54 protein-coding genes (2 of these 54 only partly in view) are annotated in these 56,695 nt (G+C 63.9%); 38 read left to right on the forward strand and 16 right to left on the reverse strand.

The annotated features are described in order from the left end of the window. The 13 genes from BN1233_RS04675 to BN1233_RS04735 all read left to right on the forward strand — a co-directional run. On the forward strand, nt 1-1,040 hold the 3' portion of the coding sequence (locus tag BN1233_RS04675; protein WP_046862194.1) for an SDR family NAD(P)-dependent oxidoreductase. The gene continues 73 nt to the left of window position 1, outside the view; the window shows 1,040 of its 1,113 coding nt (coding positions 74-1,113); its start codon lies off the left edge, out of view; its stop codon occupies nt 1,038-1,040. After that, nucleotides 1,037-2,149, forward strand: a complete 1,113-nt coding sequence (locus tag BN1233_RS04680) for an SDR family NAD(P)-dependent oxidoreductase (protein WP_046862195.1) — start codon at nt 1,037-1,039, stop codon at nt 2,147-2,149. The genes BN1233_RS04675 and BN1233_RS04680 overlap by 4 nt, the downstream gene beginning before the upstream one ends. A 130-nt stretch (nt 2,150-2,279) precedes the next feature. Then, complete coding sequence (locus tag BN1233_RS04685) at nt 2,280-3,488, forward strand: glycosyltransferase family 4 protein (RefSeq protein WP_082145146.1); 1,209 nt, start codon at nt 2,280-2,282, stop codon at nt 3,486-3,488. Then, nucleotides 3,485-4,597: a CgeB family protein gene (locus BN1233_RS04690; protein WP_046862196.1), complete on the forward strand. Its 1,113-nt coding sequence runs from the start codon at nt 3,485-3,487 to the stop codon at nt 4,595-4,597. The genes BN1233_RS04685 and BN1233_RS04690 overlap by 4 nt, the downstream gene beginning before the upstream one ends. Beyond that, entirely contained in the window at nt 4,594-5,688 is a 1,095-nt protein-coding gene (locus tag BN1233_RS04695) for a CgeB family protein (RefSeq protein WP_046862197.1), read from the forward strand. Before BN1233_RS04690 ends, BN1233_RS04695 begins: the two co-directional genes overlap by 4 nt. After that, nucleotides 5,685-6,794 (forward strand): CgeB family protein, encoded by a 1,110-nt coding sequence (locus BN1233_RS04700; RefSeq protein WP_046862198.1) that lies wholly within the window; start codon nt 5,685-5,687, stop codon nt 6,792-6,794. The genes BN1233_RS04695 and BN1233_RS04700 overlap by 4 nt, the downstream gene beginning before the upstream one ends. Nucleotides 6,795-6,899: 105 nt before the next feature. Next, nucleotides 6,900-7,925, forward strand: a complete 1,026-nt coding sequence (locus BN1233_RS04705) for a UDP-glucuronic acid decarboxylase family protein (RefSeq protein WP_046862199.1) — start codon at nt 6,900-6,902, stop codon at nt 7,923-7,925. Between the two features lie 23 nt (nt 7,926-7,948). After that, the gene (locus BN1233_RS04710) at nt 7,949-8,479 is read left to right on the forward strand and encodes a protein-tyrosine phosphatase family protein (protein ID WP_046862200.1); all 531 of its coding nucleotides are present in this window, start codon (nt 7,949-7,951) and stop codon (nt 8,477-8,479) included. Next, nucleotides 8,479-10,242 carry a hypothetical protein gene (locus tag BN1233_RS04715; protein ID WP_046862201.1) on the forward strand — a complete coding sequence of 588 codons (1,764 nt, stop codon included), beginning with the start codon at nt 8,479-8,481 and terminating at the stop codon, nt 10,240-10,242. The genes BN1233_RS04710 and BN1233_RS04715 overlap by 1 nt, the downstream gene beginning before the upstream one ends. A gap of 43 nt (nt 10,243-10,285) precedes the next feature. Next, the gene (locus BN1233_RS04720) at nt 10,286-11,371 is read left to right on the forward strand and encodes an extracellular solute-binding protein (protein WP_046862202.1); all 1,086 of its coding nucleotides are present in this window, start codon (nt 10,286-10,288) and stop codon (nt 11,369-11,371) included. Nucleotides 11,372-11,542: 171 nt separating this feature from the next. Continuing rightward, a complete protein-coding gene (locus tag BN1233_RS04725; protein WP_046862507.1) occupies nt 11,543-12,430 on the forward strand; it encodes a cation diffusion facilitator family transporter in 888 nt (295 codons plus the stop codon). A gap of 232 nt (nt 12,431-12,662) precedes the next feature. Then, a complete protein-coding gene (locus BN1233_RS04730) occupies nt 12,663-13,496 on the forward strand; it encodes a sulfite exporter TauE/SafE family protein (protein WP_046862203.1) in 834 nt (277 codons plus the stop codon). Between the two features lie 502 nt (nt 13,497-13,998). Then, on the forward strand, nt 13,999-14,328 hold the full coding sequence (locus BN1233_RS04735) for a hypothetical protein (protein WP_046862204.1): 330 nt from the start codon (nt 13,999-14,001) through the stop codon (nt 14,326-14,328). A 224-nt stretch (nt 14,329-14,552) separates the two neighbouring features. Here BN1233_RS04735 and BN1233_RS04740 read toward each other — a convergent pair whose 3' ends face one another. Next, nucleotides 14,553-14,807, reverse strand: a complete 255-nt coding sequence (locus BN1233_RS04740; RefSeq protein ID WP_046862205.1) for a hypothetical protein — start codon at nt 14,805-14,807, stop codon at nt 14,553-14,555. A gap of 618 nt (nt 14,808-15,425) precedes the next feature. Here BN1233_RS04740 and BN1233_RS04745 point away from each other — a divergent pair. After that, the gene (locus tag BN1233_RS04745) at nt 15,426-15,968 is read left to right on the forward strand and encodes a hypothetical protein (protein WP_046862508.1); all 543 of its coding nucleotides are present in this window, start codon (nt 15,426-15,428) and stop codon (nt 15,966-15,968) included. A 957-nt stretch (nt 15,969-16,925) separates the two neighbouring features. On the opposite strand, the gene BN1233_RS04755 is transcribed toward BN1233_RS04745, so the two are convergent. Further along, complete coding sequence (locus BN1233_RS04755; protein WP_046862207.1) at nt 16,926-17,990, reverse strand: dipeptidase; 1,065 nt, start codon at nt 17,988-17,990, stop codon at nt 16,926-16,928. A gap of 145 nt (nt 17,991-18,135) precedes the next feature. Between BN1233_RS04755 and argH the strand changes: the two genes are divergently transcribed. The 4 genes from argH (at nt 18,136) to BN1233_RS04775 (ending at nt 22,302) form a co-directional block, all read left to right on the forward strand. Beyond that, on the forward strand, nt 18,136-19,500 hold the full coding sequence (argH, locus tag BN1233_RS04760; protein WP_046862509.1) for an argininosuccinate lyase: 1,365 nt from the start codon (nt 18,136-18,138) through the stop codon (nt 19,498-19,500). Nucleotides 19,501-19,586: 86 nt separating this feature from the next. Further along, the gene (locus BN1233_RS42605) at nt 19,587-21,314 is read left to right on the forward strand and encodes a sensor histidine kinase (RefSeq protein ID WP_048708758.1); all 1,728 of its coding nucleotides are present in this window, start codon (nt 19,587-19,589) and stop codon (nt 21,312-21,314) included. Between the two features lie 202 nt (nt 21,315-21,516). Continuing rightward, complete coding sequence (locus BN1233_RS04770; protein WP_046862511.1) at nt 21,517-21,954, forward strand: Hsp20 family protein; 438 nt, start codon at nt 21,517-21,519, stop codon at nt 21,952-21,954. A 72-nt stretch (nt 21,955-22,026) separates the two neighbouring features. Further along, the gene (locus tag BN1233_RS04775; protein ID WP_046862208.1) at nt 22,027-22,302 is read left to right on the forward strand and encodes a BQ00720 family protein; all 276 of its coding nucleotides are present in this window, start codon (nt 22,027-22,029) and stop codon (nt 22,300-22,302) included. Between the two features lie 41 nt (nt 22,303-22,343). Here the strand turns inward: BN1233_RS04775 and BN1233_RS04780 are convergent, their stop codons facing one another. Continuing rightward, nucleotides 22,344-23,108 (reverse strand): alpha/beta hydrolase, encoded by a 765-nt coding sequence (locus BN1233_RS04780; RefSeq protein ID WP_425311674.1) that lies wholly within the window; start codon nt 23,106-23,108, stop codon nt 22,344-22,346. A 258-nt stretch (nt 23,109-23,366) separates the two neighbouring features. Between BN1233_RS04780 and BN1233_RS04785 the strand changes: the two genes are divergently transcribed. From BN1233_RS04785 to pheT, 7 genes are all read left to right on the forward strand, one after another. Beyond that, nucleotides 23,367-24,590: a glycosyltransferase family 4 protein gene (locus BN1233_RS04785; RefSeq protein ID WP_046862209.1), complete on the forward strand. Its 1,224-nt coding sequence runs from the start codon at nt 23,367-23,369 to the stop codon at nt 24,588-24,590. A gap of 282 nt (nt 24,591-24,872) precedes the next feature. Beyond that, complete coding sequence (gene infC, locus BN1233_RS04790) at nt 24,873-25,394, forward strand: translation initiation factor IF-3 (protein ID WP_244470820.1); 522 nt, start codon at nt 24,873-24,875, stop codon at nt 25,392-25,394. Between the two features lie 628 nt (nt 25,395-26,022). Next, nucleotides 26,023-27,126: a TDT family transporter gene (locus tag BN1233_RS04800; RefSeq protein WP_046862212.1), complete on the forward strand. Its 1,104-nt coding sequence runs from the start codon at nt 26,023-26,025 to the stop codon at nt 27,124-27,126. Between the two features lie 321 nt (nt 27,127-27,447). Then, nucleotides 27,448-27,648 carry a 50S ribosomal protein L35 gene (rpmI, locus tag BN1233_RS04805; RefSeq protein WP_046862513.1) on the forward strand — a complete coding sequence of 67 codons (201 nt, stop codon included), beginning with the start codon at nt 27,448-27,450 and terminating at the stop codon, nt 27,646-27,648. A 43-nt stretch (nt 27,649-27,691) separates the two neighbouring features. Next, the gene (rplT, locus tag BN1233_RS04810; RefSeq protein ID WP_046862213.1) at nt 27,692-28,063 is read left to right on the forward strand and encodes a 50S ribosomal protein L20; all 372 of its coding nucleotides are present in this window, start codon (nt 27,692-27,694) and stop codon (nt 28,061-28,063) included. Between the two features lie 163 nt (nt 28,064-28,226). Beyond that, nucleotides 28,227-29,309: a phenylalanine--tRNA ligase subunit alpha gene (pheS, locus tag BN1233_RS04815; protein ID WP_046862214.1), complete on the forward strand. Its 1,083-nt coding sequence runs from the start codon at nt 28,227-28,229 to the stop codon at nt 29,307-29,309. A 124-nt stretch (nt 29,310-29,433) separates the two neighbouring features. Beyond that, nucleotides 29,434-31,854, forward strand: coding sequence for a phenylalanine--tRNA ligase subunit beta (gene pheT, locus BN1233_RS04820; protein ID WP_046862215.1), 2,421 nt, complete (start codon nt 29,434-29,436; stop codon nt 31,852-31,854). Between the two features lie 30 nt (nt 31,855-31,884). On the opposite strand, the gene BN1233_RS04825 is transcribed toward pheT, so the two are convergent. Next, on the reverse strand, nt 31,885-32,682 hold the full coding sequence (locus tag BN1233_RS04825; protein ID WP_046862216.1) for a HesA/MoeB/ThiF family protein: 798 nt from the start codon (nt 32,680-32,682) through the stop codon (nt 31,885-31,887). Nucleotides 32,683-32,807: 125 nt separating this feature from the next. Between BN1233_RS04825 and BN1233_RS04830 the strand changes: the two genes are divergently transcribed. The 9 genes from BN1233_RS04830 to BN1233_RS04870 all read left to right on the forward strand — a co-directional run bounded on the left by BN1233_RS04830 (nt 32,808) and on the right by BN1233_RS04870 (nt 41,695). After that, a complete protein-coding gene (locus tag BN1233_RS04830; protein ID WP_046862217.1) occupies nt 32,808-33,812 on the forward strand; it encodes a BMP family lipoprotein in 1,005 nt (334 codons plus the stop codon). Between the two features lie 80 nt (nt 33,813-33,892). Then, on the forward strand, nt 33,893-35,443 hold the full coding sequence (locus BN1233_RS04835; RefSeq protein WP_046862218.1) for an ABC transporter ATP-binding protein: 1,551 nt from the start codon (nt 33,893-33,895) through the stop codon (nt 35,441-35,443). Beyond that, nucleotides 35,440-36,540, forward strand: a complete 1,101-nt coding sequence (locus BN1233_RS04840; RefSeq protein ID WP_046862219.1) for an ABC transporter permease — start codon at nt 35,440-35,442, stop codon at nt 36,538-36,540. Before BN1233_RS04835 ends, BN1233_RS04840 begins: the two co-directional genes overlap by 4 nt. A 4-nt stretch (nt 36,541-36,544) precedes the next feature. Then, on the forward strand, nt 36,545-37,453 hold the full coding sequence (locus tag BN1233_RS04845) for an ABC transporter permease (protein WP_046862220.1): 909 nt from the start codon (nt 36,545-36,547) through the stop codon (nt 37,451-37,453). Beyond that, nucleotides 37,450-37,854 (forward strand): cytidine deaminase, encoded by a 405-nt coding sequence (locus tag BN1233_RS04850; RefSeq protein WP_046862221.1) that lies wholly within the window; start codon nt 37,450-37,452, stop codon nt 37,852-37,854. Before BN1233_RS04845 ends, BN1233_RS04850 begins: the two co-directional genes overlap by 4 nt. Nucleotides 37,855-37,861: 7 nt before the next feature. Next, nucleotides 37,862-38,677 (forward strand): purine-nucleoside phosphorylase, encoded by an 816-nt coding sequence (locus BN1233_RS04855; protein WP_046862222.1) that lies wholly within the window; start codon nt 37,862-37,864, stop codon nt 38,675-38,677. Continuing rightward, on the forward strand, nt 38,670-39,446 hold the full coding sequence (deoC, locus tag BN1233_RS04860; protein WP_046862223.1) for a deoxyribose-phosphate aldolase: 777 nt from the start codon (nt 38,670-38,672) through the stop codon (nt 39,444-39,446). Before BN1233_RS04855 ends, deoC begins: the two co-directional genes overlap by 8 nt. Further along, nucleotides 39,447-40,757 (forward strand): thymidine phosphorylase, encoded by a 1,311-nt coding sequence (gene deoA, locus BN1233_RS04865; protein ID WP_046862224.1) that lies wholly within the window; start codon nt 39,447-39,449, stop codon nt 40,755-40,757. Continuing rightward, complete coding sequence (locus BN1233_RS04870) at nt 40,754-41,695, forward strand: 2-hydroxyacid dehydrogenase (RefSeq protein WP_046862225.1); 942 nt, start codon at nt 40,754-40,756, stop codon at nt 41,693-41,695. Before deoA ends, BN1233_RS04870 begins: the two co-directional genes overlap by 4 nt. Before the next feature lie 25 nt (nt 41,696-41,720). On the opposite strand, the gene BN1233_RS04875 is transcribed toward BN1233_RS04870, so the two are convergent. Together BN1233_RS04875 and BN1233_RS04880 are read right to left on the reverse strand one after the other, a co-directional pair. Next, nucleotides 41,721-42,593: a C40 family peptidase gene (locus BN1233_RS04875; protein WP_046862226.1), complete on the reverse strand. Its 873-nt coding sequence runs from the start codon at nt 42,591-42,593 to the stop codon at nt 41,721-41,723. A gap of 56 nt (nt 42,594-42,649) precedes the next feature. After that, nucleotides 42,650-44,035, reverse strand: coding sequence for a leucyl aminopeptidase family protein (locus BN1233_RS04880; protein ID WP_046862227.1), 1,386 nt, complete (start codon nt 44,033-44,035; stop codon nt 42,650-42,652). 99 nt (nt 44,036-44,134) lie between these two features. Between BN1233_RS04880 and BN1233_RS04885 the strand changes: the two genes are divergently transcribed. Continuing rightward, nucleotides 44,135-44,977: a tetratricopeptide repeat protein gene (locus BN1233_RS04885; protein ID WP_046862228.1), complete on the forward strand. Its 843-nt coding sequence runs from the start codon at nt 44,135-44,137 to the stop codon at nt 44,975-44,977. 435 nt (nt 44,978-45,412) lie between these two features. Here BN1233_RS04885 and BN1233_RS04890 read toward each other — a convergent pair whose 3' ends face one another. From BN1233_RS04890 to BN1233_RS04935, 10 genes are all read right to left on the reverse strand, one after another. After that, nucleotides 45,413-46,390 carry a type II secretion system F family protein gene (locus BN1233_RS04890; RefSeq protein WP_046862229.1) on the reverse strand — a complete coding sequence of 326 codons (978 nt, stop codon included), beginning with the start codon at nt 46,388-46,390 and terminating at the stop codon, nt 45,413-45,415. A 10-nt stretch (nt 46,391-46,400) separates the two neighbouring features. After that, nucleotides 46,401-47,372, reverse strand: a complete 972-nt coding sequence (locus BN1233_RS04895) for a type II secretion system F family protein (protein WP_046862230.1) — start codon at nt 47,370-47,372, stop codon at nt 46,401-46,403. Nucleotides 47,373-47,395: 23 nt separating this feature from the next. Then, entirely contained in the window at nt 47,396-48,865 is a 1,470-nt protein-coding gene (locus BN1233_RS04900; protein WP_046862231.1) for a TadA family conjugal transfer-associated ATPase, read from the reverse strand. Nucleotides 48,866-48,976: 111 nt separating this feature from the next. Then, on the reverse strand, nt 48,977-50,242 hold the full coding sequence (locus BN1233_RS04905; RefSeq protein WP_046862232.1) for a CpaE/TadZ family protein: 1,266 nt from the start codon (nt 50,240-50,242) through the stop codon (nt 48,977-48,979). Nucleotides 50,243-50,484: 242 nt separating this feature from the next. Further along, the gene (locus BN1233_RS04910) at nt 50,485-51,180 is read right to left on the reverse strand and encodes a CpaD family pilus assembly protein (RefSeq protein WP_046862233.1); all 696 of its coding nucleotides are present in this window, start codon (nt 51,178-51,180) and stop codon (nt 50,485-50,487) included. An 11-nt stretch (nt 51,181-51,191) separates the two neighbouring features. Then, entirely contained in the window at nt 51,192-52,667 is a 1,476-nt protein-coding gene (locus BN1233_RS04915; RefSeq protein WP_046862514.1) for a type II and III secretion system protein family protein, read from the reverse strand. Beyond that, the gene (cpaB, locus tag BN1233_RS04920) at nt 52,667-53,452 is read right to left on the reverse strand and encodes a Flp pilus assembly protein CpaB (RefSeq protein WP_046862234.1); all 786 of its coding nucleotides are present in this window, start codon (nt 53,450-53,452) and stop codon (nt 52,667-52,669) included. The genes BN1233_RS04915 and cpaB overlap by 1 nt, the downstream gene beginning before the upstream one ends. A gap of 99 nt (nt 53,453-53,551) precedes the next feature. Then, nucleotides 53,552-54,052, reverse strand: a complete 501-nt coding sequence (locus BN1233_RS04925) for an A24 family peptidase (RefSeq protein ID WP_046862235.1) — start codon at nt 54,050-54,052, stop codon at nt 53,552-53,554. Between the two features lie 111 nt (nt 54,053-54,163). After that, a complete protein-coding gene (locus BN1233_RS04930) occupies nt 54,164-54,367 on the reverse strand; it encodes a Flp family type IVb pilin (protein ID WP_046862236.1) in 204 nt (67 codons plus the stop codon). Nucleotides 54,368-54,376: 9 nt separating this feature from the next. After that, nucleotides 54,377-54,556, reverse strand: a complete 180-nt coding sequence (locus BN1233_RS04935; protein ID WP_046862237.1) for a Flp family type IVb pilin — start codon at nt 54,554-54,556, stop codon at nt 54,377-54,379. A gap of 449 nt (nt 54,557-55,005) precedes the next feature. On the opposite strand from BN1233_RS04935, the gene BN1233_RS04940 reads away from it, so the two are divergent. The 3 genes from BN1233_RS04940 to BN1233_RS04950 form a co-directional block, all read left to right on the forward strand. Then, on the forward strand, nt 55,006-55,455 hold the full coding sequence (locus BN1233_RS04940; RefSeq protein WP_046862238.1) for a pilus assembly protein N-terminal domain-containing protein: 450 nt from the start codon (nt 55,006-55,008) through the stop codon (nt 55,453-55,455). A gap of 115 nt (nt 55,456-55,570) precedes the next feature. Next, entirely contained in the window at nt 55,571-56,149 is a 579-nt protein-coding gene (locus tag BN1233_RS04945) for a TadE/TadG family type IV pilus assembly protein (RefSeq protein WP_082145150.1), read from the forward strand. Then, nucleotides 56,146-56,695, forward strand: the 5' portion of a protein-coding gene (locus tag BN1233_RS04950; RefSeq protein WP_046862240.1) for a TadE/TadG family type IV pilus assembly protein. Its footprint extends 86 nt past the window's final position; only the first 550 of its 636 coding nucleotides appear in the window; it begins with the start codon at nt 56,146-56,148; its stop codon lies off the right edge, out of view. Before BN1233_RS04945 ends, BN1233_RS04950 begins: the two co-directional genes overlap by 4 nt.

Consider the following 56,695-nt stretch of genomic DNA (forward strand, 5'->3'; position numbering starts at 1 on the left):
GTGGTCATCGCGTCCGCGTCATCGACAGCCTCATCGAGCAGGTCCACGGCAGCCGTGCCGCACCCGAGGGTCTCGATCGTGAGGTCGAGATGGTCGTGGGCGACATACGGGATACGGATGTCCTGTCCCGGGCTCTGAGGGGTGTAGACAGCGTCATCCACCTCGCCGCCGAGGTTGGCGTCGGGCAGAGCATGTACGCGGTCGACCGGTACGTCTCCGTCAACGACCACGGGACGGCCGTGCTCTTTCAGCAGCTCATCGACCAGCCCGTCCGGCGAGTGGTCGTCGCCTCGTCGATGAGCATTTATGGAGAGGGCCTCTATCGTGATGCCGATGGTCGGATCATCGAGGATGTTGTCCGCGTGCCGCGTGCCCGGCCAGGCGACCCCTGGGATCCGCTGGATCGCCAGGGCCGGCCTCTCGTGCCCATCCCAACGCCGGAATCGAAGCGCCCGACGCTCGCCTCCGTCTATGCGCTCACGAAATACGTTCAGGAGCGTCTGACGCTCACCCTGACTCAGGCCTATGGAATGGAGGGCGTCGCGCTCCGGCTCTGGAACGCCTATGGTCCCGGTCAGGCGCTCTCGAACCCCTATACCGGCGTCCTTGCGATCTTCGCATCGCGCCTGCACAACGGTCAGCCACCGATCATCTTCGAGGATGGCGAGCAGCGGCGGGATTTCGTCCATGTCGAGGATGTCGCCGAGGCATTCGTGCTCGGCCTCGAGCACGAGCGGGCGCCCGGCGGGGTCTTCAACGTCGGAAGCGGCGAGGATCGTTCCGTCAGCGAGGTCGCGAGACTCCTCGCGTCGGCGATGGACCGGCCCATCGCTCCCGAAATCGCCGGCAAGGCGCGCGTCGGCGACATCCGACACTGCATCGCAGATATTTCCTCCATCACCCGGGAACTCGGATTCCGGCCGCGGAAGGATTTCTCACGGGGACTTGCCGAACTTGCCGAGTGGGTTGCCCGGCAGGAAGCGCGGGACCGTGTTCAGGAGGCGCGGCGCGAACTCGAAGCGCGAGGCCTCGTCGCATGACCGACGCCACGTCACCCGTGAAACCGACTGTCCTGCGCCGAAGGCCGATCCTCATCACCGGCGGAGCCGGTTTCATCGGGTCGAATCTGGCGGATCGGCTCGCGTCTGAGGGCAGGGACGTCCTCGTCCTCGATGCCCTTTCGCGCGAAGGCGTCGAGCGCAATTTGGCCTGGCTCAAGAGCCGCCATCCCGAACGGATCTCGTCGGTGATCGCCGATATCCGGGACGAGGCTGCCGTCGCAAATGCCGCGGCCGAGGCGCAGGCGGTGTTTCACCTTGCGGCGCAGGTGGCGGTCACGACGAGTCTGGACAATCCCCGCGAGGATTTCGACATCAATCTTCGTGGCACGATCCACCTGCTCGAAGCCCTGCGGCGGCGAAATGAGCGCACGCCGCTCCTCTTCGCTTCCACCAACAAGGTCTATGGAGATCTGGCGGACGTCGTGCTTGAGAGGACCGGCGATGCCTACCTGCCGGCCGATGTTTCGCTCCGCGGCACGGGCATCGGCGAGGACAGGCCTCTCGATTTCCATACGCCGTATGGTTGCTCGAAGGGGGCAGCCGATCAGTATGTGCTCGATTATGCGCGATCCTTCGGCGTTCCGACCTGTGTGCTCCGGATGAGTTGCATCTACGGGCAGCGCCAGATGGGAACCGAAGATCAAGGCTGGGTCGCCCATTTCCTGATTCGTGCGCTCAAGGGTGAGCCGATCGTCATCTACGGCGATGGTTGTCAGGTTCGCGATGTCCTCGATGTGCAGGACGCCATCGAAGCCTATGTGAATGCCTGGATGCGGATTGATCGTGTCGCGGGCCATGCATTCAATCTCGGAGGAGGAACCGCGAACGCCATCAGCCTGCGCCAACTTCTTGCCTATATGGAAAGCCTTCTCGGTCAGCGCGTGGCCACGAACTTCTCCGATTGGAGGGCGGGCGACCAGCGCTACTACGTTTCCGATACGCGCCGAGCGCATCAGCAACTCGGATTGCGGACGCCCCGTCCGTGGAAAGACGGCATTGCAGCGCTCCTGGCTTGGCTTCGCGAAGAGAACGCGCCGGTGCGTCGGCAACGGGCCGCTCCACTGCATCGTGCCGAGGCACGGCCGTGACGCGGGCACTTACTCATCGCGAGCTACGTACCAGGGCTCGGGTGAGCGCACGTCGCGCGGGATCCTGTTGCAGTCGGCCTCATCACGCTGATGCGCTAAGACGCACCCACCTCAGCGCTGCCCAGAAGAGATGTCCGGGACCTCTGATCTGTCCGGTGATCCAGTGTCTGCGCGGATAGCGGCATCCGACTTTGTGCCGCGGCGAATTCTCATCACCGCCGACGCGGTTGGTGGTGTCTGGACACACGCGATCGATGTCGCCGCGGGATTACGACAGCATGGGATCGAGGTCATTCTCGCTGTGCTCGGCCCGGGCCCTTCGGGAGCGGAGATGGCTCGCGCCCGGCATATTGCGGATGTGGTCTCGTTGCCGCTCCCGCTCGACTGGACGGCACAACATCCTGCTGAAATCGAAGCGGCTGCTCGCGAAGTCTCCCGTCTCGCTGCGGATGTATCGGCGGATCTCGTGCACCTCAATTCGCCGGCTCTTGCAGCCTATGGGCATTTTCGGGCGCCGGTCGTCGCGCTCGCCCATTCCTGTGTTGCAACCTGGTGGGATGCCGTTCGCACGGGTCCGCTGCCGCAGGATTTCGAGTGGCGCACGGAGCTCATCGGCCGCGGCTATAGCAATGCCTCGATTGTCGTCGCCCCAAGTGAAGCCTTCGCCAAGGCGACGGCCAGTCGCTATGAACTGGCTGCCGTTCGCACCGTTCACAACGGCCGTGCGGCGCCGGCTTCCCTAGAGAGCGACATCGACTCGAAAGCAGGCTCGGGGGGGGACGATCACGCCGCGAGTGCGGAGTCCCTGTTCGTCCTGACTGCTGGTCGATTGTGGGACGAGGGGAAGAATGTCGCTACACTCGATGCCATAGCTGACCGCGTATCCGTTCCGGTCTTCGCGGCTGGTCCGCTTGCCGGGCCGCAGGGAGGCGGCTTCGGATCGCAGCGGCTGCAGACTCTCGGCCTCCTCTCCGAGCCTGCGCTCCGTAGGCTCTATGCAAAGCAGCCGATCTTCGCATCTCCTGCGCTCTACGAGCCGTTCGGCCTTGCCGTTCTCGAGGCAGCCCAGGCCGGATGCCCGCTCGTTCTTTCTGATATCCCGACCTTCCGCGAGTTGTGGGACGGCGCGGCGATCTTCGTGCCGGCCCGGGACGAGGCCGCGCTCGCCTCGGCCATCGACGAGCTTGCTACAGATTCTGACCGCCGTGCAAGGATGGGAGAGGCGGCACGCGAACGTGCGCTGCGCTTCACGCCGGAGCGAATGGTTGCCGGACTCCTCGATGTTTACCGAACCGTACTCTCCACGCCTGCCCGGAAGATGAAGGAAGTCGCGGCTTGAGGATCGTCTACTTCACCCACACCTTGGCATCGTGCTGGAATCATGGAAATGCCCATTTCCTGCGAGGCGTCCTACGCGATCTGGTGCACAGAGGCCACGAGGTCAATGCTTATGAGCCGCCCGATCCCTGGAGCCTGGCGAACATGCTGGCGGACCACGGCCCGGATAGTCTGGATCCTTTCCGCCATTTCTATCCCGAACTGAAGTCGCAGGCCCTCCCTCCGGATGCGGATCTGGAGCAACGGCTCGCGGATGCGGACGCTGTGCTCGTTCACGAGTGGAACGATCCCACGCTTGTGGCAGCAATTGGAGCTCTGCGGAAGCGCGGGGCGCGATTCACGCTCCTCTTCCACGATACTCACCATCGTGCAGTCAGCGATCCGCAAGCGATCCGCCAGTTCGATCTTTCAGGCTATGACGGAGTACTCGCCTTCGGCGAGGCTCTCGCCGAGGTTTACCGCAGCTGGGGCTGGGGTTCGCGCGTTTTCGTCTGGCACGAGGCGGCTGATACGCGGCTCTTCCGACCGCCGCTCCACGAGGGAGAGCGGCATGGCCTCGTGTGGATCGGAAACTGGGGTGACGACGAGCGAAGCGAGGAATTGGAACACTTCCTGCTTCATCCTGCTCGTGCGGCCGGCTTGCCTCTCGACATCTATGGGGTTCGCTATCCGAACCATGCCCTTGCCATGCTGGCGCGCTATGGTGCGCACTATCGTGGATGGCTGCCGAATCCGCGGGCGCCGGAGATCTTCGCACGACATCTCGCGACGGTTCATGTCCCGAGGCGATTCTATGTCGATCTCCTGCCGGGAATCCCGACCATCCGGGTCTTCGAAGCGCTCGCCTGCGGGATCCCGCTGATTTCGGCACCATGGGAGGATGCCGAGGGCCTCTTCCGTCCGGGCGAAGATTATCTCGTCGCGCGAGACGGGAACGACATGCTGTCCCACATGCGTGCAGTTGCGAGAGATGCCGCTCTTCGCGAGTCCCTCCAGGCGAACGGGCTCGAGGCGATCCGCGCTCGTCATTCGTGCGTGCACCGGGCCGAACAGCTTCTCGGCATCCTCGCCAAACTCGGCACTACCGCGTCCCTGGAGTTGTCTGCATGAAGATTGCGTTCTACGGATCGAGTCTCCTGTCCTCGTACTGGAACGGTGCGGCCACATATTACCGCGGTTTGCTCAGCGATCTCGCACGCCGTGGGTACAGGATCACATTCTACGAGCCGGATGCATTCGACCGGCAGCAGCATCGGGATATCGACCCCCCTAACTGGGCGGAAGTGAAAGTCTACCCGGCTAACATCGAGGCAATGCGCGCCGTGGTCGCGGAAGCGGCGCGCGCCGATATCGTCGTCAAGGCATCCGGTGTCGGCGTCTTCGACACGGAACTCCTCGAAGGAGTCGTCGCGGCTTCGCAACCGGACGCGATCCGGATTTTCTGGGATGTCGATGCTCCGGCGACCTTGGCCGAGCTGCGCGCCGATCCCGGGCACGCGCTGCATCGCGCGATGCCGAGCCTCGACCTGGTATTCACTTATGGCGGTGGCCCGCCGGTCGTCGCCGGCTATCGGAGCTTCGGCGCCCGAACCTGCATTCCGATCTACAATGCGCTCGATCCGAGCACGCATTACCCCGTGCCCGCAGAGGAGCGGTTCGTGGCCGATCTAGCCTTCCTGGGCAACAGGCTCCCTGATCGTGAGGCTCGCGTCGAGGAGTTCTTCCTCAGGCCGGCAGCGGATCTCCCGGAGCGCAGCTTCCTGATCGGCGGCAACGGCTGGGAAACCAAGGCCATGCCACCGAATGTGAGGTCGTTGGGGCACGTCTACACGCGTGAGCATAACGCCTTTAACACGAGTCCGCTTGCCGTCCTGAACATCGCGCGTGACTCGATGGCGACGACCGGATTCTCTCCAGCGACACGCGTTTTCGAGGCAGCGGGGGCGGGAGCCTGCCTGATCACCGATGCCTGGATCGGGCTCGAACTCTTTCTGAAAGATGGCGAGGAGGTGCTCGTTGCTCGAGACGGAAAGGATGTGGCGGAGCATGTGGCCGCTTTGACGCCCGCTCGCGCCGCTGCAATCGGGCAGGCCGCCCGGAGCAGAATTCTCGCCGAGCACACTTACACGAGGCGTGGCACGGAGGTCGATGCGATCCTGCGCAAAATGGTGCTGGAGAAGCAACAGAGGAGTGTCGCGTGAAAGCGGGTCTCCAGATCGTTGTGCTCGGCCTCTCGCTCTCTTCGTCTTGGGGCAATGGTCATGCCACGACCTTCCGTGCGCTCCTGAAGGCATGCTCGCAGCGAGGGCACGATATTCTCTTTCTCGAGCGCGATGTCCCTTGGTATGCGGCACATCGGGATCTCGAGAGGCCGCCCTATTGTGAACTCGCATTCTATTCGAGCCTCAAGGAGCTGCCTCGGTTCCGTGAGCGCATCGCGCAGGCCGATGCCGTGATCGTCGGCTCCTATGTCCCCGATGGAGTAGCCGTCGGACGCTACGTGCAGTCGGTGGCACAAGGCGTCACCGCTTTCTATGATATCGATACGCCCGTGACGCTCGCAAAGCTGGCACGCGACGATTATGAGTATCTTTCGCCGGAACTGATCCCGGGATACGACATCTACTTCTCCTTCACGGGCGGTCCGACTCTCGGCATGATCGAGGAGCATTACGGCTCACCCGCTGCGCGAGCTCTTTATTGCTCCGTGGATCCGGAACTCTATCCAAGACTCCCGCGCGTCGAGCGCTGGGATCTCGGTTATCTCGGCACGTATAGTCCCGATCGCCAGCCGACCCTGGAACGGCTACTCCTGACGCCCGCCAGTCTTGCGCCAGATCTGCGGTTCGTCGTGGCCGGGCCGCAATACCCGGCCGACATCGTATGGCCTGCGAATGTCGAGCGGATCGAGCATGTGCCGCCTGCCGAGCACCCTGCTTTCTACGCGGCTTGCCGCTTCACGCTCAACGTGACGCGAGCCGACATGATACGCGCAGGCTTCAGCCCCAGCGTTCGTCTTTTTGAGGCAGCGGCCTGCGGAACGCCTATCATCTCCGACGATTGGGAGGGATTGGACACGGTCCTCGCTCCCGGCCGCGAGATTCACGTGGCGAAATCCGCCTCCGATGTCATCGAGGCTCTCACGAACTGGTCCGAGGAGCGCCGCATCGCGCAATCGGAGGCGGCCCGCCACCGAGTCCTGGCCGCGCACACGGCAGGACACCGGGCGAGGGCTCTCGAGGGGACCATCCTTGAATCTGTTGGTTCAAAAGCAAGGAAGCGTATCGCGATCCGGGCCCGCGCCTAGAGCTGCTGGGATTTCCTGTGGACGATATTGAACGAATGCCATGCTGCGACGTTGAGCCACGCAAGTAGCTCGAGCTCTTCAGCCGCCGTTGCGAGAGGTGCGTTTATGAAGAATGGCAGGAGTAGACATGTCCTTGTCGCGGGCGGCGCCGGGTTCGTTGGGTCTCATCTCTGCGATGCGCTGCTCGGCGAAGGAGCGCACGTCATCGTGCTCGACAACTTTCAGACAGGGCGCAGACAGAACCTTCGCCATCTCGAACGCGATCCGCGCTTCGATCTGATCGACGCCGATGTCGTGCGTCCGTTGCCGTCGCGATTGCGATCCAGCCGATTGCGCCTGGACCAAATCTATAATCTCGCCTGTGCGGCGTCGCCGGTACATTACCAGGCCGACCCGGAGCACACGATGCTGACGAGCGTCGTCGGGACGCACAATCTCTTGTCCCTAGCCGAAAAGTCAGGTGCTCGCTTTTTCCAGGCATCGACGAGTGAGGTCTATGGTGATCCCGAGATGCATCCTCAGAGCGAAACCTATTGGGGGCATGTCAACCCGACGGGGCCGCGGGCCTGCTATGACGAGGGGAAGCGGGCCGCGGAGACACTGGTCTTCGATTTCGCGCGGACCGGGCGCTGCGACGTGCGCGTCGCGCGCATCTTCAACACCTATGGACCTCGCATGCGGGCCGACGATGGCCGCGTCATTTCCAACGTGATCTGCCAGGCGCTGTCAGGCGACGATATCACGATCTATGGCGACGGAAGCCAGACCCGGTCCTTCTGCTATATCTCGGATCTCGTCGAGGGTTTCCTGCGACTCATGGAACATGAGGACACGCTTCCCGGCCCGGTGAATCTCGGGAATCCGAATGAACTCACGGTTTCCGATCTCGTGCGGCGTGTCCTGGCATTGACCGGCTCGCAGTCTTCGGTTGTCCATCGACCCTTGCCCATCGATGATCCGCGTCGACGGCGGCCGGATATCACGCGCGCCACCAAGCTGCTCGGCTGGTCGCCGCGCACTCCGCTCGAACAAGGGCTCAAGAAGACCGTTGCCTGGTTCGCCGAGGAGCACGGGCGGCCATCGGACGCGATCCGTGAGCCTGCACGGTTGAGCGGCAGCATCCCGGCCTGATCGCAGGCCTCGGCCGCCGGATCATGTCGAGCCAGCTCAATCTGACCTTCATCGAGCCGCTCCTCGCCATCGGCGGACGATTCGAGCATCATCAGACCTCCGATCTGGCCAGCGCCTTGGCCGTGAGGGCAGTCGTCGATCTGCGACTGGAAGACAGCGACGACCCGGAGATCCTCGCGTGCCACGGCATCACGTTTCTCCGTCTCCCCACGGAGGACCATGGTGCCGTCGCTCAGGACGATCTCGATCGAGGCGTGTCCTTTGCGAACCAACATCTCGATCGCGGTGAGCGCGTGCTCGTCCACTGCGAGCACGGCATCGGGCGATCGGCGACACTGGCGCTCTGCATTCTGGCCAAGCGGGGAATAGAGCCCCTCGCTGCCCTGGAACTCGCAAAGTCGAAACGCTCCCTCGTCAGCCCGAGCCCCGCTCAATACGAGGCCTGGGTGCGCTGGCTCATCCGGCATGGGATCTGCGGCTCGACCGGAGCGGCGCTTCCATCCTTCGATGCTTTCAAGGCCATTGCCTATCGCCACCTGACCGGGGCCGTCTGATGCTCGTCTTCGGGGACAGGCAACGCCGGGTCGAAACCACGGTTCTCGAAGCGGATGTCCAGGAGGCCCTCCAGCGGAGCGCTGTCTCGGATTTTGGGCTGAGCCGCCATGCCGCGCTCGTGGACGCATTTATCGCAGCGGCAAAGCTCGTGCAGGGACTTGCCGATGACGCGTTTCACCGCTCCGGTTGCGACCTGCCGGACATGGTGCCCGTGCAGGCGATGGATGCCTTGATGTCGCTGGCGGCAGGCGTCGTCACGTCCTGGCGAAGCAGCTTTGCAGAGATTCCCGTGCCGGCTCTGGCGCGTGGCTGGACCGGCCCGCACCGGAAGGTATGCACGCGTGCCGCCGAGGGATATTCCTTCTATGCCCTCTACCCGGAAGGCTACGCGGAAGCCGCATTCCGGTCGGGTCTGCCGCCGCAGACTCGAATCATCGGGATCCGGAGCATCGGTACCGGCCTTGCCGCCATCGTGGCGGCGGCGCTCGGGGCACCGGCTCCCTGGACCGTTCGGCCGAAGGGACATCCCTTCCGGAGAGAAATCGCTGTGGATCGGGAACTCTCCAGGGCGGTGATGGCAGAGAGGGACCACCTGTTCGCCGTGGTCGACGAGGGGCCCGGTCTTTCGGGAAGCTCGTTCGGCGCCGTGATCGACTGGCTGGAGGCGTGCGGCGTGGAACGGCGCCGGATCCATGTCTTTCCAGGGCATGCCGGAGACCTCGGTCCACAGGCTCACGCCGCGCACCGGGAGCGCTGGGCTACCCTGCCTCGCCATGTCGTCTCGTTCGAAGAACTGGTGCTTCAGGGCGCGAACCAAGCTCATCGCCTGTCCCGCTGGCTCGAAGACCTGGTCGGGGAGCCTGCCGCGGGAGCCCTGGAGGACATATCGGGGGGAGCATGGCGGGCGCGCCGCTATCGACATGAGGCCTACTGGCCGGCCAGCAACATCCAGCAGGAACGCCGGAAATTTCTCTTCTCCACCGGAAGCGAGACCTTCCTGGGCCGCTTCGTGGGGCTCGGAGAATCCGGTGCAGCGGCGCTGCGGCGGGCCGTGTCCCTCTCGCAGGCGGGGTTCACCCCGCCCGTCCTCGGCCTCGTCCACGGCTTCCTTGTGGAACGATGGCTGGATGGGGAAGGGCTCGACGCATCCGACGCGCCCGCGTCCGACACGGACAGGCAGGACCTGATCATCCGGATCGCGGATTATCTGGCTTTCCGCGCCTGCCACCTCCCGGCTTCGGAGGACTCAGGCGCCTCTCTGCCGGAACTCTACGAGATGGCCATGCGCAATGCCGGCCTTGCCCTCGGCCCGGAGGCGTCCGGTGCTCTCGCGGCTCTGCTCCCCGAGCCCGAGTGCCTCCCAGGTCTGCGGAGAGTCGCGACGGATAACCGGCTCATGCTTCACGAGTGGATCCGGTTGACGGGCGGGGCTCTCCTCAAGACGGATGGCGTCGACCATTGCGCCGCGCACGACCTCATCGGTTGTCAGGATGTTGCCTGGGATATTGCCGGTGCCGCAGAGGAACTCGACCTGTCGCCCGCCGAGGCGGAAATGCTTCGAACCATGGTCGAGCACCGGACCGGTTGGCCTATCCATCGGGCTATCCTCAAGACAATGCGCCTGTGCTATCTGGCCTTCCAGCTGGGCGCCTCGACGCTGGCCGCCGAATTCCTGGGTGGGAAGGAGGCGGATCGGCTGGCAACGGCCGCCCACCGCTACGGCACACGCCTCAGCAATCTTCTTGCCCAGCGCCTGGAATGAGCCGGCGGGAAATGCGGAATGGGGGAGCCGGCAGGGAGGGGGAATGCGGGCGCACGGGGTCCGTCTACTTGTCTTGCTAGCGGCGCTCGCGCCTCTTCTGCTTCCGGTTCCCGCGGGCGCAGGAGGAAAACTTCGTCTCCTGACGTGGGCCGACTATGTGCCGCAGGAGGTCGCCGAGCTCTTCACCCGTGAGACCGGCATCGAGGTCGAAGTTACCCTTTCCGACAACGAGGACATGATTCGACGCCTTCGGGTGCTCGATACGGAGCCGTTCGACTTGGCGCAACCGAGCCAGGATCGGGTGGCGGGCCAGATCGGGGAGGACGCTCTCTACAAACCGCTGGACCTGTCCCGAATTCGGATGGATCTCGTGATCCCGTCGATGTTCGAGGCGACCCGCCGCAACACGAGCCGGGACGGGCAGATTTACGGTCTGCCGCATGTCTGGGGGACCGACGGTCTCATCCTGAATCTGCCGCATACGCCCGGCGTCTCGGATTACGCAGATCTCTGTAACCCGAACCTCGCCGGACGCGTCAGCGTCCGCGCCAAACGTGCGACCCTGATCGCCTTCGCGCTCTCTCGAGGACTCGATCCCTTCGAGGCCTACAAGGACCCGGTCGCCTACGAGAAGATGATGGAGCGGGTCGTGGCCGAGCTCGAGGCCTGCCGAGGGAACATCCGCTTCTTCTGGGACACGAAGGCCGAGCTTCTCGACGCGCTCCGCCGCGGCGAGATCCATGCCGCACTCGCATGGGATACAGGCGGATGGGAACTCAACGCCGAGAACCCGAACATTCGCTTCGTGGCCCCACGGTCGGGCGCTCTCGGCTGGATCGATACTTTCGCGATCCCCGCGAAAGGACGCAACGACGACGCGGCCTATCAATGGATCAACTTCAATCTGCGCCCTGACATTGCGGCCATGGTCGCCAGGTCGGCGAGAAACTTCACGGCATCCCGAGGCGCCGACCGCCTGATTGATGAGCGCTTGCGGTCGCAGTTCGCTGAGAGCTTTCCGAGAGCGGCGATAGAGAACATCCAGTGGTACCCCGCCGTGCCCGCCGGCCTTGAAGAGATCGAGGCTCGCGTGCTGGCGCACCTCCGGCGAGTCATTCCCTCGCGCTGAGCCACCATCCTGGACGCGACTCCCGGGCATTTCCGGAGCTGCTCTTGCGACGGATTTGCAAGTGAAATCAATGGCTCGCGCGGCTCGGCCAAATCCGCTATGACGCGCTATCCTTCGATTCCGGACAGGCCTCGCCTCGCGACCGGCGGTCCCGCACTTGTGAGCTCGTCCATGGACCGCGTCCAGAAATTGGCCGGCGGCAGCATTGCTATTGGCCTTGCCGTCCTCGGCCTCAAATTCGCGGCCTATTACCTGACCGGGTCCATCGCGCTGTACTCGGATGCCCTCGAGAGCATCGTGAACGTCGTCACTGCGGTGGTGGCTCTCCTGGCAGTGCGCACGAGCGCGAAGCCGGCGGACGCCAACCACCCTTACGGCCACCACAAGGTCGAGTACTTTTCTGCCGTGATCGTCGGCGTCTTCATCATCGTCGCCGCGCTCCTGATCTTCCGCGAGGCTTTCCTAGGCTTCATGAGCCCGAAGCCCTTCGACCCCTCCATGGAGGGCCTGCTCGTTAATGGTCTGGCGAGCCTGATCAACGGTGCATGGTGCTGGATCCTCATCCACCAGGGGCGGCGCTCACGGTCTCCGGCCCTGGTCGCCGATGGCAAACACCTCCTGACCGATGTCATGTCGTCGGTTGGCGTCCTGCTCGGCGTGATGCTGGCTGCGATCACGGGCTGGCTGGTCCTCGACGTCGTGTTGGCCGCGCTCGTGGCCGTGAACATCCTATGGTCGGGCTGGCAGCTCATGCGGGAATCCGTCGGCGGCCTCATGGACGAGGCGGTGCAGGATGACACCCTGAACCGGATTCGCGAGGTGATCTCGACCAATGCCGAGGGCGCTCTCGAGGCTCACGATCTCCGCACCCGCCATGCGGGCCGGATGACCTTCGTCGACTTCCACCTCGTCGTGCCCGGCGAGATGTCGGTGTCCTGCGCCCACGACATCTGCGACCGCATCGAGCGGGCGCTGCGGGCCGAGGTGGAGGATGCCCTGATCACGATCCACGTGGAGCCGGAGAACAAGGCGAAGCACACGGGCATTGTCGTGCTTTAAGGAGCATGGCTGCCGCGGCTCTCACCCCGGAGGCTGGCCGGCTTGGGCGGGGCTCATTTGCTCGGGCGGTTTCCATTCGCTTTCACAACGGGGCAGGCTTGAGGTGATGCGCTGCGAGCGGTGCAAGAGACTTCCGGGACGCCCGACACGGCCGATGATCACGGCCCCGCGTGGGACAGAATTCTGCAATCCGAGCCATTTCTATCGAACCATCAATCATTCGCGGTGAGCAATGCCAGGGGATATGGCCTTCGGTGAGCTTCTTGCTCTGAGCGTGTACTTCGCGGCAGGGGGCGCCATTACCGGAATTCTGGCAGGCGTCTTCGGGATCGGAGGGGGCACGGTCATCGTGCCTGTGCTCTACCAGCTCTTCGGGCTCATGGGTGTCCCGGAGTCGGTGCGTATGCATCTGTGCATCGGCACGTCCCTGGCCGCCATCATCCCGACCTCGCTCCGGTCCTATCGTGCTCACGAGGCTCGCGGAGCCGTGGATCCCAAAGTCATCCGCCAATGGGCAGTACCTGTCATGATCGGGGCGGTGTTGGGTGCTGTCATTGCGGCCTTCGTCTCGTCCGGGCAGTTGCGAGGCATCTTCGCGGGCATTTGCACCTTCAACGGCTTGCGCTTCGTGTTCGGAAAAGAGCACTGGCGCCTCGCCGATGATCTTCCCGGGCCAATCGCGATGGCGGCATATGGCATCGGGATCGGAGTTTTTTCGGCCCTCATGGGGATCAGCGGGGGGCAGCTCATCATCATGATCATGACGCTCTACAACCGACCGATTCATCAGGCAGTTGCGACGTCCGCCGGACTGGGGGTCCTGACATCAATTCCCGGCGCCATCGGATATGTTCTGACGGGCCTGCCGGAGCAGGGCCTCCTTCCGCCGCTGTCGATCGGCTATGTATCGCTGATCGGGGCGGCTCTTCTGGCTCCGATCAGCGTTTGGACGGCTCCGGTCGGCGTTCGTTTGGCGCACGGGATCTCCCGGCGGACATTGGAGCTCGTCTTCGGCATCTATCTTCTCGCGATCGCCGGGCGGTTTTTCTGGAGCATTCTGCACTGAGATTCTTTCCCGCTCAGAGATTCAAGAAACAAAGTCCTGCTGGAAGCAGATGAGGGCGGGAAAGATCTGATCGATGTCGGTGCGGCGTGCGCAGCGAATGATGGACCGCCGCCAGACGCGGTCGAGCCATGCGAGTGTGCGCTCCACGACCCTCCGATGTCATCCGTGAGCATCTGACGGCTGTCGATCCTGCGCGAGACGATGAGGATCTTGATGGGCCACCCGTGACAGGCGAGGCGGCTCACGGCGACTGCCCGAGTGCGGCACGAAGAGGATGACGATCCGCACGGCGTGGTCATACAGCCTAGTGGCGTCTGTCCTCACGAAACGGGTAGGAAGCACCACCAAGTGCTCGGCAAACAGCGCACCCGAAGTGGATTTTGGCTCCAATCGTAGCGTCGCGGGAGTAGTAGCCTATAGTTTGGCCAGCATTCCGCCATGGCTATGTGACAGGAGTTTGCATGTGGTGCTGAGTGGTCCCCACACCCGACGGGAGATCGTCATGAGGAGAGCCGTATTCCTGGTCATCGCCTGTGGGTTCGCAGGACCTGTATGGGCGCAGGACACCCCGGCCGGCATGACCCCGATCATCAGCGCAAAGTACGGCGAGCGGGTTTGCGGTTACAAAGTAAACCTCCAAAAGCTTACGGATCATATCCAGCGAGTGTCGGGCATACCAGCAGTGTCAGTTTTTCAAGACCCCGAACTGACCACGATAATGGATCACATGTGGAAGCGGTATGATGAGATGGGTAAGCACAAGGCTTGCCCTACCATCCTCCGGGAGTATGGGCCTCGGGGCACTCTGGCTCGGGGTGTTCTCAGCAGATGACATTGCGCACCCCTGCAGGCCCTCCGCTGAGACAGGCCCGTCGGTAAGCCGCAACCACTACCCCGGATCGCCTTCAGGATCCGTTGGTCGAGTGTGCCGGATATACTCCCGCGGAATGGATCAGATGGTTTTTGTTACCTGATGACGTACCGACAGGCTGTAATGGACATACGAACGCCCTCCTCGAGCAGGTCCTTCCATTGGATCGGGCCATGAGGCTTGGATCAGCACCCGTTGCAGATGCCACGTTCGACGAGGCGGTCGATTTCGCGGTCCATGCGCTCCATCTCGCCATCAGCTACCGTATCGATCGACGAGAAGTTATTTCGCGGCTCTGTGAAGACCTCCCGTTCGAGCTGACGCTGAGACGGGATCCGGATCTCTCCGGAAGCCGTGAATGGTCCGGTTCTGGGCTGCGGCCAAGCTGGCGAGGAGGCGAGTGCAAACCCAAGTGTTATCGCGATGAAAGCGGCCCTCATTGCAGGAACTCCTCAAGATCCGAACGGCATGTGTCCTTCGTTCCGGCACCAAAATTGGTCAATGACATCACATTGGGCCGAGACTTGCTTGACCGATCAGGACAAGGGCTGAACACTTTTCGATACCATCGCCGAAATCCACGCGACGAACTGCACTGTTCGACCGGGTTCGCTGACGGAAGCACTGATCAAGGGCATGAAGCGATGACGAATGGCCGGCTCGCAAGCCGGCGCACGGACTGAGAGAAGGGAGTGCCCTTGAATGAGAGTCGGTGAGCCTATCCCTCGTTCGAGGATGCCTCTCCGTTCGACCTACCCGGAAGAGGCAGCACGCTACTCCTAATTTGTTCAGCGACGCTCCTGTTTATGCGAACGCGCAGACGCAAAGAAGCCGACATCGATAGACAGAATAGACGCGCTGGTAAGCTAGTGCCGTGGACGGTCCAGCTCCCGAAGTCATGGGTCCCCGGGACTGCTCTCGCGACACCCGCTTTCATGGCCGAGCCTGGGTTCCCGCGCCGCATCCTCCTCGAGGCGGTTGAGACAGAGGACGCTCGCAGGACGGCGCGGATCTGCGTCCAAGTTGAAGCTGTTCTGGTTCACAACTGGAGAAGCGTCATGACCCGATTGCCTGTTCTGGCGATAGCGGCGCTCACCCTCGTCGCCTCACCCTCCCTCCTTCTCACAACGACTATCCCAGCGGCTGCCCAGGATGACGATTGGGGCGGTGGCGAATCCGGTGGTAGCTTGCGCGACCTTGTGCGGAGTTGGCTTCAGGAGCGCGGCGATCGCCGCGATGTCCTCATGGATCTAATCCAAGAGCGCCGGGACTGGCGCGACCAGTTCATGGATTTGATGCAGGAGCGCCGGGACTGGCGCGACGAGCTCAGGGATTTGATCCAGGAGCGCGGGGATCGTCGCGGTGAACTCAGAGAATTCCTAAGGGACCATCCATGGCTGGGCGAGCGCTTACGCGAGCGCCTGCGCGAACGCGTGGCCTCGCGATGGGACGACGAGGACGAGGGCGGCGGCTTGCGAGGTCGCTTGCGGGAGCGTCTTTCTGAGCGCCTGGGCGGGGACTGCTATATTCTCACACGCAGCCTCAGGAACCAGGACGGAAGTCTTCTGGTCTTGGTTCGCCGGCGCATCTGCCGTGACTAGTTCGCACCTGGATCCAACCGACAGGAGGAGTGAATGAAGAAAGCCCTTCTTGTGGCGGCCTGCCTGATGCTGGTCGCGCTGCCTGCCTTCAGCCAAATTTCGGACGAACCTGAGGACCGCGGCTCGTCCTACAGTCGACGAGATCGTGACCTAGAAGATCTCCTGCGCGGGCTTGACGAGAGGAGGTCGGGAGGCGGCCCAGCGCGCGGCGCCGGTTTTCTGCTGCGCGCCGGGGACGTAACCCTGGCCGTGCGGTGTGATCCGCGAGATTCCATGAGGGCATGCGTGGACGCGGCCACGACATTGATGGAGCGGGCGCGCACAGCGATGCCGTCCGCAGGCGGAGCTGGCGGTGCGGCTCCTGGAGCACCCCCGCCCAGATAACCTGCTTACCAAGCTGCGCCGTCCAACCGCGGCGCAGCCTTCCAGATGCGATCCTGATGATCGACGACACGGCTCTGCCCAAGAAAGGTATGGTCCTGGTTAGTGTTGGCGCGCAGTACGCGTCATGCCGACCGCAACAACTGTCCAGAGATACTTCCGGCTGTCGAGGATGCTTGCCTGGCACACACGGCTACGCTTCGGCAGCGACTTTCCTGGCTTCGCGGCTTCTGATCTCTCTGCCATGTGCGGGATCGTAGATCGCGATCACTTCAGTTTGTCGTCAACTCCATCCCGATCACCCCGGCAATCGACGTCAGAGACTACCAGAAGAGCTGGAGGAGATTCGGAGGCTCTTGTTGCCGAACGCCATGTACCTGGCTCTGGTCGCTCCGGGAGCAGAAGCGGCTTTGTAAGTAATCGCCTGAAATGCATCCATTGCACGGGGACATGGCCCCCTATGGGGGCTTGCGTCCTGTTTTGTGTCGGACGCTCTTGATCGAGCGGGCTAACCTGGTCGGGGCTGGCGTGCCCAGCCGGCCTCTGGTCGATCACCACGCCCTTGGGACCGCGATCTCATTCGCCCCAGGTCCGCCGCAGCACGTCGATCCAGTTCTCGAAGGCGATCTTGCGGATCGTGGCTTCGTCATAGCCGTGGCGCCGCATCGCTTCGAGGAGGCGCGGCAGTCCACGTGCATCGCCGATCACCGCCGGTACGGTCGCGCCGTCGAAATCCGAGCCGAAGCCGACACCCTCAACGCCCACATGCTCGATCAAATGATCGAGATGCCGGATCATGTCCTCGAGATGAGTATCCGCATTGCGCTGCCCGTCCGGGCGAATGAAGGCCGTCGCGAAGTTCAGGCCGACCATCCCACGGCTCTCGCGAATGGCCGCAAGCTGGCGGTCGGTCAGGTTGCGGGAATGAGGGCAGACCGCATGGGCGTTCGAATGCGTAGCCACGAGCGGCGCATCGGTGAGACCGGCGACATCCCAGAACCCGGCCTCGTTGAGGTGCGAGAGGTCGATCATGATCCTGCGGCGATTGCAGGCCCGCACGAGTGCGCGCCCGGCCTCGGTGAGACCGGGTCCGATGTCAGGAGACGATGGAAACCGGAACGGCACGCCATGCCCGAAGATGTTCGAGCGGCTCCAGACCGGACCGAGCGAGCGCAGGCCGGCAGCGTGCAGGACGTCCAGCATATGGAAGTCGGGATCGATGGCTTCCGCCCCCTCGATGTGGAGCAATGCTGCGAGGACGTGATTCGCGATGCAGTCGCGAAGGTCGGCCGCACTGCGGCAGATCCTCACGGTACCGCCCGAAAGGCGCTCGATGCGAAGGAGCAGGGCCGCCATCCGCAGGGTCACGGCTTGGGCGCTGGAAAGCGGGACCTGGGGAGGCAAGGGGACGTCATAGGTCGCCTGCGCCATCAACTCGTCGGCGCCCGAACTCTCACCCGATGGCACGAAGATCGCGAAGAGGCCGCCCGCCAATCCTCCGGCCCGCATGCGCGGCTGGTCGAGATGTCCCATTGCGTCTCCGTCGAGGAATGCGCGCTCCGGCTCGCCTCCCGGGCGCCGCATGAGCCGGAGGAGAACGTCGTTGTGGCCATCGAATACAGGGACGGTTTGTGATGTCATGAGCGAGGGTAACTCCGGTTGCTCGTCGGGGAGCGGCCGCCCGAAGCGGCCCTGGTCTCAGGGTTCAGGCTATGGCAAACGCAGGCTCCGTAAGGAAGAGGACGTGCCCGTGTCCCATGACAACTCCCGGAGCGCCGCCAACAAGATGTGGGGCGGCCGGTTCTCCGCGTCGCCCAGCGCCTTGATGGAGGCGATCAACGCCTCGATCGGCTTCGATCGCAGGATGGCCCGCCAGGATATCGAGGGCTCCCTTGCGCACAGCGACATGCTGGCCGTGCAGGGAATTATCACCGAAGCCGACCGCGATGCGATCCATGACGGCCTGCGCCGCATCCTCGAGGAGATCGAGGCGGGCACGTTCCCGTTCCGGACCGAGCTCGAGGACATCCACATGAACGTGGAGAATCGTCTGCGCGAGCTCATCGGGGAGGCAGCCGGGCGCCTGCACACGGCCCGCAGCCGAAACGATCAGGTGGCGCTCGATGTGCGCCTGTGGGTCCGCGACGCGCACGACCGGACGGAGGCCCAACTCGGAGCTCTTCTGCGCGCTCTCCTCCAGAAGGCGGAGACCCATGCCGCAACGGTGATGCCCGGCTTCACGCACCTCCAGAGCGCTCAGCCCGTCACGTTCGGCCACCACATGATGGCTTATGTCGAGATGTTCGGGCGCGATTGCGCCCGCATCCGCGACTCGCGCGCTCGCCTCAACGAATGCCCGCTGGGCGCGGCGGCGCTGGCGGGCACCTCCTTTCCGGTCGACCGGCACCGGGTGGCCAACGCCCTCGGCTTCGATGGACCGACACGCAACTCCCTCGATTCGGTCGCCGACCGGGATTCAATCCTCGAGTTCCTCTCCACGGCAGCGATCTGTGCCGTGCACCTGTCTCGCCTTGCCGAGGAGATCGTGATCTGGATGTCGGCCCCGTTCGGGTTCATCCGGCTTCCGGACCGCTGGACGACGGGCTCGAGCATCATGCCGCAGAAGCGCAATCCGGATGCCGCAGAGCTCGTGCGCGGCAAGACCGGCCGGGTGATCGGGGCTCTCGTTGCCACGGCAACCATGATGAAAGGGCTTGCGCTCACCTATTCGAAGGACATGCAGGAGGACAAGGAGCAGCTCTTCGACGCGGCCGATACGCTCGAGATCGCGCTCGCGGCCATGACGGGCATGGTCGAGGATCTCGAACCCGTGCCGGAGCGCATGGCGGCCCTTGCGGGCGCCGGCTATGCGACCGCCACCGACCTCGCTGATTGGCTCGTCCGGGAACTCGGCATGCCCTTCCGCGACGCTCACCACGTCACGGGGAGGATCGTCGCCGAGGCGGAGCGCCGCGGGCTCGGCCTCGAAGACCTGCCGCTCTCGATCATGCAGACCGTAGAGCCGCGCATCACGGCCGACGTGAAGGCGGTGCTCGGTGTCGAGAACTCGGTTCGCTCGCGCACCAGCTTCGGCGGAACCGCGCCGGAGCGGGTGCTGGAGCAGGTCGCGTGGTGGCGTGAGAGGCTTTGAGGAAACTGTCGCGTTTGCCTGACGCCGTGAACGCTCCATCTACCGGCCGATGGACATCCCGTCAGCTTTCTGAGGACGGATCTTTCGTGCGCGAAAGCGGAGGACCCGTTGCCCTTGCCGACGCCGACGCATCGTCGCTGCGGGCGGAGAAATCACGTCCACGAACCCTTTTCTACATCGCAATCGCCGTTCTTGCAGCCCTTGTGCCGCTCATCCTGATCGCCGGGATCTGGATTCGGGCTGTTCTCGAGGAGAACGAACGCGATCGGCGCGATTATCTGACCGGCCGCGCTGCAACTCTGTCCACGCGCCTCGACGTTTATATCGACCAGCAGATCTCCGTCCTGCGAGCGCTCAGCCTGCTGCCTTCACTCGACGCGCCCGATCCGGCTCGCGCGGAACTCGCAGCGACCCGCGTGATCTCGGCGATCCCGCAATGGGCCGCGATCACGTTGGTCGACGTCGCCAGGGGAGAGCAGATTCTCGATACGCTGCGACCGCTCGGCTCCCCATTGCCGCCGCCAATCGCGCCGGACCTCGTCAAGGAAGTCGTCGCGAAGCGGACCCCGATCGTTCAGCCACACTATCGCGGCGAGGCCGGCGCTTATCCGGACGACAGTATCCTGATTTACGTGCCGGTCATCAGGGCAGATCAGGTCCGCTACGTCCTGGGTGCGATCCTCCGCATCGAGGCGATCCAGGATCTCATGGCGGCCTGGGAAGGCGGACTCCTGAAGGTCGTGATCGACCAGAGAGGGCGCATTCTCGCGCGGTCGGGCGCCGTCGACGAGTATATCGGCCAGGAGGCCAACGAGCAGCTTCGCGCCAACACGGCGGATCGCGATACCGGCCTCTTCGTCGCCGAAACTCTCGACGGTCAGCAGATTTTCACCGCGTTCGAGCGTTCCCCATTGACCGGCTGGCTCGCCGTCGCGGCAACCGATTATGGGCAGTTCGACGCCATCTCGCAAAGGTCGAACTGGTCGCTCGTCGCAGCCGGTGCCCTCAGCCTTGCGATCGCAGTGGCCCTGGCGATCTTCCTGTTTCACAACTTCATGGAGCGGCGGATCAGCGAGGAGCGCTTGGCCGCCTCCCGCGCCCTCGGGGAGCTCGACGCGCGCCTCCTGGCGACGACGCAAGAAGCGCTTGCGGAACAGCATAAATCGGCGTCCGAGCGCGAGGTGCTGCTTCGCGAGATCTACCATCGGGTCAAAAACAACCTGCAGATCATCCAAAGTCTGCTGCGCCTCGGATCTCGCGACCTCGGTCCGGACCAGCAGGAGCCCTTCGAGAGTGCCATCCGGCGGGTCGGGGCGATGGCCCGCGTCCACTCGCTGCTCTACCAGTCGCCCGATCTGGCCTCGATCGATTTCAGGGATTATCTCCGGGACGTCGTTCAGGAGACGGCCGAGGCCTTCGGCGCGGAAGCGCGGGGAATTGCGACCGCCCTCGACACCGAGGCGATGCGAGTTCCTCTCGATACGGCCGTACCTCTTGCCTTCATCACCGTCGAGATCCTGACGAACGCCTTCAAGCACGCCTTTCCGGCCGGGCGCAGCGGCACGATCAGTATCTCGGCACGCCCGGAAGAAGGGCACGGCGTGCTCACGATCACCGACGACGGCGTCGGCCTTCCGGCCGGCAAGGGGCGAAGGCGGACTCTCGGCCTGACTCTCGTCATGAAGCTCGTCGAGCAGATCAACGGGTCTCTCGAAGCCCCCGACGTCGGTCGATCCACCTACCGCGTGACCTTCCCGCTCGCCCATCCGGCGCCGGAGCGGCTTCCCCAGGATTCGGATCCGGGCCAATCCTGACCGGGAAGCGGCTCTATCGCTCCAGGATGGCGCGATTTCACTACCCGTGAATCGTGGGACCTGTCGCGGAGGCTACCGTAGCGGTATCGCCGAACGCTCTTGATCGGACCCACAGCCGTCGCCATATCGGGTCAGCGGGCGATGCCCGCAGGAGCGCCGATAGCCGGGCTCGTTCCGAAGTGCCGCAACCATGGGCTTCGACATGTCGCGTCAATCGCCCTTCGGGCATCCATTCCTCCTGGGCTTCGATGAGATCGAGCAAGCGCTCGATCGCGTCGCGAAGGCGCCAAGCGACGGCTGGCCGCCATACAATATCGAGCGCCTCACTCGGACCGAACTGGAGCCGGAACGTCTGCGAATTACGCTCGCGGTTGCGGGGTTCACGCGGGATCAACTCGAGGTCAGCCTCGAAGAAAATCAGCTGGTCATTCGCGGAAAGCAGCAATCCGAGGACAAGGGCCGGCAGTTCCTTCACCGCGGAATCGCCGCCCGGCAGTTCCAGCGGGCGTTCCTCCTCGCAGACGGAATGGAGGTGCTCGGAGCCGATCTGTCCAACGGACTTCTGTCGATCGATCTCGTGCGGCCTGAGCCGGAGCGGATCATTCGCAAGATCGACATCATGGCCCGGGACCGGGCCTGAAGGAGCAGCCGGTGTGTCCTGCCGAACGGATATGGCGGCAATCCTGATCAAAAAGCGGGCTGGAGAAATCAGATGACAGACGTTTTCAAAGCCACAACAATCGATTCCACCGTGCCGATCGAGCCTGCAGAACTGGCGGCGCTGGGCGAGGGGCAGGTCGCCTACGTCAAGCCTCTGCTCTCGGACGAATTGCGGCGCCTGTTCCCCCAGGCACCCGAGATGGCACCGGGCCTTCAGCTCTTTGCGCTCCTGTCCGCAAGCGGAACACCGATCCTCGTGGCCGACACCCGCGATGCCGCGCTCGCAAATGCCTGGGCGCACGACCTTGCTACGGTGAGCCTCCACTGAGATCTGCGCAGCATCGCAGCAGGAGCGGGTGAGCGGCTCACTCAGCTGCGCTGCGCCATGGCCTCTACGGCGTCGGCCAGACGCTCGAGGTCCTGCGGGCGCGAGAGGCGGTGATCGCCATCGTTGATCAGCGTGAGGGCCACGCTGTCACCGGGCAGATGCTCGACCAAAGTCAGCGCATGCTGCCAAGGCACGTCGGGGTCTTCCATGCCCTGCAGGATGTGGACGGGGCAACCCGTGGCAAGACTGGCCCCGAGGAGGATGTGGCGCCGGCCATCCTCGATCAGATTCCTGGTGATGCGATACGGCTCCGGGGAATAGGCTGAGGGGCGCTCCCAATAGCCTGCTCCCCGGATCGCTTCGCGAGCATCCTCGGTGAGGCGGTTCCAGATCAGCTGTTCCGTGAAGTCGACGGCCGGTGCGATCAGGACCATGCCTCGGGGCTGCTGTTCCGGAGGCAGCTTGCGAGCCAGGAGGAGGGCAATGTATCCGCCCATCGAGGACCCCACCAGGACCGGGTTGCCCGGGGCGAAGGCATCGAGAACCGCCTGTGACTCCTCGAGCCACCGGGAGATCGTCCCCTCCTCGAACGTTCCATCGGATTCACCATGTCCGGAATAGTCGAAGCGCACGAAGGCGCGTCCGGTGCGCTCCGCCCAGGCGTCGAGCCATGAGGCTTTCGTGGCGGACATGTCGGACTTGAACCCGCCGAGCCAGACCACCGGCGGACCTTCACCCTGCCGGGTTCGGACAGCAATCCGCCGCAATTCAGGTCCCTGACCCACACTCAGGATGTGCCGCATCATCCGCCGAACCTCGAATCTCCAAAGAGTAGCCCGGTATAGGGGCCAGACTCGCGCCGCAATGCCGAGCCGTGACGCTGTGGCCGATATCCTGCGCCTTCGGCATGTTTAATGAGTCCTTGATCCACTGAGCGGTGGCCGTGCCTAGGGCCCTGGGCACCTGCCGGGCAGCGCTCAGTGAATGGTATGGTTAACTGATCCTCAACCCTGGCGGGCGACGCTTTGCGGTGACCCGAATCTTGTGAGAAGGCTCCTCCACCGGTGACGTTCCCTGCGCGATCCGGCAACAGCGCCTTTCCGACCTCGGCCCAGCATCCGCTCGCCGGGCGGACGATCCTGCAGGTCATCCCCGAACTGGAGGCCGGCGGCGCCGAGCGAACCGCCGTCGATGTCGCCGCAGGCCTTGCTCAAGTCGGCGCGCGCGCACTCGTCGCAAGTGAGGGCGGGCGCCTCGTCGGGGAACTCCAGGCGAAGGGCGGTGTCTGGGTCCCGTTTCCGGCCGCGACCAAGAATCCTGCAAGTATGCTCTACAATATCCGCAGGCTTGCCCGGCTGTGCCACGGTGAGCGCGTCGCGCTCGTCCATGCCCGGTCCCGCGCGCCGGCCTGGTCTGGCCTCGGGGCGGCGCGCGCTCTCGGGATTCCCTTCGTCACGACCTATCATGGGAGCTATTCCGGGCGGTCCGGCATCAAGGTGCAATACAATTCCGTGATGGCGCGGGGCGACGCAGTCATCGCGAACTCGCAATACACCGCCGACCTAATCCGGTCGGTCTATCCGGCTTCGGCGGATCGGATCCGGGTGATTCACCGTGGGACGGACTTTTCGATCTTTACCCCGAGCGCCGTGGCTCCCGAGCGCATCGAGGCGCTTCGGAAGAATTGGGGGATCGCGCCGCATGAGCGCATCGTGCTCCTGGCGGCCCGCCTCACGGGATGGAAGGGCCAGACGGTGCTCATCGAGGCTGCGAGCCGGCTGCGCGCAGCCGGGCTCCGGGACGTCGGTTTCGTGCTGGCAGGAGATCCGCAGGGACGGGATTCCTATGTTCGGGACCTCGACAATCTCATCAAGGCTCGAGGGCTCGAGGGCGTCGTTCGCCGGGTCGGTCATTGCATCGACATGCCGGCCGCCTTCCTCGCGGCCTCGGTCGTCGCGGTTCCCTCCACCGAGCCCGAGGCTTTCGGCCGGTCTGCCGTGGAAGCACAGGCCATGGGAACCCCGGTCGTGGTATCCGACCTCGGCGCCGTTCCGGAAACGGTTCTCTTTCCGCCGCGCGTTCCACCCCAGGAGCGGACCGGGTGGCGGGTGCCGCCGGGAGATGCGGACGCCCTGGCTGTCGCTGTCGGCGACGCCCTGTCTCTGGGGGCCATGGGCAGGGCTGCATTTGCCGCGCGAGCCCGCGCTCACGTCGAGCGTTGCTTCTCTCTCGAGCGTATGGTGGGCGACACGCTTGGAGTCTACGTCGCCTTGCTCAGGGGTGCCTGATTACCCATATTCATGAGTTGACTTCTCACGGCTTCCCTGGTTTGCCCGCCCCGGAGGACTCTCCGGCGGGGTGGGACTGCCGTAGAGTTTGCACCGTCAGGATAAGCGGCCATGCGCCGTTCTGTGCTTGCGCGTGATGCGGTTTTCCGCAAAATGTCGAGCCGTTCGTAGCAAGTTGAGGGTAGCCTGACGCGTATCCGTGGCCTTGGCCACGCATGCGCCACTCAGGAGTCGATGCCCAGTAAACAGGAGATGTGAGCCATTCGCAGACCGATGAGACCTATGCCCGTTCCCCAGAAGGACGGGCCGCGCGCCAACCGTGACATCCGCGGTGTTCGTGACGTCCAATTGATCGATGAAGCCGGACAAAACCGCGGCGTGGTGGGCTTTTTCGATGCTCTCAAAGTTGCCGAGGATGCTGGCCTCGACCTCGTCGAGATTGCTCCGAACTCGAATCCGCCCGTCTGCAAGATCCTCGATTACGGCAAATATCGCTTCCTCGAACAGAAGAAGGCCTCCGAGGCGCGCAAGAAGCAGAAGACGGTCGAGGTCAAGGAAATCAAGCTCCGCCCGGGCATCGACGATCACGACTACGACGTGAAGATGAAGGCCATGAAGGGCTTCTTCGAGGAAGGCAACAAGGTGAAGATCACCTTGCGCTTCCGCGGGCGTGAGATGGCGCATCAGGATATCGGTCTGAGGGTGCTCGAGCGGGTTCGAAGCGACACCGCCGACCTCGCGAAGGTCGAGATGGAGCCGAACTTCGAGGGCCGGCAGGTCGTGATGGTGCTGGCGCCCCGCTAATCTTCGCGCTGCTCCGACCGACCAAAGCGATCAGCGGAACCTCTCGAAGGAAATATGTCACCCGCGGAGCACGTGCAGGCGTTCCGCGGTGACCGAGCCTAGACTGCGCGGCTCGGGCTGCCGTAGTCCCAGCGGGGCCAAAATTTAATCCCTGGCAGACAGGCGAGACGCCTAATGCTGTCCGGCAGGGCCGGCTCCGCCTTGTGCCGGGAACTCTTAAACCGCGATGCTCGAGCTGGCGTGGTGATGGACGCCGCGCCAGCCGCAGCTCCCGGGCCTGAGCCTGGCTTCCGTGATGATCTCGCTCGATCCGTCGATACGACATCGGCGGTCGACGAGGGGCTCGAGAACGATCTCTGTGAGCCGCAGTACGTCGCCTTGCATCCTGATGCAGCATCGCTTGGGCGCTGCGCAACGCCGCACGGCAGGGCGCCAGTATGCGGGTGAAGATCGATCAGAACATGCGGCGGATGAGCTTTCAACGCGTTAGCCAAAGGGCGGAAGATGATGCGCGTCTCGTCTACAGGCTGATCGGGCAGGCGAACCTCTTGCCTCAGCGAATGAGCATCTCGGGAAGACGAAGAGAGCAAATCCGCAGGACCGGCCTCATTGCCAGGGAGGGGACTGGGTGATTGCGCTGTCTCCTGGCGTGCAGCTTGTCGCGCTGGGCGCTTCCGCTCTCCTGCTTCATCGCGCCCTTGGAAGCCGTGGCGTCGCGCCCACCTCGGCTGGTGCGGTCGTCATGGCGATCGGCATCTTCATCGCGGCGGCGCTGCAGCAGATGCCGATCCTCGCTCCGCTGATCACCAAGCCTCTGTCGATCGCGCTCCTGATCATCTGGGCATCGATCGCGGTGTCCTATGCAGTCTCGGCTCTCCGGGGCATGCTCTATGTGCATTCCCGCCCCGTGATCGCCCGCTTTGCGATTGGCACCTGGGTTGCTGCAACGGCGGTGCTGGCCAGAGACGTCTTGTGGGAAATCCAGGAATGGCGGCTCCTGGCGATTCCGCTCGCGATCCTCGCCTTCGCGCTCTGGCTCTGGTTCCTGGGGCTCGCAGCGAGGGCGCTGCCCCGTATCGCGAGCATGTCCTCGCAGACCATCGTCCCTGGCGTCGTGCTCCTGGCGACCGTGAGCACACAGTCCATCGCGTTGATTGCTGTCGATCTTCTTCCGTCCGGGTCGATTCAGTTCTGGGCGATGGCGGGCCTGATCGGAGCAGGCGTGATCTTCTATGCGATCGGCTTTGCCCTGATTCTTCGCAGCCACCTGAGAGTCGCCGGGTGGACGCTGTCCGAAGACTGGGACAACACGAACTGCATCCTGCACGGAGCGATGTCCATCACGGGCCTGGCGCTCGCTTCTTATCCAGTGGCGCCGCCGATCCTCACATGGATCGTTTGGTACTATGTCCTTGCGATGCTCCTGGTGGTCGAGAGCGTCGAAGTTCTGCGCCTGATTTCACGCCTCAGGAAGCATGGGATGGGGCAGGGCGTGCTCACCTACCACGTGTCGCAATGGGCGCGGAACTTCACCTTCGGGATGTTCTATGCGTTTACCTTGCAACTGCTCAAAACGGGGGGAGCCACCGATCCGATCGAGTGGGGGAGTGAGATTGGATCGGTGATCCTGGCCTACGGATCCTGGATCGTTCTCCTGTTCCTGCTCATCGAGGTCGCACTCTATTGCAAGAGCCACCTTCATGAGGAGCGCATCCCTGCGACCAATGCGTGACCGTGGATCGAGCGATGGTCGTCCGCGGCTGGCCGGGAGCCTGCGGCAGGCTCGATGACGCTGGCGGATTTAGTCTTCCTGTGGCCCGGTGGGACTTCACCTCAGGCCATGCCGGGCCCAAAAGCCGCTCCGGATCAGCCCGTCCATCTGCCATCAGATGTTCGATGACCATTGCTTTTGGGCGTGCTCTCTGTCATAAGCCGCGCCTTCGAACCGCCCGGCCGGAAAGGGCTGCCGTGGCGGTTTGTCCTGCTCAATCGGCAGAATTCAGAGTCCCGGAGCGTCAGCGCGCTCTCGCGGGCTCGCCACAAGGAGAGCCAAATGCCCAAGCTGAAGACGAAATCGGGCGCCAAGAAGCGCTTCAAGATCACCGGTACCGGCAAGGTCCTTTATGCTCAGCGCGGCAAGCGTCACGGCATGATCAAGCGGACCAACAAGCAGATCCGCAACCTGCGCGGCACGGCGGTCCTCTTCGAGGGCGATGCACGCAACGTGAAGAAGTTCTTCCTGCCCAACGGCTGAGACGCTTCACCTTTCCAATCGCTATCCGTCGGAGAATTGAACTATGGCCCGTGTCAAAAGGGGCGTGACGAGCCACGCCAAGCACAAGAAGGTTCTCAAGGCTGCCAAGGGTTTCTACGGCCGCCGCAAGAATACGATCCGCATCGCCAAGCAGGCGGTCGAGAAGAGCATGCAATATGCTTATCGCGACCGCAAAAATAAGAAGCGCACGTTCCGCGCGCTCTGGATCCAGCGCCTGAATGCGGCAGTCCGCGAGCACGGATTGACCTATTCCCGATTTATCGACGGTCTCGGCAAGGCCGGGATCGAAGTCGATCGCAAGGTTCTGTCCGAAATGGCTATCCACGAACCGGCTGCCTTCGCGGCCTATGTGGAGCGCGCCAAGTCGGCACTGCCCCAGCAGCAGGCTGCCTGACGATCGGATCTGAGAGGGCGCGGCATCAAGTGGCCGCGCCTCTTCCCACTTCCCGAGACCTTCCCGCCGGCGGCATCGCGCTGCCCCGCATTCCGCGGATCGGGAGGCTTGACCGTTCCCGCTCCGCGCTTCACCACAGCGCCCGATTCATGAGCAGGGACCGATGAGCGATCTCACTACACTCGAACAGGACCTTCTGACCCAGGTCCAGGCCGCCGGCGACGAGGCTGCGCTGGAAGCTGTGCGCGTGGCCGCGCTCGGGAAGAAGGGGGCTGTCTCCGATCTCCTGAAGACCCTCGGCTCCATGACGCCGGAGGAGCGGAAGGAACGTGGCCCGCTGATCAATGGGCTGCGCGACCGCGTGCAGGCTTCGATCACGGAGCGCCGCGAGGAACTCGCTGACGCCGCGTTGACGCGCAGGCTCGAAGAGGAGCGGGTCGATGTCACGCTGCCGATCCAGGAGGGGCCGGAAACCCGCGGGCGGATCCATCCGATCTCGCAGGTCGTCGACGAACTCACCGCCATCTTCGCGGATATGGGCTTCGCCGTCGCGGAAGGGCCTGATATCGAGACCGATTACTACAACTTCACGGCCTTGAACTTCCCGATCGGGCATCCAGCGCGGGAGATGCACGACACCTTCTTCCTGGCTCCGAACCGCAACGGCGAGCGCAAGGTCCTGCGCACGCATACGTCGCCAGTTCAGATCCGCACGATGAAGGCCACCGAGCCACCGATCCGGGTGATCTGCCCGGGGCGCACCTACCGGCATGACTCGGATCAGACCCACACGCCGATGTTCCACCAAGTGGAAGGCTTGGTGATCGACCGCCACGCGAACATCGCACACATGAAGTGGGTGCTGGAGGAGTTCTGCAAGGCGTTCTTCGAGGTCGACCAAGTGAAGATGCGGTTCCGGCCGTCCTTCTTCCCCTTCACGGAGCCCTCGGCCGAGGTCGACATCCAATGCTCGCGGCGCGGGGGAGAAATCCGCTTCGGCGAGGGCGAGGACTGGCTCGAGATCCTGGGCTGCGGGATGGTGCACCCGAATGTCCTGCGCAATTGCGGGCTAGACCCGGACGAGGTTCAGGGCTTTGCCTGGGGCATGGGGATCGACCGCATCGCCATGCTGAAATACGGCATGCCGGACCTGCGACCCTTCTTCGAGGCCGACACGCGCTGGCTCAACCACTACGGCTTCCGGCCGCTCGACATTCCCTCGCTCGTCGGCGGCTTGAGCGCCTAGAGACCTGCGGCGGACGGTTGGCCTCTGTGCCAACCCTGCCGAACTCGGCCCCGTTTTCCTGTTTGCGGCAAGGTTCGTCGAACCAGGCTTCACCTCGCCGAACCTTGCTCTGGAGAGTCCCGCGATGAAGTTCACGCTGTCCTGGCTCAAGGATCACCTCGATACGTCGGCCTCGCTCGACGAGATCGTCACAACTCTCACGCGCATCGGTCTCGAGGTCGAAGGCGTGGAAGACAAAGGCCGGTTGCTGGCGCCTTACCGGATCGCGTCCGTGATCTCCGCGGAGCAGCACCCGAATGCCGACCGGTTGCGCGTGTGCATCGTCGATACCGGATCGGGCGAGCCCGTTCAGGTGGTCTGCGGCGCCCCGAATGCCCGCACTGGCATGAAGAGTGTGTTCGCTGCACCCGGAACTTACATTCCGGGCAAGGACATCACGCTCGGCGTCGGAACGATCCGGGGCGTCGAGAGTCGCGGCATGCTGTGCTCCGCGGCGGAGCTCGAAATCTCCGACGATCACGAGGGAATCATTGATCTGCCCGCCGATGCGCCGGTCGGAGAGCCCTACGCGGCCTATGCCGGGCTCGATGATCCCGTCATCGAGATCAATCTCACGCCGAACAGGCCCGATTGCACGTCGATCCACGGAATTGCGCGCGATCTCGCTGCAGCCGGGCTCGGTACCCTGAAGGGCGATGTCGTGCAGCAATGGCGCGGAGATCGGGAATGTCCTGTCTCCGTGCAACTCGACTTCGACGCCGGTGACGAGCGCTTGTGCCCGTTGTTCGCGTTGCGCCTCGTGCGCGGCGTTCGCAACGGCCCGTCTCCCGAATGGATGCAGCGGCGCCTGCGCGTCATCGGTCTCCGGCCGATCAACACGCTGGTCGATATCACCAATTACGTCACGTTCGATCGCGGACGCCCGCTTCACGTCTTCGATGCCGCGAAGGTGAAGGGCAACCTCACGGTGCGCCGCGCGCGGGCGGGCGAGGAGCTGCTCGCCCTCGACGGGCGCACCTACACGCTCGACGACAACATTGTCGTGATTGCGGACGAGACGGGCCCGGAGTCGATCGCCGGCATCATGGGCGGCGAGCATTCGGGCTGTGATGAAAGCACGACCGATGTCCTGGTCGAGTCGGCCTTGTGGGATCCTTTGAACATCGCGCAATCGGGACGTCGTCTCGGCATCATCACGGACGCGCGCTACCGGTTCGAGCGCGGCGTCGATCCGATGTTCACGTTGCCGGGCCTCGATCTCGCGACGCGGATGATCGTCGATCTGTGCGGCGGCGAGCCCACGAAGATAACCATCGCCGGAAGCGTACCGGACGACACGCGCCTGATCGATTTCCCGTGGAGCGAGGTGCGTCGGCTGACCGGCCTCGATGTCCCGCGCGCCGAGTCCAAGGTGATCCTCGAGCAGCTCGGCTTCCATGTCGGTGGCGGCACGGATCGCGTGAAGGTCGCTCCACCGTCATGGCGGCCGGACATTGAGGGGAAGGCGGATCTCGTCGAGGAGGTGATCCGCATAGCAGGACTCGACCGCATCGAGTCGGTCCCGCTGCCTCCGCTCGGCGGCGTCACGAAGCCCGTCCTCACGCTGTTGCAGCGGCGCACGCGTCTCGCGAAGCGCACGCTCGCCGCGCGCGGCCTCGTCGAGGCGGTGACCTGGTCGTTTATCGCCCATGATCATGCGGTGCTGTTCGGCGGGGGCGACCGGTCGCTTCGGCTCGCGAACCCGATCGCGGCCGATCTCTCGGACATGCGCCCCAGCCTTCTTCCGGGTCTGCTGCTCGCGGCACAACGCAATGCCGATCGCGGCCTGACGGATGTCGCACTGTTCGAAGTCGGTCAGTGTTTCGCGTCTGATGAGCCGGAAGGACAGACCATTAAGGCGGCTGCAGTGCGCCGCGGCATGGCAAAATCGAGTGGGGTTGGGCGGCATTGGAATGGCGGCGGGCGCGCCGTCGACGCGTTCGACGCGAAAGCCGACGCGATGGGCCTGCTGACGTCACTCGGGATCCCGACCGGCGGCCTGCAGGTCGTCTCGGGCGGTCCGGATTGGCTTCATCCCGGCCGTTCAGGAACGCTCCAGTTCGGCCCTCGGAACGTGATCGGGTATTTCGGCGAGCTTCATCCGAAGCTCCTGAAGGCGCTCGACGTCAAAGGTCCGGTGGTGGGCTTCGAGATTACCCTCGACAATCTCCCGCCGCCCAAGAGCCGTCCGACGCGGATGAAGCCGAAGCTCGTCCTGCCGGAACTGCAGCCCGTGTCGCGCGACTTCGCCTTCATCGTCCCGCGGAGTGTGCAGGCAGGAGAGATCGTGAAGGCGGCGCAGGCGGCCGATCGCCAGCTGGTCGTGGGTGTCGATGTGTTCGACGTCTACGAAGGTCCCGGCATGGAGGCGGATCGCAAGTCGGTCGCGATCGCCGTCACTTTGCAGCCGGTCGAGAAGACTCTCACGGATGCCGAGATCGAGGCCGTGTCCGCGAAGATCGTGGGCGAGGTGGCAAAGAAGACCGGAGCAGTACTGCGGGCCTGATGGCCCGCACGCGAACCGGGACCTTATCTGTCAGCGTGGGGCCTCCGGGCCTTGCGCAGTCTCGCCGCTGAGCGGGTTCTGCGGATCATATGTGTAGCGCATCACGTCGAAGCGCATCGAGCGGGCATCCACCATCAGAAGCCGGCCGACGAGGCCCTCGCCAAATCCTACGATCTCCCGGATTACCTCCAGAGCCATCAAGCTCCCCATGACCCCGGCGAGAGCGCCGAGCACGCCGGCCTCGGCACAGGTCGGAACCGTCCCAGCCGGAGGGGGCGCCGGGAACAGGCAGCGATAGGTCGGGTTCGGCCTGCCATCCAGAGCACGTTCATGGGCCCGGATCGTCGTCAGGGTTCCGTCGAACTGCCCGAGTGCGGCCGTGATGAGGGGCTTGTTCTCATAGAAGCACGCATCCGACACGGCATAGCGTGTTCCGAAATTATCGGAGCCGTCGGCGACGATGTCGTAGTCGCGCACGAGGTCACGGGCGGACGCAGCCTCGAGGCGCTGGCGGTGCTGAATCACGGCAATGCCGGGGTTCAGCCGGCAAATTGCGTCCGCTGCGCTCTCCGTCTTGGCACGGCCGATATCCGGTGTGCCATGGATGACCTGTCTCTGGAGATTCGAGAGAGAAACGGTGTCGTCGTCGACGATCCCGAGAGTGCCGACGCCTGCAGCGGCGAGGTATTGCAGCAGGGGTGCTCCGAGGCCTCCCGCGCCGACCACGAGAACGCGGGCGGATTGCAGTTTCGCCTGCCCCGGTCCACCCACGTCGCGCAACACGAGGTGACGAGCATAGCGCTCCAGATCTTCACCGCTCAAAGCCATACGCGTCTCCCCGATCTCAGTGCTCCTGGAGTTCCAAGCTCCTCGGCCGGTGCTTGGCGACTTCTCCATCCCATGCCATCGTCTGGCGCACCGGGCGCCGCCCGGCAGAAGGAGAACTCTCGCCGATGAGCATTGCCAAGCTCGGCCTCGCCCTCGCGGGCCTCGTTCTATCCGCTTCCGTAGCCCTGGCACAGCAGGCGGGTTTCAAGCCCGCCATCGTCTATGATCTCGGCGGCAAGTTCGACAAGTCCTTCAACGAGGGCGTCTTCAGCGGCGCCGAGCAGCTCAAGAAGGAATTCAGCATCGAATACCGGGACTTCGAGCCTCAGACCGATGCCCAGCGCGAACAGGCGCTCCGGCGGTTTGCCCGCGACGGCTACTCGCCCATCGTGGCCGTGGGGTTCAGCCAGGCGACGGCGCTCGAGAAGGTCGCGAAGGAATTCCCCAGCCTAAAATTCGCGATCATCGACGCAAAGGTCGATGCACCGAACGTGCAGTCGATCCTCTTCCAGGAGCATGAGGGATCCTTCCTTGTCGGCCTTCTCGCGGCTCTTGCCTCGAAAACCGACAAGGTCGGCTTCGTCGGCGGGATGGACATTCCGCTCATTCGGAAATTCGCGTGCGGATACGTCCAGGGTGTGAAACACACCGGCAAGGGAACCGAGGTGTTCCAGAACATGACCGGCACGACGGGGGCAGCCTGGAACGATCCCGTGAAGGGAGCGGAACTCGCCAGAAGCCAGATCGATCGCGGCGCGGACGTCATCTATCACGCGGCTGGCGGCACCGGGATCGGGGTGCTCCGCGCCGCGGCCGATGCGGGCAAGCTCGGGATCGGTGTCGACTCGAACCAGAACGGACTGCATCCCGGAAAAGTCCTGACATCGATGCTCAAGCGGGTCGATGTCGCGACCTACAACACCTTCAAGGAGGCCCGGGACAACACCTGGAAACCGGGCATTCAGGTCCTCGGTCTCAATGAGGATGGCGTCGGCTGGGCGCTCGATGAGCACAACGAAGCGCTCATCACGCCCGAGATGAAGGCGGCCGCCGAAAAGGCCGCTGCCGAGATCAAGGCCGGCACGATCAAGGTACACGACTACATGTCGGATTCGAAATGCCCGGTCTGATGTGACGAAATCCGGGTGCGCCGCTCCACATCGGACGTTCCGATGATCGATCCTCGCCGCCGGGGATGCGTAGGAGCTGCATGACCCCCGCCATCGAACTCGTCTCGATCAACAAGCAGTTCGGCGAGGTTCGCGCCAACAGAGACGTGAGCCTCGTCGTCCGGCACGGCACGATCCACGGAATCGTCGGCGAGAACGGCGCCGGGAAGTCGACGCTGATGTCGATCCTCTATGGCTTCTACGAGGCGGATTCAGGGGAGATTCGGATCGGTGGTCGACAGGCCCGGATCAGATCGTCCGCTGATGCCATCGAGGCCGGGATCGGGATGGTGCACCAGCATTTCATGCTCGTGCCGCCGCTGACCGTCGTCGAAAACGTGATGCTCGGGGCCGAGGGCGGCGCCTTGCTGCGCAGAGGCGAGGCGAGGGCGCGCGCCGAACTGGCGCGTCTGGCTCGCGAGTACAAATTGGATATCGATCCGGATGCGATCGTCGGTGAATTGCCGGTCGGGCTTCAGCAGCGTGTCGAGATCCTGAAGGCGCTCTTTCGCGGTGCGGATATCCTGATCCTCGACGAACCGACAGCCGTGCTCACGCCGCCCGAGGCCGATGCCCTGTTCGAGCTCCTGCGCGCGCTGAAGGCACAGGGCAAGACGATCCTTCTCATCACCCACAAGCTGCGCGAGATCATGGCGGTGACCGACCAGGTCTCCGTCATGCGGCGGGGCGAGATGATCGCAACGCTCGACACCGCATCGACCTCGCCTCCGGCCCTGGCGGAACTCATGGTCGGGCGGCGGGTGCTCCTGCGCGTCGAGAAAGGGGACCACGCGCCCGGAAAGCCCGTTCTCGAAGTCGATAATCTGTCTGTCATCGACCGGCGTGGTGTCCTGCGCGTTGCTCACATCTCGCTGACGGTCCGCGCCGGAGAGATCGTCGGGATTGCCGGCGTCGCCGGGAATGGGCAAAGCGAACTCCTCGAGACGCTCGCAGGGATGCGCCGTCCGACGTCCGGTACCATCCGCATCGCCGGGCGGGCGATCGAACCGTCGCAGCACGATCCGGATTCGTTTCGTCGCCTCGGCGTTCTTCACGTTCCCGAGGATCGCCTGCGCGTCGGTCTCGTTCCGGAATTCCCGGCCTTCGAGAGTGCCGTGCTCGGCTACTCGGATGATCCGGCGCTCGGGCACGGTCCGATCCTCGCCCATGATCGCATGATCTCGGACCTCGACGAGAAGATGGAGCGCTACGATGTGCGCCCGCCGGCGCCCAGGCTGAGGACATCCAAATTCTCCGGCGGCAATCAGCAGAAGATCGTGCTCGCACGGGAGATCGAGCGGTCGCCGCGCGTGCTGCTCGTCGGGCAACCGACCCGCGGCGTCGATATCGGCGCCATCGAATTCATCCATCGCCGCCTCCTGGCGTTGCGTGACTCCGGTGTAGGAATCCTCCTGGTTTCCGTGGAGATCGAGGAGATTCTCGCTCTCTCCGACCGAATTCTCGCAATGTGCGGCGGCACCATCATGGGTGAAAGACGCCCGGCCGACACGAGCGAGCAGGATCTCGGATTGCTCATGGCCGGGATCACCGGCGGGCAGCGGGAGCTCTCCGCATCGCGGAGCCTTTCGTGAGCGCTTCCCACGAATTGCCTCGATGGGCCGACACGGTGCTCGTGCCCGTACTCTCCGTCATAGCCGCCTTTCTCGTGGCAGGCCTCGTCGTGATGGGGATCGGCGAGAGCCCGCTCACCGCGACGCGAATCCTGATCGCCGGCAGTCTCGGCACCGGAGAGGGACTGGGCTTCACGCTCTTCTACGCAACGAATTTCATCTTCACGGGGCTTGCAGTAGCCGTCGCCTACCACGCAGGGCTCTTCAACATCGGTGGAGAGGGGCAGGCGACGCTCGGCGGAATCGGAGTTGCGCTCACAGTGCTCCATCTCGATTTCCTGCCGGGATTTCTCCTCGTTCCTCTCGGCATTCTCGGCACTGCCGCATTCGGGGCCGCCTGGGCGGCCATTCCGGGATATCTGCAGGCAAAGCGGGGCAGTCACATCGTCATCACGACAATCATGTTCAACTGGCTGGCGAGCGTCCTGATCGTCTACCTGCTCGTCAACCAGTTCCGCGAACCGACTTCCATGAACCCGGAATCGCGCACCTTTCCGGCGCAATCCCAGATCCCGTTCATGCACGACGTGCTGGCGGTGTTCGGCATCGAGATTGCCCCCTCGCAGCTCAATCTCACGCTCCTGCTCGCGCTGGCTGCCGCGGCCGCCATCTGGCTGCTCATTTACCGCTCGCGTCTCGGCTACGCGATCCGCGTCGTCGGAGCGAACCCGGCCGCGGCCGTCTATGCCGGGATATCACCCGCCCGGGTGACGATCCTTGCGATGATCATCTCGGGCGCACTGGCGGGCGGCCTCGCCGTGAACGAACTCATGGGCTACCAGCACCGGCTCCTTCTCGAATTCACGTCGGGCTACGGATTCGTCGGGATCGCAGTTGCGCTCATGGGCCGAGCGCACCCGGTCGGGATCGTTCTCGCCTCGGTGCTATTCGGCATTCTCTACCAGGGTGGTGCAGAGCTCGCCTTCGAGCAGCCGGCCATCACGCGCGATATGGTGGTGGTGATCGGGGGCATCGTCATTCTGTTCGCCGGCGCGCTCGACGGACTCTTCCGGCGGGCCGTCGCGGCCGTGATGCCACGCAGACTCGTCGAGGCCTGAGCGGATGGATCTGTCTGCGTTGATCACCGTCTTCGACTCGGCGCTGCGATTGTCGATCCCGCTTCTCGCCGCGTGTCTCGCCGGCCTCTGGTCGGAACGCTCCGGCGTCGTGGATATCGGGCTCGAAGGGAAAATGCTCGTCGCCGCCTTTGCGGCAGCAGCCGCGGCGCATGCCTCCGGTTCCGCCTGGATAGGGCTGACCGCCGGAGTTCTGGCTTCAGTAGCGTTCGCCCTCCTGCATGGCTTCGCGTCCATCTCTCAGCGCGGAAACCAGATCGTCTCGGGCGTCGCCATCAACATGCTGGCGGCCGGCCTCACGGCCGTCGTCGGGAATGCCTGGTACGGCCAGGGCGGGCGCACGCCTCCGCTCGAAGGGGAGGAGCGTTTCGGCGCCATATTCCTGGGGCACTCCTTCCTGGTCTACCTAGCGCTTCTCGCCGTTCCCGTCACATGGTTCGTGCTCGTGAAGACACGCTTCGGCCTGCGGCTGCGCGCAGTGGGCGAGAACCCGGCGGCCGTCGATACGGCTGGGATCTCGGTCGCGGGTCTGCGCTATGCAGCGGTCGTGCTCGCCGGAATCCTGTGCGGCCTTGCCGGAACCTATCTGTCCGTTGGGCAATCGGCCGGCTTCCTGCCGAACATGACTGCGGGAAAGGGCTTCATCGCGCTCGCCGCGCTGATCTTCGCGAAATGGCGTGCCTGGCCTGCCCTCGGCGCCTGCTTTCTGTTCGGATTGCTCGATGCGGTTTCGATCCGCCTGCAGGGCATCGTGCTTCCCGGAATCGGCGAGGTACCCGTGCAGGCGATTCAGGCGCTTCCCTATCTCATGACCGTCATTCTGCTCGCGGGTGTGATCGGCACCGCGATCCCGCCGCGGGCCTCCGGCATTCCCTATGTAAAGGAGCACTCATGACTTCCCTCGACGCCCTGTTCGAGGCTGCCCGTGACGTCCAGGCGCGCGCCTATGCACCCTATTCGCGCTTCAAGGTCGGCGCTGCGATCGCGACGGAGAGCGGCCGGATCTTCGCCGGCTGCAACGTCGAGAATGCCGCCTACCCGGTCGGGACCTGCGCGGAGGCGGGGGCCGTCGCGGCCATGGTCGCGGCCGGGGAGAGCCGAATCGCAGCCATGTTGGTGTTCGGAGAGGGAGATCAGCTCGTGACGCCTTGCGGCGCGTGCCGGCAACGTATCCGCGAGTTCGCCGAACCCCAGACCCCGCTCCACGTGGCGGGCCCAGACGGCATTCGCGCCGACTTCACTCTGGAGAGCCTGCTGCCTTTTTCCTTCGGCCCGGATAATCTCGCCCGCTCGTGAGCGGATCATGGACGATACCACCCAGGCGACGACGGCCTTCCTGCGGCAGCGCGGATTCGACCGGGCCTATTCGGCCGCGATCATTCTCGGAACGGGGCTCGGAAGCCTGGCCGACGAGCTGACCGATGCAGTGAGCCTCTCCTATGCGGATATTCCGCATTTTCCGCTGAGCCGCGTCTCGGGCCATGCAGGCAGGCTGATCGCGGGAACGCTCGCGGGGAGCCAAGTTCTGCTCTTCCAGGGGCGATCGCATTACTACGAGACCGGGGATGCGGGCGCGATGCGGATCCCGGTGGCGCTCGTCGCGGCGCTGGGAATACCGGTTCTCGTGCTCACGAATGCCGCCGGTTCCGTACACCCGGATATCCGGCCGGGAAGTCTCGTCGCGATTCGCGATCACCTCAATCTCTCGGGCACGAATCCGCTCCTTGGGGATCAGACGGAGCGCCGCTTCGTCCCGCTGACGGATGCCTACGAGCCTCGCCTGCGCGAGCTAATGCAGGCCGCGGCCCGTCGCTCAGGGCTCGTCCTGCCCCAGGGCGTCTATGCCTGGATGTCGGGCCCGAGTTTCGAAACACCGGCGGAGATCCGAATGGTCCGTATCCTCGGGGGCGATCTCGTCGGGATGTCAACGGTGCCGGAGGTGATCCTGGCGCGCTATCATGGGCTGCGAGTCGCAGCGGTTTCCGTCGTGACGAATCTCGCGGCCGGAATCGAAGGTACCGTGCCGAGTCATCAGGAAACGAAAGACGTTGCTATGGAAGCGGCCGATCGCTTCAAGCGCCTGTTGCGCGCTTTCATGCTGGAATTACAGGATGAATGATCAAGCGAATGATATGTCGGGTGTGGCGCGCCGCGTCTTGCAGTGCCTCGATCTGACGGAACTCGGTGATTCCTGCTCCGAGCAGGCGATCGACAAGCTGATCGCGAAGGCCCTCGATTCGCGGGGACCCGTTGCCGCCGTCTGTGTCTGGCCGCAATTCGTGTCCCGTGCGAGCGCCGGATTGCGTGGATCTACGGTGCAGGTCGCGACGGTCGCCAACTTCCCGGGCGGCACGAGCGAGATCGACCGTGTCGTCGACGACGTCTGCGAGGCCTTGAGTGACGGCGCCCAGGAGATCGACCTCGTACTCCCCTATAGAGCGTTTCGGGAGGGAGATGCGGAAGCGGGCGCCGAGATGATCGGTGCCGTGCGCGACGTGGTCGATCAAGAGCGAGTCCTCAAGATCATCCTCGAAACGGGCGAGCTCACGACGCCATCGCTGATCGCAGCCGCAAGCCGACTCGCGATCGAGGCCGGCGCAGATTTCCTGAAGACGTCGACGGGCAAGACGGCGATCTCCGCGACGCCGGAAGCCGTCGAGATCATGCTGCAACAGATTCAGCAGGCCGGCCGCCCAGTCGGCATCAAGCCTTCCGGGGGAATCCGCACCGTAGCCGATGCTGCGCTCTATCTGGAACTGGCGGATCGGATGCTCGGTGCCGGCTGGGCGACGCCGCGCACGTTTCGCATCGGTGCGAGCGGTCTTTATGACAACCTCGTTGCCGCCATCGATCACGGAACGAATTCCACGAGCACGGGAGCCTGTTAAGTGCATCTTCCACAGGAGATCATCCGCAAGAAGCGGCACGGACATGTGTTGTCCGATGAAGAGATCGCCTTCTTCATCGAGGGGCTGACGAATGGACGCGTCACCGAGGGGCAGGCTGCCGCCTTCGCGATGGCGGTATTCTTTCAAGGACTGTCCGTGCCGGAACGGGTCGCCCTGACGCGCGCCATGACTCATTCCGGCGAGGTTCTCGCCTGGGATCTTCCCGGACCTGTCCTCGACAAGCATTCCACGGGCGGAGTCGGGGATTGCATCAGCCTGCCGCTCGCGCCGATCGTGGCGGCGTGCGGCGGCTATGTGCCCATGATCTCGGGCCGCGGACTCGGCCACACCGGCGGAACCCTCGACAAGCTCGATTCCATTCCCGGCTATACGTCGCAGCCCGACATCGACCTCCTCAAACGAGTCACGCGCGAGGTCGGCTGCGCGATCATCGGCCAGACCGCGGATCTCGCACCCGCTGACAAGCGCCTCTATGCGATCCGTGACGTAACGGCGACCGTCGAGTCGATAGACCTGCTCACGTCCTCGATCCTGTCAAAGAAGCTTGCGGCCGGTCTGAACGGCCTCGTCATGGATGTGAAGTGCGGCTCGGGCGCGTTCATGTCGCGCCTGGAAGACGCCCGTAAGCTTGCCGAAAGCCTCGTTCATGTTGCAAACGGCGCCGGGCTGCCGACGACGGCCCTCATTACCGACATGAACCAGCCTCTTGCATCTGTGGCAGGCAATGCTGTCGAGATAGCCTATTCGATCGACTACTTGATAGGCCGCCAGCGTGAGCCGCGTTTTCACGAGGTTAATGTTTCACTCTGCGCCGCCCTGCTGGTGCAGGGACACCTAGCCGACAATGAGACTGCCGCACGGCGGCAGGTAGAAGACGCTCTCGCATCCGGTCGGGCAGCCGAGCGCTTTGCGCGGATGGTGGTGGCGCTGGGAGGACCGGCGGATATCATGGACCGGCCTGAGCGCCATCTCGCGCGCGCCGCGGTGATCCGGCCGGTTTTCGGCGAGCGAAGTGTCGTCTCCCGTATCGATACGAGGCAGGTCGGCCTTGCGGTCGTCGCGCTTGGCGGGGGCCGCACGCGGCCCCAGGACGCGATCGATCCCGCGGTCGGACTCACGCAGATCGCGCCGCTCGGCTCCAGGGTCGGCCCGGATGTTCCAATCGCTATCGTGCATGCCCGGAGCGAAGCCGAAGCCGATCGCGCAGACGCCTTGCTTCGCAAGGCCTACACTCTGGATTCCGACGCACCCATCGGCCCCCTTGTCTTCGATCGAATCAACGCACCATGACTCTCCTCGTTGCAACCACCTGGGATCCCGAGCCGTGGGTGGAGCGCTTTCAGAGCCTCATGCCCGAGCTTCCGGTCGTCATTCCCGGCGACATTTTCGATCGCCGGCGCGTCTCCTACGTCGCGGCCTGGGGGCCGAAATCCGGTGCTTTGTCGGGTCTTCCCGCCCTCGAGGTGATTTTCTCGCTCGGCGCCGGAGTGGATCACCTGATGGGCTATCCGGATCTGCCGCCGGTGCCGATCGTGCGCGTGATGAGCGACGACCTCACGACGCGCATGAGCGAATACGTCGTGCTGCATTGCCTACTGTATCTGCGTGACCAGAGGCGCTACGACGCGCAGCAACGCGCAAAGATCTGGGAACAGGATCGGTCACCGCCACGGGCCAGCGACGTGCGTGTCGGGATCATGGGAGTCGGCGTCCTGGGCCAGGATGCGGCGCGAAAGCTCTCGATGATGGGCTTCGATGTAGCCGGCTGGAGCCGTACGCCGCGAGCGGTCGACGGATTCGAGACATTCGCGGGGCGCGAAGGTCTCGATGCATTTCTCGCCCGCACCGACATTCTCGTCTGTCTCCTGCCTCTGACGCCGGAGACACGCGGGATTCTCAACCGAACTTTGTTCGAGCGTCTCGCGCGCGATGGTCGTCTCGGCGGCCCATTTCTCATCAATGCGGGACGCGGTGGTTTACAGATCGAGCAGGACATCGTCGCGTGTCTCGACGACGGCACCCTGAAGGGCGCGACGCTCGACGTTTTCGAAACTGAACCGCTCCCCGAAGATTCTCCGCTCTGGCTGCATCCACGCGTGACCGTGACGCCTCACGTCTCCGCCGTGAGCAGTCCGGACGCAACGGCGCGCTCCATCGTCGAACAGATCCGCCGTCACGAGGCCGGTGAACCGCTCGAGGGCGTGGTCGACCTAGCGCGTGGGTATTGAGCGCGCTCGGCGAGAGCGCTGATTTTCAAGCTGTCGATTCGAGAGACAGGCTGAGGCGGCGCACGGCCGTGATCGGCCCACCGTTCTTGGCTTTGATGCGGGCTTCGGCCTCGGCAAGCGGCTCGGCGGCGACGCACATGAAATGCGCATTGGCGTGAAGCAACAGCTTCGCGTCCGTCATGATGCCGACATGCCCGCGCCAGAACACGAGGTCACCGCGCTGCAGGCCGTCGAGTTCATCTCCGATCTCGATCGGCTTTCCGAGTTGCGCCTGCTGCATGTCGCTGTCGCGGGGAGCAGCAATCCCGGCGGCCGCGAGCGCGACCTGGACGAGACCCGAGCAGTCGAGCCCGAGGCTCGTCTTGCCGCCCCAGAGATAAGGCGTGTGGAGGAAGTGTTCGGCAACCGCAACGAAATCAGGCTCGCGCGCCTCTAGCTCCGCGAGATGCGGCGCATAGATCCAGGAATGGTCGGCCAAGCGGGCGTAGTCGCCGTCGCGATCCATGGCTGTCACGGCGGATCCGAGACTCACGTAATCGAGAGGAGGGAGCTTCAGGTTCGGGCCCGGAAACAGAAAGCTGCGGATTGCCGCCACCCGATGAGTCGGCGCCGGCCCAGGCTCGCCGAGCGCGGCCGCGGGAATGTAGCCCACATAGCCGTCGCGCTCGAGCTGGCCCCAGGACCAGCCCTCGTGCTCGTCGAATACGGTGACGCCCTCGCCGAGAAGCGCTTCCGTGTCGAGGGGTGCATCGGGCGCGGGATGACGGCGAACCGGCGCGCTCGGCACAGTGACGCGATGAGGATGCCCAGCTGCGAAGCGCTCGGCTTCGACCCGCCCGCGCAAACGCTCATCCGCGAGATCCGGGCGAACGGGGGTGATGCGCCGGTCGAAGGTCATTCCGGGTTCTCCATCCTGCGAGAGGTATCGCGTCCAGATCAGCAGCTCAACGCCGGTCAGGAGCGGCCAACATACCGCTTCTTCACGAGAGCGTAGATCAGGCGCGCAGCCTGCACCTCGCCGCCCTCGGGACGGCCGGGCTTTGCGGCATTCGTCCAGCCATAGATGTCGAAATGGATGTGCGGGCTCTCCGTCACGAACCGGCGCAGGAACAGGGCTGCGGTGATCGAGCCGGCCATCGGGCCGCCGATATGGTTGATGTCGGCGATCTTCGAATCGAGCTGCGAGGCGTAGGGAGGCCAGAGCGGCAGGCGCCAGACGGGATCGTTCACCTCGAGGGAGAGGCTCGAAATCTCCGCGGCGAGGGACTCGTCCTCGGTATAGAAGGGCGGTAGGTCCGGTCCGAGGGCAACGCGCGCCGCGCCGGTCAGCGTCGAGAAGTCGACGACGAGGTCGGGCTTCTCCTCGTCCGCGAGCGCCAGCGCATCCGCCAGGATCAGGCGGCCTTCCGCATCGGTGTTCCCGATCTCGACCGTGAGGCCTTTCCGGCTCTGCAGGATGTCTCCGGGCCGGAAGGCCGAGCCCGAGATCGCGTTCTCGACCGCGGGGATCAGTACCCGCAGGCGGACGGGCATGCCTGCGCCCATGATCATCTCGGCAGTGGCCAGAGCCGCAGCCGCGCCGCCCATGTCCTTCTTCATCAGCAGCATGGACGAGGAAGGCTTGATATCGAGGCCGCCGGTATCGAAACACACGCCCTTGCCGACGAGCGTGATCTTCGGCGCGTCCTCCGCGCCCCAGACGAGGTCAACGAGACGCGGCGCCGATGCGGAAGCCCGCCCGACTGCATGGATCATCCGGAAATTGCCGGCGATCAGGTCGTCCCCGACGATGCTCGATACTGTTGCCCCGTAGCGCTCCGCGAGCGAGCGCACTGCTTCTTCGAGCGCCTCGGGGCCGAGGTCGTTCGCAGGCGTGTTGATGAGATCGCGTCCGCGGCTCACGGCTTCGGCAATCCGGGCCATCTCCTCGGCGTCGACGCCGACGGGCGGAACGAGACGCGCGAGGCGCTCGGGGCGCGAGCGGTAGCGCGTGAAGGCATAGGAACCGAGCAGCCAAGCGAGAACCGCGAGCGCGGCGTCATCAGGTGCGGGCTCCAGCCGATAGGTTCCCTCCGGGAGCAGCCCCGGCAGCTTGCCGACGAGAAACGGATCCCGTCGCTTCGCATCGGCTGCATCGAGGCCGAAGACGATCGCGAGGAGCCCGCCTTCATTGTCGGGGAGGAGACAATGCGCCCCGGATTTCGGCTCGAACTTCTGAGCCTTCGCGAAACCGGCGGCGAGAGGGGGCAGGGCGTCGAGAACGGCCGGCCATGTCTTCTCCGTCACGAGGTGGATCGGAGTGGCGGCATCGTCCGGAGAGGCGAGGAGGGGATGAGGCATGTTGGGCCCGGGCCTGGAGCTTGGCAGTTAACGCTCCATTAGGGTTAACGAACTATGGATGAGGCATGGCGGCAGGTTCGCCGTCGAGGAGTTGGTCTCATGATGCCCTGCGCGCCGCAAGCCCCCCGGCCCGTCTCGGTCCGCTGGCGGATGCTCGCAGTGGTCGCACTCACGGCGCTTTCGGTCTCAGGCTGTTTCAAGCGTGGCGCTCCCGAAGTCACCGGCGCGATCCCAGGGCCCTCACAGGCGACACCGGAGATCTGGCGCAAGCAGGCGGACATCTGGGGGCCGCGGTTCGAAGCGGAGCCCGGCAATTCCACGGCGGCGATGCATTATGCACGCGCCCTGCGGGCGCTCGATCAGAAGCCGCAGGCCGTCGCCGTCCTGCAGCAGGCCGCGATCCGCAACCCGAAGAATCTCGAGCTCCTTGCCGCCTATGGGAAAGCCCTGTCGGAGGTCGGGCGCTACAAGGAGGCCGCGGAAGTGCTCGGACGCGCTCATACGCCCGAGCGTCCCGACTGGCGCGTGCTCTCGGCTCAGGGTGCCGTCGCGGACCAGACGGGCGATCATGCGCTCGCCCAGGACTACTACATGTCGGCGCTGAAGCTCGCACCCAACGAGCCGAGCGTGCTGTCGAATCTCGGCCTTTCCTATGCCCTCGCGAAGCGCCTCGATGACGCCGAGCGCACCCTCCTCGATGCGGCCGCGCAGCCGAAGGCGGATGCGCGCGTGAGGCAGAATCTCGCGCTCGTGCTGAGCCTGCGCGGAAAGTTCACCGAGGCCGAGGCTGCGCTTCGCAAGGACATGTCGGCGGAAGAGGCCGCGGCGGTGCTGGCGGATTTGCGCGGAATGGCCGCGAAGTCGAAAACGGTTGCGGCGAAAAGGCCGGAGAAGAAGTTGCCAGCAGGTGAGGAGAGCCCGCCCGCGGACGCGCAAATTTGACGTCCTCGCGTCTGAGGCCGGGCGCTGGATTGCTTCCGCAGGCGTGATGTACTGCCCGTTTCATTGCACTTCCGTCATTGCGGACCGCAGACGCGCTGCGCTGCCCCTTACGCCGCACCTCCGTCCTTGCGAGCCCCAAGCGAAGCAGTCTACCCGTCGACGTATGCGCGCCTGGATTGCTTCACTGCGTTCGCAATGACGAAGAGGGTCTGAGGGCGGGCGGCGCAGGGGCGGAAACGGAGTAGCGGCGGACCCACTGCCGTCCGTGTGGCCTGTCGTCATCAGACCTGCCGCGGACTCACTGCCTCATTGCGTACCGCAGACGCAACGCACCATCTATTCCGCCGCCTCCTCGTCATTGCGAGCCGAAGGCGAAGCAATCCAGAATCGCAACCTCTGCAGTCAAATGCATGAAGAATGGCGTGCAGCGCGTCCTCAATCCAGCTTCATCACCTGAATGATCGCCGGCGTCAGGATCACGATGAAGAGGACCGGCAGGAAGAACAGGATCATCGGCACTGTGAGCTTCGGCGGCAGCGCCGCGGCTTTCTTCTCCGCCTCGTTCATCCGCGTGTCGCGGCTCTCCTGGGCGAGAACGCGCAGGGCCTGTCCGAGTGGGGTGCCGTATTTCTCGGCCTGCACGAGTGCCGTGGCAACTGCCTTCACGGGTTCGAGGCCCGTGCGATTGGAGATGTTTTCGAAGGCGACGCGCCGGTCGGGCAGATAGGACAACTCGGCCGTCGTGAGGGTGAGCTCTTCCGCCAGCGGCACGGATTGCGATCCGATCTCGATGCTGACGCGGCGGAAGGCCGCTTCGATCGACATGCCGGATTCCACGCAAATGAGCAGGAGATCGAGCGCATCGGGCCACGCCTCTCTGATCGAGGCCTGCCGCTTGTTGATGTTGTTCGTGAGGAAGATCTCCGGCAGCTTCACGCCGAAATAGACGGCGCCGATCGTGATCCCGACGAGGATGAGCGGTGGCTGGTTCACCGCCTTGAGCACGAAGAGATAGAAGATCGCCGCCACGAACAGCCCAATCGGAGTGACGAGGCGAAAGAACAGGAAAGCGACTTCTGCGCTTTGGCCTCGATAGCCGGCCATGACGAGCTTCTGCTTCGCGGTTTCCGTGCCGAGCCACTCGCTCAGCCGGAACTGATTCACGATCTGCCGCATGAAGGCTTTCGGCTCTTGGCGGAGCGTCGGCCTCTGCTGCGCGCGGGCCAGCCTCTCGCGCTCGCGCGCCCGGATTTTTTCGCGCTCCGTTGCGACCGCCTTCATCCGCTTCCCGAGATTGTTCACCTCCATGAAGGGGGTTGCGAGCGTCCATACGGTAGCGGCCGTCGCGATTGCGACCAGCAGCATCGCCAGGAATTGCGGGTCGTCGATCCGATCCTGAAGAAGCGTGAGCATCGGGATTCCGTCAGACCTTGAAGTTGATCATCTTCTTCATCACGAAGATCCCGATACTCATCCAGACGAGTCCGCCTCCCATGGCGATCTTGCCCGTCCTCGTGGTCCAGAGGAGCGTCATATAATCGGGGCTCGAGAGATAGGTGAGGATCGCCACAATGAAGGGCAGCGCTGCGATGATGGCGGCGGAGGCCTTCGCCTCCATGCTCATCGCCTTCACCTTGTCGCCCATCTTGCGCCGCTCGCGCAGAACACGCGAGAGATTCCCGAGCGCCTCGGAGAGATTGCCGCCGGCCTTCGCCTGAATAGCCAGAACGATGGCGAAGAAGTTTGCTTCCGCCACCGGAACCCGCTCGTAGATCTTGCCGACGGCCTCCGGCACGGTCATGCCGACGGCCTGAGCCTCGACGGCAAGGCGGAACTCGGTCTTCACTGGATCGCCAGCTTCGCTCGCAACGATGCGCAGGCAGTCACCGAGAGGCAGACCTGACCGAATGCCGCGAACCACGACATCGATCGCGTTCGGGAGCTCGAGGACGAAGGCGGTAATCCGCTTGCGCGCGAGATAGCCGAGCACCCAGCGCGGAATCCCGAAGCCGCCCACGAATGCGGCTCCGATGGCGATCAGCGGATTCCTGAGCGTGACGAGGATTGCGAGCCCCAGCAACAGGCCGAGCGCCACGCTCCCCATATAGAAGCCTTGCTTCGACCAGGTCACTCCTGCGCGCGCAAGGCGCTGCTCGATGCCGACCTTCTCACGGTCCTTCTGGCGCTGCTCGATCTCCTTGAGGGTTTGGGCGACCTGCTCCTTCCGGCTGACCGCCGCGATCCGCTCGCGCCGATCGATCGGGGAAGCGACCAGCGCCTTCTGACGCTTCGCAGCGCGGGCCTCTCCGGACAGGATCGGATAGAGGAGCACATAGGCCACTGCGCCAGCCGCAACGGTGATCAGAATGGTAACGGCGATCTGGCTGTCGAACATGGGCTCACTCGGTGCTGCGGCTCTCAGACGAGGCCCGGACCACCCTTCGCCTCCATCGCGTCGAGGGCCGCTGCGAGATGTGTTTCCTCACCGTAGTAACGGGCGCGTTCCCAGAACCGCGGGCGACCGATGCCGGTCGAACGGTGCCGGCCGATGAGCTTCCCGCTCGGGTCCTCACCGACGATGTCGTAGAGGACGATGTCCTGCGTGACGATGACGTCGCCCTCCATTCCCATGACCTCGGTGACATGGGTGATGCGGCGGGAGCCGTCGCGAAGCCGCTGCGCCTGGACGATGACATCGACGGACGAGCAGATCATCTCGCGGATCGTGCGGGAGGGGAGCGCGAAGCCGCCCATCGTGATCATTGATTCGATACGCGACAGGCATTCGCGCGGCGAGTTCGCGTGCAGCGTGCCCATCGAGCCGTCATGGCCCGTATTCATGGCCTGGAGGAGATCGAAGGCCTCCGGTCCGCGTACCTCGCCGACGATGATCCGTTCCGGCCGCATGCGGAGACAGTTGCGGACCAGATCCCGCATCGTGATCTGGCCCTGTCCTTCGAGATTGGGCGGGCGCGTTTCGAGCCGCACGACATGCGGCTGCTGCAGTTGCAGCTCCGCCGCGTCCTCGCAGGTGATGATGCGCTCGTCTTCCTCGATATAACGTGTGAGGCAGTTCAGGAGCGTCGTCTTGCCGGAGCCCGTGCCACCCGAGATGACAACATTGCAGCGCACGCGGCCGATGATCTTCAGGATTTCCGCGCCTTCCGGGGAGATCGCGCCGAACTTGACGAGCTGCTCGAGCGTCAGCTTGTCCTTCTTGAACTTGCGGATCGTGAGCGCCGGCCCGTCGATCGAGAGCGGCGGGGCGATCACGTTCACGCGCGAGCCGTCGGGCAGGCGCGCGTCGCAGATCGGAGAGGACTCGTCCACGCGGCGCCCGACCTGACTGACGATCCGCTGGCAGATATTCATCAGCTGCTGGTTGTCGCGGAAGCGCACGCCGGTCAGCTGGATCTTGCCTCCGACCTCGATGAAGGTGCGTCCGGCCCCGTTCACCATGATGTCGGCAATGTCGTCGCGGGCGAGCAGCGGCTCGAGCGGTCCGTAGCCGAGCACGTCGTTGCAGATGTCCTCGAGGAGCTCTTCCTGCTCCGCGATCGACATGACGACGTTCTTGAGGAGGATGATCTCGCTGACGATGTCGCGGATCTCTTCCCGCGCCGATTCCTGATCGAGGCGCGACAGCTGCGCGAGGTCGATGGCCTCGATCAGCGCGCCGAAGATGGCGCCCTTCGTCTGGTAGTAGTCGTTGGAGCGGCGGCTGTCCTCCGGACCGGCTGCGTTGCCCGACTGCTCGAGGGTGCGGATCGCCTGACTCGCGGCAAGGTTCGGAGTCGATGCGGGCGTGGAGGCCGGGCGTGCGGACGGAGTGACGCGCGCGACCTCGAGGCCGCCCGTCGATGCCGTTCCTGTCCGCTTCCCGAACATGATCTCTCAGCTCCTCTGTCCCGGGTCGGGCACGATACGAACAAGCGCGCCCGGTCCCGATCGCTTCGCGGTCAGCCGGAGAGCCGGCTGACTCGATGCTTCCAATCTGCCCTAGGATGCCTTCCTGCGGGTAAACTTCGCGATAATGGGTGCCAAGAGGCCGCTTTTGCGTTTCGGCTCGGTCCGGCCGGTAACCGAAGCGGCCAGCTCGACGAATAAGGTGTTCACCTTGCTCCCGGGCTGCACCTCGGCGACCATCTGGCCATTATTGGCGGCGGTGCCAAAGAGTTGCGCATCGAAGGGAACGACGGCCGCGAGCTCGACTTCGAGCGCCTTTGCGAATTCCGCCGGGGCGATCTCGGGCCGCTTCGGCATCCCCGTGAGGTTCAGTACGACTTTCGGCTTCCCGTCATTCGGGCGCGCCGTCTTCAGGACGTCGAGAATGTTCTTCGTGTTGCGAAGCGAGGCGAGTTCGGGCGCCGCCACGATGACGATTTCGTCGGCGCCGATGAGCGTGCGACGGGCCCAGCTCGTCCAGGTATGCGGCATGTCGAGGACGATGCTTGGGGTCGAGACGCGCAGCAGATCGAGGAGCTGATCGAGCGCATTCTCGGTTAGGTCGATCGTGCGGTCGAGCATCGCGGCACCCGCGAGGAGGCTGAGATTGTCGCCGCATTTCGCGAGGAGACGGTCGACGAGATTTCCGTCGAGGCGCTCCGGCGCGAAGACCGCATCCGCCACGCCCTGCGAGGGATCCTGGTTGAAGTCGAGGCCCGCGGTCCCAAACGCGATATCGAGATCGACGATCACCGTCGACGTGGCGAGCTGGCGGGCGATCGCCCAGGCCAGATTGTGCGCGACGGTCGATGACCCGACGCCGCCCTTGGCGCCGATGACGGCGATCGTCCGACCTATCGGGTCAGTGCCGGGCGCATGATAAAGTTCCGAGACCGACTGAATAATGTCGAGCGGCTTGACGGGGGCGATGAGATATTCGCTGACGCCCCGGCGGGTGAGCTCTCGGTAGAGCAGGACGTCATTGACGTGCCCGATGACGAGCACTTTCGTCCCTGCTTCGCAATGCTCGGCAAGCTGGTCGAGGCCTGCAAGGAGAGCATCCCGATCGTCCGTCGATTCGAGGATGATCACGTTCGGCGAGGGCTGGTCACAGAGCACGTTCAGGGCGGTCCCGAGGCCACCCGAGGACGTCGTGACCTGCGCCTTGAGCAGGCGGCGGTCCTTCGAGGCAACCTCGATTGCGGCCTCGGTGGCGCCCGTTGCGCAGAAGGCGTGCATCGTAATGCGCGGAACGGGCGCAATGAGCGCGCTCGCGTCGGCTACGGATTCCGCATCCTTCTCCTGCACCCTGTCGCTCATCTCTTCCCCCGATCTCTTCGTTCTTCGACTTCAGCTATGAGCATGATTTCGGATAACGCAGAGTTACTCCCGTAAGCTTGCGCCTCACCTCTCCCTGCAGGGGAGAGGTGAGGCTCCGTCTCTCCCTTGATGGTAGAGGTCGACGCCCGAAGGGCGGCGGGTGAGGGTGGCGGCGCGACGTCGAAAGTCACGCCGCATCTCGAGCTAAACCCACCCGCACAACACTATCTCCAAACCCCACCTCAATTGCCGACTTCGCCGATCGAGGCGCCTGTTTCACGATAAACTGTGCTCGGATCCTGGCCCTTGCGGAGCTTCTCGAGATTGCCGACGCGGCGGATCGTATCCGGGCGTCCCTCCGCCCGACCACCGACGAGGTCGGCCGGATCGGCGACCTGCGCCGCAATGTTGGACTGCATGGCGCAACCGAGATTGTGATAGGGCTGATTATTGTTGTTGAACACGGGATCGCTCACGCCGAGATCCTGAGGCCAGAGCCCGCAATAGCTCGCGACCTTCGCGGCGAGGGCTCGGAACGACAGGCGGACGGGCGCCGCGAGCGTCGGGTCAATGACCGGGTAGGCGGTCGAAACGACAGGGACGCGAGCATCCGCAAGGAGAGACCTGATCGTCGCCGCGGCCTGTGCGGCGCCGACTGTATTGGGACCTTGCGGGACCGCGATGGTGATCGGTCCCTGGCCCTTGCTGCGGTATTCCGTGACGAAACCGGCGAGATCCTCACGTTGCCGGCGGTTGAGGCTGCGGCCGGACACGAAGAGATCGAGATGCTCCGGCGCATGCGTGATCACGATCGGATGCCGCTCGCGATAATCGTTCGGATAGACCGATCCGGTGACGACACGGTCCGGGGCACAAGCCGCCAGGAGCGCGGGAAGAGCGGAGATCGCAAGGACGGTTCTGAAGGAGAGCGATGTCATGGTGCTGCCGGTCAGTCGGTGATGAAGCCGAACTTCGCATTCGCGCGGACCTGCACGGGGCGCGCGGGAGCTAGTCCGTAGAGTCGGTTGAGCCGTCCGAGCAGAATCGCTTGGCCGTCATGGGAGTCGATGAAGCCGTCGTCCGGGCGAGCGACCTGGGCAGGACTCATGGGCTTGGCGATCAGGGGCGTCACCATGATCATCAATTCGGTCTCTTTGCGCTGGTAGTCCCGCGAGCGGAACAGCGCACCGAGCACGGGCAAGTTCAAGAGACCCGGCACGCCGTTGATGGCTTGGCTGTTCGCCTGCTGGATGAGACCAGCCGTCATCATCACGGCGCCTGAAGGCAACTCGACCGTCGTCTCCGACTTCCTGACCTTCATGCCGGGAACGACGATTTGTCCGATGCGAAGCGAAGCTTCCGCATCGACTTCGGTAACTTCCGTTCCCACGCGCAAGGAGATGCGATTCTCGGAGAGAACAACGGGCGTGAAATGAAGGCTCACGCCATAGGGCTTGTATTCGACGCCGATCGAGCAACTCCGGAATCCGGAGATGTTGCTGCAATCCTCCGATTTCGGAATCGGAATCTCGCCGCCCGCCATGAATTTTGCGGTCTCGCCCGAGATCGCCGTCAGGGTCGGCTCGGCCAGTACGCGCGAGACTCCGGCCCGCTCGAAGGCCTGGAGCGTCGCGTTCGCCTGGAACCCGCCGCGCGAGATGCTGGCGGACAGGAAATTTCCCGGATTCGCTGCCGGGTTGATCGAGAACGGGTTGATGTTTCGGAAATCGTTGTTCGGTGGGTCCCCGAGCAGGGACCAGGAGCCGGACGTGTTGACCCCGAACTGCTTCAAGACCGTGCGGGCGACTTCGACCACGGTGACCTTGAGCATCACCTGATCCTTACCACGGATCGTGAGCGCATTGATTACCGCGCCCTTCGTGGCAATCCCGTTATCGGCGGAGATCCCCACGAAGGCATTCGCGATATCGACCGCCTGCTGGGCCTCCATGGCCGAGGCGACGCTGCCCGTCAGAAGAATGGATTCGCCCGCGGGCCGGATCTCGATGTGAGCGAGCGGGAGCGCGGTTCTCAATGTCTGCCTGAGGACGTTCAGGTCGCGGCCGACATTGACCTCGAGGGATGCGATCTGCTGCCCGTCGGCATCGACGACCGTCATCGAGGTGACGCCGTTCGCAAGCCCGATCATCAAGACCTTGCGAGTCGACCTAACGATGGCGTTCGCAACCTTCGGATTGGCGACGAAGACTTCCTTGGCGTCCCGGGGTAAGTCGATCGTCAAGGATCGACCGATCGACAGATCGATCCTCCGCGCGCCGTGACGATCGATATCCGGTTGAACGAGGGAGGCGGGCTCGTCGACAGAGCCCCGGAGCCCGTTAGCCGATGCGGGACCGTGAGCGGTCATGCCTGCGCTCACCAAAGCGGTCGTGCAGGCGACGCGGAGAAGGGCGGATCGGGTCATCATGGCTGATGGGCCTGTTGCTGGACGCCGAAGCGGATAATCTGGAGAGGAGTATTGCGCTCCTCTCGTTTCGGCGTGCCGGTCTCGTTCACGTCGGCAAGGCTTCTCAGAGCGAGAGAGAGCTGGCCGACCTTCTGAGCCAGAACGACCTGCTCGGCTTGGGCAGGCGTCAGCTCGAGGGTGGCGGTCTCGCCGGTGACGACCTTCTCACCGTTCCGCTCCTGGACATTCTGGCCGATCGCGAGGACGCGCACGTTCGTCAGGATGATTTCGGATTTCGTGATCGAGGCCGCGCCTTCCTGGGAAACCTGCGAGGTTTGGATGACGTCGACGCGATCGTTCGGGAGGATGAAGCCGCCGGCATTCGTCGTGCCGCGGTTGTCGATCGCGATGGCCAGTGCGCGCATTCCGGAGGGCAGGATCGCCGACATGAAGCCGCTATCGGCCTTGATCAACCGCTCCCGCCGGATCGGCTCGCCGGGCAGGAAGGGGCTTCGCACGATGGCGCCGGTGAGTTCTTCAACGATACCTGCTTCCTCTGATTTCTTGATGAGCCCTGTTGACGGAACGTCAACCGGCCATGCCTGCCAGCGCATGTTCTCGGGCTTGAGGCCATGTCCGAGAGGGAGATCTGCGGCAGCGACCAGAACTTCGAGCGCAGGTGCAGCTGGGGCTGTCATTGCGACTGGCGTCTCAACAGGCTTCGTCCCGCTGCGCATCATGAGGGCGGCGCCAGTGCCAGCCGCTAAGGCAATTCCGAGGACTGCAATACGGGCTAATTTCATCGCCTTGAATCCGAGGCCGCGCCTCTAGGGCGCCGCGTTCTCAGTTCAAGCAGGGAATGGTCAAGGTATGGTTAATGTGCTGTAAAATGTCGACCGGGCTCAGAAGCCGGCGCGCCAGATGGCGGAGGACGGATAGATGAACAGGGCGGCTGCCGCGAGGGCAATCCCATAGGGGACCCCCGTGCGTCGGTCGTGGAGGCGCGAGGCCCAGGTCCAGCCGAGGGCAAACGCCGGTAGAGGAAGACCGCGGAATATCAGGATGAGAAGGGTCAATGCTCCGCCTGCAACCGAGGCCAACAGAACGAAGTCGAGCAGGCTGCCGAAGCCCAGCCACAGAGCGACAGCAGCCGCGAGCTTAGCATCACCGCCCCCGATCCAGCCGGCAGAGAACATACCGAATCCGATTAGGAGAACGAGAGCGCCGCTCGCAAAATGTCCGGCTAAGCCAGAAACAGGAATTCCGACGAGGAATGCACAGAATGCGAATCCTCCTGCAAGCAGCAATGAAACGCCGTTCGGGATCGTCATCGTGAGCAAATCGCTCGAGGCGGCGAAGATCACCAAGAGAGGGAAGAGAAGGAGAAGGGTGATCTCGATCATTAGGCCCGCCGTGTAGGAGAGAGGTCCACTCAGAAAACGTCGATTAGGCGCGTCCTCCTGCGATCGGGAGTGCTCAGGCGTGAAAAATGACCGGAAGCAGCAGGCTTCCGGTCATTTCGGAAACGCATCTACAACGGCTACGAAGAGCTCAGTTACCTCAGAGCCGATGGTGTTCATCATTCCGAAAATCGAAATGCTGATTACCATCGCGATCAGGCCGTATTCGATCGATGTCGCGCCACCGTCGTCGGTGGCGCAGTTGTGCACGACATGTGTCGTGCACAGCCAACGATGCATCTGCACCATGCTGATCATGATAGAAGATCAGGGAGTACCGTTAGCCTCTCCCAGCTTGGTGGAGACCGTCTCGAAAGTAGTTTTCAACTCGCCCCCGACCAACTGGAGTGCGGCGATGATGGCCACCGCAAGAAGTGCCGCGATCAGGCCGTACTCAATGGCCGTGGCGCCGGACTCGTCGCGGATGAAGCGCTTGATCGAGTTCATGGGTGTGCTCCTGTGACTTTGGTTGCCTCACTCGTCCGTCGACCTGGTTTTTCCGTGGTCAATCAGAACCGAGGTCGAGAATAAGGGTGCCCTCTTGCAGGGCGGTTAAGCTCATCAGTTAAAAACTTCCGAATTGGCTGCTTTCGCGGGGCGGTTAACAAACGAATACCGGGTTGCGTTCAGTTGAATGCAAATCGTTACATTGGAACGCGTCGTCGATCATCGCCCGTCGGATTATTGTCCCTGTAGGCGAACATGCCCTTGTTACTGCTTGCGTGGCATGCGGGCAGGAGAAGGTCTCCTGGAGTGATCTCGTCGAGCTCGTGCGAGTTTTCGCTAGCCGGCCAGCTACTACATTTGAGCGGCCTGAAGTCTGGCGCACTTCATTTTCTTTTCGTTCACCAATCCAGTCTATCCTCAACGGATCTCATGTTCACGGGTGTGTTGCCATGCGTATTCCTGCTGTTGTCGCGTGCTGCCTGGCCTTCTCGGCGCCAGCAGCGGCGACTGACCGGATCGGGGCGGAGCCTATCAATCTCGTGATCGATCATGCACGGGTGCTCAGGCTTCCCGACCCGACGCAGACCGTGATCGTCGGCAATCCGATCATCGCGGACGTTTCCGCGCAGCGGAACGGGATCGTCGTTCTGACCGGCAAGAGCTACGGGCGAACCAATTTCATCGCGCTCGACGCGTCGGGCTCGATCCTCACGGAGACGACGATCAGCGTCCAGGCCCCTTCGGAGTCGATGGTGACCGTTCAGCGCGGTTTCGACCGTGAGTCATATTCGTGCACGCCAGATTGCCAGCCCTCGCTGCTGCTCGGCGATGCCACGAAGTATTTCAGCGACGTTGGCGGTCAGGCCGGGCAGCGCAACCAGCTCGCGACGTCCAAGTAAGCCCGCCGGTTCGCTGCAATTTTCGGTTTCCCGGCAACCCGGCGGCAATTGCTCGTCCTTAGGATCACCCTCCGGAGATCATGTGTCATGACGCCGGAAGAGGCTTGGGACCAGAATGTCCGTGTTGCTTGGAAGAATGCCGACCTTGCGGGTCCGGGCCGTCAAGCGGTTCAGTCAGGATGACAGCGGCGCCATGGGCGTCGAGCTCGCGCTCGTCGCTCTCCCATTCTTTGCCGTGCTCTTCGCAGTTCTCGAATCCGCTCTCGTGTTCTGGGCGAACCAGGTGCTCGGGGCCGCGACCGCGGATGCAGCTCGCGAGCTCTATACCGGGCAGTTCCAGAAAGCGAATGTCAGCACGCCCGCCGAGGAGCTGCCGTCGCGGTTCAAGCAGGAGGTCTGCAGACGCATCGGAGGCCTGATTCCTTGTTCTTCCGTGCGGATCGACGTCAGACGATCCACGTCCTTCCCCGGTGGTGTTCCCGTCCCTATCGTCACGAAGCCGGATGGTACGCAGGAGGTCGACCCGGCATTCGGCGTCTACGAGGAGCCCAAGCCGACCGAGGTCGCCCTCGTGCGGGTCATCGTCGAATACCCGGTGCTCGTGCCTCTCATGGAGGCCATGAAAGGATCGCTCAGTGGAAACAAGCGCCTCCTCATGAGCAGCGCCGCTTTCCGGACGGAGAAATACAAATGATCCGGCGGCTTCGAGAGACACTTCACAGATTTCGGCGGGCGACGCAGGGCTCTATTGCGATCGAGTTCGCGATGTCCTTGCCCGTGATGATCACCGTCTATTTCGGGGTCGTGACGTTAGGCAATGGCTTTGCGACGAAGCAGCGCCTCGAGACGCTCTCGCGCACGGTGGTCGATCTCGCCGGCCGGCTCCCACTGCTTCCGCCGAATTACACGTCGCAGATCAACGCAGCTGAAGTCACGAACATCGCAACCGCTGCAGCAGCTATCATGGCTCCCTACGAGTCGAGAGGCTTGACGATGACGCTCGCGAGCATCGTCGTGCAGTCGCAAAAAGGTTCGGGCATGATCGGAAAAGTCTGCTGGAGCGCCGCGCGGAGCGTCGCGGCCGATGGAACGCTGCAGGTGGTGGCGGTGCCGGCGCAATATGTGGAAGGCGCTGTCGTTGCCGTGCCGGAGGGTTACCGCATCCCCGGCAACGCGTATCTCGTCAGTGACGTGGAACAGGTCTATCGCCCGGTCATCGGCAACGCGATCACGGGTGACA

It is taken from the genome of Microvirga massiliensis (genome assembly GCF_001006805.1).
In the GTDB taxonomy this organism is placed as follows: Bacteria; Pseudomonadota; Alphaproteobacteria; order Rhizobiales; family Beijerinckiaceae; genus Microvirga; species Microvirga massiliensis.

What these genes read in the sequence shown, in the direction of transcription:
- BN1233_RS04720 (WP_046862202.1), top strand. Translation starts at nt 10,286, where the DNA reads ATGCGGGCGCACGGGGTCCGTCTACTTGTCTTGCTAGCGGCGCTCGCG.
- rplT (WP_046862213.1), top strand. Translation starts at nt 27,692, where the DNA reads ATGGCCCGTGTCAAAAGGGGCGTGACGAGCCACGCCAAGCACAAGAAG.
- BN1233_RS04900 (WP_046862231.1), bottom strand. Translation starts at nt 48,865, where the DNA reads ATGTTCGGGAAGCGGACAGGAACGGCATCGACGGGCGGCCTCGAGGTC.
- argH (WP_046862509.1), top strand. Translation starts at nt 18,136, where the DNA reads ATGTGGGGCGGCCGGTTCTCCGCGTCGCCCAGCGCCTTGATGGAGGCG.
- BN1233_RS04880 (WP_046862227.1), bottom strand. Translation starts at nt 44,035, where the DNA reads ATGCCTCATCCCCTCCTCGCCTCTCCGGACGATGCCGCCACTCCGATC.
- BN1233_RS04695 (WP_046862197.1), top strand. Translation starts at nt 4,594, where the DNA reads ATGAAGATTGCGTTCTACGGATCGAGTCTCCTGTCCTCGTACTGGAAC.
- BN1233_RS04715 (WP_046862201.1), top strand. Translation starts at nt 8,479, where the DNA reads ATGCTCGTCTTCGGGGACAGGCAACGCCGGGTCGAAACCACGGTTCTC.
- BN1233_RS04845 (WP_046862220.1), top strand. Translation starts at nt 36,545, where the DNA reads ATGGATCTGTCTGCGTTGATCACCGTCTTCGACTCGGCGCTGCGATTG.
- pheT (WP_046862215.1), top strand. Translation starts at nt 29,434, where the DNA reads ATGAAGTTCACGCTGTCCTGGCTCAAGGATCACCTCGATACGTCGGCC.
- BN1233_RS04745 (WP_046862508.1), top strand. Translation starts at nt 15,426, where the DNA reads ATGACCCGATTGCCTGTTCTGGCGATAGCGGCGCTCACCCTCGTCGCC.
- BN1233_RS04910 (WP_046862233.1), bottom strand. Translation starts at nt 51,180, where the DNA reads ATGACATCGCTCTCCTTCAGAACCGTCCTTGCGATCTCCGCTCTTCCC.
- BN1233_RS04835 (WP_046862218.1), top strand. Translation starts at nt 33,893, where the DNA reads ATGACCCCCGCCATCGAACTCGTCTCGATCAACAAGCAGTTCGGCGAG.
- BN1233_RS04775 (WP_046862208.1), top strand. Translation starts at nt 22,027, where the DNA reads ATGACAGACGTTTTCAAAGCCACAACAATCGATTCCACCGTGCCGATC.
- BN1233_RS04770 (WP_046862511.1), top strand. Translation starts at nt 21,517, where the DNA reads ATGTCGCGTCAATCGCCCTTCGGGCATCCATTCCTCCTGGGCTTCGAT.
- BN1233_RS04755 (WP_046862207.1), bottom strand. Translation starts at nt 17,990, where the DNA reads ATGACATCACAAACCGTCCCTGTATTCGATGGCCACAACGACGTTCTC.
- pheS (WP_046862214.1), top strand. Translation starts at nt 28,227, where the DNA reads ATGAGCGATCTCACTACACTCGAACAGGACCTTCTGACCCAGGTCCAG.
- BN1233_RS04895 (WP_046862230.1), bottom strand. Translation starts at nt 47,372, where the DNA reads ATGTTCGACAGCCAGATCGCCGTTACCATTCTGATCACCGTTGCGGCT.
- BN1233_RS04680 (WP_046862195.1), top strand. Translation starts at nt 1,037, where the DNA reads ATGACCGACGCCACGTCACCCGTGAAACCGACTGTCCTGCGCCGAAGG.
- BN1233_RS04730 (WP_046862203.1), top strand. Translation starts at nt 12,663, where the DNA reads ATGCCAGGGGATATGGCCTTCGGTGAGCTTCTTGCTCTGAGCGTGTAC.
- BN1233_RS04740 (WP_046862205.1), bottom strand. Translation starts at nt 14,807, where the DNA reads ATGAGGGCCGCTTTCATCGCGATAACACTTGGGTTTGCACTCGCCTCC.
- BN1233_RS04735 (WP_046862204.1), top strand. Translation starts at nt 13,999, where the DNA reads ATGAGGAGAGCCGTATTCCTGGTCATCGCCTGTGGGTTCGCAGGACCT.
- BN1233_RS04780 (WP_425311674.1), bottom strand. Translation starts at nt 23,108, where the DNA reads ATGATGCGGCACATCCTGAGTGTGGGTCAGGGACCTGAATTGCGGCGG.
- BN1233_RS04935 (WP_046862237.1), bottom strand. Translation starts at nt 54,556, where the DNA reads ATGAACTCGATCAAGCGCTTCATCCGCGACGAGTCCGGCGCCACGGCC.
- BN1233_RS04945 (WP_082145150.1), top strand. Translation starts at nt 55,571, where the DNA reads ATGTCCGTGTTGCTTGGAAGAATGCCGACCTTGCGGGTCCGGGCCGTC.
- BN1233_RS04725 (WP_046862507.1), top strand. Translation starts at nt 11,543, where the DNA reads ATGGACCGCGTCCAGAAATTGGCCGGCGGCAGCATTGCTATTGGCCTT.
- BN1233_RS04685 (WP_082145146.1), top strand. Translation starts at nt 2,280, where the DNA reads ATGTCCGGGACCTCTGATCTGTCCGGTGATCCAGTGTCTGCGCGGATA.
- BN1233_RS04875 (WP_046862226.1), bottom strand. Translation starts at nt 42,593, where the DNA reads ATGACCTTCGACCGGCGCATCACCCCCGTTCGCCCGGATCTCGCGGAT.
- BN1233_RS04870 (WP_046862225.1), top strand. Translation starts at nt 40,754, where the DNA reads ATGACTCTCCTCGTTGCAACCACCTGGGATCCCGAGCCGTGGGTGGAG.
- BN1233_RS04930 (WP_046862236.1), bottom strand. Translation starts at nt 54,367, where the DNA reads ATGATCAGCATGGTGCAGATGCATCGTTGGCTGTGCACGACACATGTC.
- BN1233_RS04830 (WP_046862217.1), top strand. Translation starts at nt 32,808, where the DNA reads ATGAGCATTGCCAAGCTCGGCCTCGCCCTCGCGGGCCTCGTTCTATCC.
- BN1233_RS04905 (WP_046862232.1), bottom strand. Translation starts at nt 50,242, where the DNA reads ATGAGCGACAGGGTGCAGGAGAAGGATGCGGAATCCGTAGCCGACGCG.
- BN1233_RS04705 (WP_046862199.1), top strand. Translation starts at nt 6,900, where the DNA reads ATGAAGAATGGCAGGAGTAGACATGTCCTTGTCGCGGGCGGCGCCGGG.
- infC (WP_244470820.1), top strand. Translation starts at nt 24,873, where the DNA reads ATGCCCGTTCCCCAGAAGGACGGGCCGCGCGCCAACCGTGACATCCGC.
- cpaB (WP_046862234.1), bottom strand. Translation starts at nt 53,452, where the DNA reads ATGAAATTAGCCCGTATTGCAGTCCTCGGAATTGCCTTAGCGGCTGGC.
- BN1233_RS04850 (WP_046862221.1), top strand. Translation starts at nt 37,450, where the DNA reads ATGACTTCCCTCGACGCCCTGTTCGAGGCTGCCCGTGACGTCCAGGCG.
- BN1233_RS04710 (WP_046862200.1), top strand. Translation starts at nt 7,949, where the DNA reads ATGTCGAGCCAGCTCAATCTGACCTTCATCGAGCCGCTCCTCGCCATC.
- rpmI (WP_046862513.1), top strand. Translation starts at nt 27,448, where the DNA reads ATGCCCAAGCTGAAGACGAAATCGGGCGCCAAGAAGCGCTTCAAGATC.
- BN1233_RS04940 (WP_046862238.1), top strand. Translation starts at nt 55,006, where the DNA reads ATGCGTATTCCTGCTGTTGTCGCGTGCTGCCTGGCCTTCTCGGCGCCA.
- BN1233_RS04885 (WP_046862228.1), top strand. Translation starts at nt 44,135, where the DNA reads ATGATGCCCTGCGCGCCGCAAGCCCCCCGGCCCGTCTCGGTCCGCTGG.
- deoC (WP_046862223.1), top strand. Translation starts at nt 38,670, where the DNA reads ATGAATGATCAAGCGAATGATATGTCGGGTGTGGCGCGCCGCGTCTTG.
- BN1233_RS04855 (WP_046862222.1), top strand. Translation starts at nt 37,862, where the DNA reads ATGGACGATACCACCCAGGCGACGACGGCCTTCCTGCGGCAGCGCGGA.
- BN1233_RS04925 (WP_046862235.1), bottom strand. Translation starts at nt 54,052, where the DNA reads ATGATCGAGATCACCCTTCTCCTTCTCTTCCCTCTCTTGGTGATCTTC.
- BN1233_RS04890 (WP_046862229.1), bottom strand. Translation starts at nt 46,390, where the DNA reads ATGCTCACGCTTCTTCAGGATCGGATCGACGACCCGCAATTCCTGGCG.
- BN1233_RS04825 (WP_046862216.1), bottom strand. Translation starts at nt 32,682, where the DNA reads ATGGCTTTGAGCGGTGAAGATCTGGAGCGCTATGCTCGTCACCTCGTG.
- BN1233_RS04915 (WP_046862514.1), bottom strand. Translation starts at nt 52,667, where the DNA reads ATGACCCGATCCGCCCTTCTCCGCGTCGCCTGCACGACCGCTTTGGTG.